This window comes from Vibrio sp. TRT 2004 (assembly GCF_050113735.1).
Lineage (GTDB): Bacteria > Pseudomonadota > Gammaproteobacteria > Enterobacterales > Vibrionaceae > Vibrio.
This window is the reverse complement of the sequence record NZ_JBNJOH010000020.1, coordinates 1-57,671: the sequence shown is the minus strand read 5'-3', so window position 1 is coordinate 57,671 and position 57,671 is coordinate 1. Positions and strand designations below refer to the sequence as shown.

At 44.3% G+C, this 57,671-nt stretch carries 39 protein-coding genes (1 of these 39 running past the window's edge); 18 read left to right on the top strand and 21 right to left on the bottom strand.

What is annotated here, in order from left to right; translation table 11 throughout:
• From rlmKL to ACQEXR_RS10145, 10 genes are all read right to left on the bottom strand, one after another.
• On the bottom strand, positions 1–192 hold the 5' end (the start) of the coding sequence (gene rlmKL, locus ACQEXR_RS10190; RefSeq protein ID WP_426951489.1) for a bifunctional 23S rRNA (guanine(2069)-N(7))-methyltransferase RlmK/23S rRNA (guanine(2445)-N(2))-methyltransferase RlmL. The gene continues 1,932 nt to the left of window position 1, outside the view; only the first 192 of its 2,124 coding nucleotides appear in the window; its start codon is at positions 190–192; the stop codon falls past the left edge of the window.
• Between the two features lie 471 nt (positions 193–663).
• Positions 664–1,209, bottom strand: coding sequence for a cell division protein ZapC (locus ACQEXR_RS10185; RefSeq protein WP_427020275.1), 546 nt, complete (start codon positions 1,207–1,209; stop codon positions 664–666).
• A gap of 181 nt (positions 1,210–1,390) precedes the next feature.
• A complete protein-coding gene (gene pyrD / locus ACQEXR_RS10180) occupies positions 1,391–2,401 on the bottom strand; it encodes a quinone-dependent dihydroorotate dehydrogenase (protein ID WP_331416263.1) in 1,011 nt (336 codons plus the stop codon).
• An 87-nt stretch (positions 2,402–2,488) separates the two neighbouring features.
• Positions 2,489–7,330 carry an NAD-glutamate dehydrogenase gene (locus ACQEXR_RS10175; RefSeq protein ID WP_427020274.1) on the bottom strand — a complete coding sequence of 1,614 codons (4,842 nt, stop codon included), beginning with the start codon at positions 7,328–7,330 and terminating at the stop codon, positions 2,489–2,491.
• A gap of 186 nt (positions 7,331–7,516) precedes the next feature.
• Entirely contained in the window at positions 7,517–7,735 is a 219-nt protein-coding gene (locus ACQEXR_RS10170; RefSeq protein ID WP_269376760.1) for a DUF2835 domain-containing protein, read from the bottom strand.
• Between the two features lie 97 nt (positions 7,736–7,832).
• Positions 7,833–10,439 carry an aminopeptidase N gene (pepN, locus tag ACQEXR_RS10165; RefSeq protein ID WP_427020273.1) on the bottom strand — a complete coding sequence of 869 codons (2,607 nt, stop codon included), beginning with the start codon at positions 10,437–10,439 and terminating at the stop codon, positions 7,833–7,835.
• Between the two features lie 231 nt (positions 10,440–10,670).
• Positions 10,671–11,333 carry a hypothetical protein gene (locus ACQEXR_RS10160; protein WP_426951416.1) on the bottom strand — a complete coding sequence of 221 codons (663 nt, stop codon included), beginning with the start codon at positions 11,331–11,333 and terminating at the stop codon, positions 10,671–10,673.
• Between the two features lie 136 nt (positions 11,334–11,469).
• Positions 11,470–13,467 carry a carboxy terminal-processing peptidase gene (prc, locus tag ACQEXR_RS10155; RefSeq protein WP_427020272.1) on the bottom strand — a complete coding sequence of 666 codons (1,998 nt, stop codon included), beginning with the start codon at positions 13,465–13,467 and terminating at the stop codon, positions 11,470–11,472.
• Positions 13,468–13,484: 17 nt separating this feature from the next.
• Positions 13,485–14,114, bottom strand: coding sequence for an RNA chaperone ProQ (proQ, locus tag ACQEXR_RS10150; RefSeq protein WP_138972360.1), 630 nt, complete (start codon positions 14,112–14,114; stop codon positions 13,485–13,487).
• Positions 14,115–14,213: 99 nt separating this feature from the next.
• On the bottom strand, positions 14,214–14,687 hold the full coding sequence (locus tag ACQEXR_RS10145) for a GAF domain-containing protein (protein ID WP_331426487.1): 474 nt from the start codon (positions 14,685–14,687) through the stop codon (positions 14,214–14,216).
• An 86-nt stretch (positions 14,688–14,773) separates the two neighbouring features.
• On the opposite strand from ACQEXR_RS10145, the gene ACQEXR_RS10140 reads away from it, so the two are divergent.
• The 4 genes from ACQEXR_RS10140 to rsmF all read left to right on the top strand — a co-directional run bounded on the left by ACQEXR_RS10140 (position 14,774) and on the right by rsmF (position 22,003).
• Complete coding sequence (locus tag ACQEXR_RS10140) at positions 14,774–16,570, top strand: ABC transporter ATP-binding protein (protein ID WP_331426486.1); 1,797 nt, start codon at positions 14,774–14,776, stop codon at positions 16,568–16,570.
• Positions 16,571–16,606: 36 nt separating this feature from the next.
• Entirely contained in the window at positions 16,607–17,866 is a 1,260-nt protein-coding gene (locus tag ACQEXR_RS10135) for a PqiA/YebS family transporter subunit (RefSeq protein WP_427020271.1), read from the top strand.
• A complete protein-coding gene (locus tag ACQEXR_RS10130) occupies positions 17,859–20,492 on the top strand; it encodes a PqiB family protein (protein WP_331416256.1) in 2,634 nt (877 codons plus the stop codon). The genes ACQEXR_RS10135 and ACQEXR_RS10130 overlap by 8 nt, the downstream gene beginning before the upstream one ends.
• 86 nt (positions 20,493–20,578) lie before the next feature.
• A complete protein-coding gene (rsmF, locus tag ACQEXR_RS10125; RefSeq protein WP_331416255.1) occupies positions 20,579–22,003 on the top strand; it encodes a 16S rRNA (cytosine(1407)-C(5))-methyltransferase RsmF in 1,425 nt (474 codons plus the stop codon).
• A gap of 186 nt (positions 22,004–22,189) precedes the next feature.
• Here rsmF and ACQEXR_RS10120 read toward each other — a convergent pair whose 3' ends face one another.
• Positions 22,190–23,023 (bottom strand): CvfB family protein, encoded by an 834-nt coding sequence (locus ACQEXR_RS10120; RefSeq protein WP_331416254.1) that lies wholly within the window; start codon positions 23,021–23,023, stop codon positions 22,190–22,192.
• Between the two features lie 89 nt (positions 23,024–23,112).
• Between ACQEXR_RS10120 and ACQEXR_RS10115 the strand changes: the two genes are divergently transcribed.
• On the top strand, positions 23,113–24,498 hold the full coding sequence (locus ACQEXR_RS10115) for a hypothetical protein (protein WP_138972353.1): 1,386 nt from the start codon (positions 23,113–23,115) through the stop codon (positions 24,496–24,498).
• On the opposite strand, the gene ACQEXR_RS10110 is transcribed toward ACQEXR_RS10115, so the two are convergent.
• Positions 24,467–24,946 (bottom strand): DUF4442 domain-containing protein, encoded by a 480-nt coding sequence (locus ACQEXR_RS10110; RefSeq protein ID WP_427020270.1) that lies wholly within the window; start codon positions 24,944–24,946, stop codon positions 24,467–24,469. The genes ACQEXR_RS10115 and ACQEXR_RS10110 overlap by 32 nt on opposite strands.
• Positions 24,947–25,056: 110 nt before the next feature.
• Positions 25,057–25,944, bottom strand: a complete 888-nt coding sequence (locus tag ACQEXR_RS10105; protein ID WP_427020269.1) for a putative PEP-binding protein — start codon at positions 25,942–25,944, stop codon at positions 25,057–25,059.
• A 214-nt stretch (positions 25,945–26,158) separates the two neighbouring features.
• Here ACQEXR_RS10105 and ACQEXR_RS10100 point away from each other — a divergent pair, with 214 nt between their 5' ends.
• Both ACQEXR_RS10100 and ACQEXR_RS10095 read left to right on the top strand, forming a co-directional pair.
• Positions 26,159–27,211 carry a 3-deoxy-7-phosphoheptulonate synthase gene (locus ACQEXR_RS10100; protein WP_427020268.1) on the top strand — a complete coding sequence of 351 codons (1,053 nt, stop codon included), beginning with the start codon at positions 26,159–26,161 and terminating at the stop codon, positions 27,209–27,211.
• A gap of 16 nt (positions 27,212–27,227) precedes the next feature.
• Complete coding sequence (locus ACQEXR_RS10095) at positions 27,228–27,713, top strand: YajQ family cyclic di-GMP-binding protein (protein WP_138972349.1); 486 nt, start codon at positions 27,228–27,230, stop codon at positions 27,711–27,713.
• 55 nt (positions 27,714–27,768) lie between these two features.
• Here the strand turns inward: ACQEXR_RS10095 and ACQEXR_RS10090 are convergent, their stop codons facing one another.
• Entirely contained in the window at positions 27,769–28,707 is a 939-nt protein-coding gene (locus ACQEXR_RS10090) for an NAD(P)-dependent oxidoreductase (protein WP_427020267.1), read from the bottom strand.
• A gap of 460 nt (positions 28,708–29,167) precedes the next feature.
• On the opposite strand from ACQEXR_RS10090, the gene ACQEXR_RS10085 reads away from it, so the two are divergent.
• The 6 genes from ACQEXR_RS10085 (at position 29,168) to ACQEXR_RS10060 (ending at position 34,660) form a co-directional block, all read left to right on the top strand.
• Positions 29,168–30,196 (top strand): amino acid ABC transporter substrate-binding protein, encoded by a 1,029-nt coding sequence (locus tag ACQEXR_RS10085; protein WP_138972347.1) that lies wholly within the window; start codon positions 29,168–29,170, stop codon positions 30,194–30,196.
• Positions 30,197–30,272: 76 nt separating this feature from the next.
• Entirely contained in the window at positions 30,273–31,475 is a 1,203-nt protein-coding gene (locus ACQEXR_RS10080; RefSeq protein ID WP_331416251.1) for an amino acid ABC transporter permease, read from the top strand.
• 1 nt (position 31,476) lies between these two features.
• Positions 31,477–32,574 (top strand): amino acid ABC transporter permease, encoded by a 1,098-nt coding sequence (locus ACQEXR_RS10075; RefSeq protein ID WP_331416250.1) that lies wholly within the window; start codon positions 31,477–31,479, stop codon positions 32,572–32,574.
• Positions 32,575–32,594: 20 nt separating this feature from the next.
• Positions 32,595–33,344 carry an amino acid ABC transporter ATP-binding protein gene (locus ACQEXR_RS10070; protein ID WP_138972344.1) on the top strand — a complete coding sequence of 250 codons (750 nt, stop codon included), beginning with the start codon at positions 32,595–32,597 and terminating at the stop codon, positions 33,342–33,344.
• 194 nt (positions 33,345–33,538) lie between these two features.
• A complete protein-coding gene (locus ACQEXR_RS10065; protein WP_138972343.1) occupies positions 33,539–34,201 on the top strand; it encodes a Bax inhibitor-1/YccA family protein in 663 nt (220 codons plus the stop codon).
• 129 nt (positions 34,202–34,330) lie between these two features.
• Positions 34,331–34,660: a TusE/DsrC/DsvC family sulfur relay protein gene (locus tag ACQEXR_RS10060; RefSeq protein ID WP_269376781.1), complete on the top strand. Its 330-nt coding sequence runs from the start codon at positions 34,331–34,333 to the stop codon at positions 34,658–34,660.
• Between the two features lie 29 nt (positions 34,661–34,689).
• On the opposite strand, the gene yccX is transcribed toward ACQEXR_RS10060, so the two are convergent.
• Positions 34,690–34,962, bottom strand: coding sequence for an acylphosphatase (gene yccX / locus ACQEXR_RS10055; protein WP_138972341.1), 273 nt, complete (start codon positions 34,960–34,962; stop codon positions 34,690–34,692).
• 305 nt (positions 34,963–35,267) lie between these two features.
• On the opposite strand from yccX, the gene ACQEXR_RS10050 reads away from it, so the two are divergent.
• Positions 35,268–36,461: a class I SAM-dependent methyltransferase gene (locus ACQEXR_RS10050; protein WP_427020266.1), complete on the top strand. Its 1,194-nt coding sequence runs from the start codon at positions 35,268–35,270 to the stop codon at positions 36,459–36,461.
• Between the two features lie 186 nt (positions 36,462–36,647).
• Here ACQEXR_RS10050 and ACQEXR_RS10045 read toward each other — a convergent pair whose 3' ends face one another.
• Positions 36,648–49,433 (bottom strand): VCBS domain-containing protein, encoded by a 12,786-nt coding sequence (locus ACQEXR_RS10045; protein WP_427020265.1) that lies wholly within the window; start codon positions 49,431–49,433, stop codon positions 36,648–36,650.
• Positions 49,434–49,852: 419 nt separating this feature from the next.
• Here ACQEXR_RS10045 and ACQEXR_RS10040 point away from each other — a divergent pair, with 419 nt between their 5' ends.
• The 3 genes from ACQEXR_RS10040 to ACQEXR_RS10030 all read left to right on the top strand — a co-directional run bounded on the left by ACQEXR_RS10040 (position 49,853) and on the right by ACQEXR_RS10030 (position 52,224).
• Entirely contained in the window at positions 49,853–51,157 is a 1,305-nt protein-coding gene (locus tag ACQEXR_RS10040; protein WP_427020264.1) for a TolC family outer membrane protein, read from the top strand.
• A gap of 1 nt (position 51,158) precedes the next feature.
• Positions 51,159–51,770: an OmpA family protein gene (locus tag ACQEXR_RS10035; protein WP_427020263.1), complete on the top strand. Its 612-nt coding sequence runs from the start codon at positions 51,159–51,161 to the stop codon at positions 51,768–51,770.
• Between the two features lie 100 nt (positions 51,771–51,870).
• Positions 51,871–52,224, top strand: a complete 354-nt coding sequence (locus tag ACQEXR_RS10030) for a DUF2750 domain-containing protein (RefSeq protein ID WP_138972336.1) — start codon at positions 51,871–51,873, stop codon at positions 52,222–52,224.
• Between the two features lie 35 nt (positions 52,225–52,259).
• Here the strand turns inward: ACQEXR_RS10030 and queC are convergent, their stop codons facing one another.
• Together queC and queE are read right to left on the bottom strand one after the other, a co-directional pair.
• A complete protein-coding gene (gene queC, locus ACQEXR_RS10025) occupies positions 52,260–52,943 on the bottom strand; it encodes a 7-cyano-7-deazaguanine synthase QueC (RefSeq protein ID WP_331426481.1) in 684 nt (227 codons plus the stop codon).
• A gap of 11 nt (positions 52,944–52,954) precedes the next feature.
• Positions 52,955–53,623, bottom strand: coding sequence for a 7-carboxy-7-deazaguanine synthase QueE (queE, locus tag ACQEXR_RS10020; protein WP_427020262.1), 669 nt, complete (start codon positions 53,621–53,623; stop codon positions 52,955–52,957).
• 155 nt (positions 53,624–53,778) lie between these two features.
• Between queE and ACQEXR_RS10015 the strand changes: the two genes are divergently transcribed.
• Positions 53,779–54,588, top strand: a complete 810-nt coding sequence (locus ACQEXR_RS10015; protein WP_426950659.1) for a Cof-type HAD-IIB family hydrolase — start codon at positions 53,779–53,781, stop codon at positions 54,586–54,588.
• Between the two features lie 22 nt (positions 54,589–54,610).
• Here the strand turns inward: ACQEXR_RS10015 and ACQEXR_RS10010 are convergent, their stop codons facing one another.
• The 3 genes from ACQEXR_RS10010 to ACQEXR_RS10000 all read right to left on the bottom strand — a co-directional run.
• The gene (locus ACQEXR_RS10010) at positions 54,611–55,933 is read right to left on the bottom strand and encodes an NUDIX domain-containing protein (RefSeq protein WP_427020261.1); all 1,323 of its coding nucleotides are present in this window, start codon (positions 55,931–55,933) and stop codon (positions 54,611–54,613) included.
• A gap of 101 nt (positions 55,934–56,034) precedes the next feature.
• On the bottom strand, positions 56,035–56,529 hold the full coding sequence (locus ACQEXR_RS10005) for a GNAT family N-acetyltransferase (RefSeq protein ID WP_331418611.1): 495 nt from the start codon (positions 56,527–56,529) through the stop codon (positions 56,035–56,037).
• Positions 56,530–56,762: 233 nt separating this feature from the next.
• Positions 56,763–57,671: DUF6708 domain-containing protein (locus ACQEXR_RS10000; protein WP_427020260.1), on the bottom strand; the 909-nt coding region annotated here is incomplete at its 5' end.

Below are 57,671 nucleotides of genomic sequence, written 5' to 3'. Positions count from 1 at the left end.
GAACTCTGAGAGTACACGCACAAAACGGGATGCCAAACGACTCCATAGGCAGCAACGGTAAATCTGCTCGTTGCTCGCCTTGAAGCGAACACCAGCTTGTACTGGCTTAGCGTCGTTGATCCCTAGCTTAGTTAGCTCATCAACCAATAGGTTTTCTAAACCATTGGACGTAACCGCAAGATATTGATGCATAGTGATGTTTTTATTCTGTAGAAAATGACCCCGCATTATACCTGACATCATCACTTTATCGTTAGTTCATTCCAGAATTTCCCATCAATTATCTCTTTAAACGTTCATTTACTCGCCTCTTCATCGTTTGTAGCCAAATTTCACTAGGCAAACTTTTCGAAAACTCATCCAACGAAAAATCAAGCCCTCCGACCGAAGTGAATACTTATTCTCATTGAAATTGGTCTATACCAATGATGATTTTTAATGAAATTAAGTTACAGTTTTCAGCTAAATGAGGAATTTACGTGCACTTGTATGCGCTAGAGGTGTTCTAGTGAGTAAAAATCAATCGCTTCGTTCGGTTAAAATTTGTACAAGAATCACATTTAATTGACTGCCAGGTCGTATCAACCCAGCCAAATTTTAGGCAAAAAAATGCCAGCGTTGAGCTGGCGGGAAATGAAACAAAGGAACGATAACTAATTTATGTCAGCTAACCAAAGCGATTGGCTGAGCATGGAAATGATGGTTGCAGACCACGAGACGGTCATGCATAACTTTAATCGCTTGTCCAAATTGAAGGCTTTTAGCGCCATTTAAAGCGAACTCTTCCAAACATACGTACGCACATAAACTGGCGCACTCTCCTACTTCAAGAACGATAAAATATCCGTCGCTGTAGGCGTTGCTTAGACGAATTAAGTCACCCTCTTCTGGGGCCATCTGTCCGTCGGACAGATTATCGAAAAACCAGCTCTTAGGTTGTACAGGTTTATGGAAGCGCTTTGCTGCGACACAGTACAAAGCCAACTCTGCTTGTCTAGGTTCACTTAAACCTAATAGCGTGATTTGCTCTTTGTAAGTTTGAAATGCAGATGCATCATCAACTGAGAATTCATTGACGCCAATTGCGCAATCGACAATCAGCTTACGTGGAAGGTTGGTCTTGAATACCATATCATCACCCAGATCCAACATCAGATGCTGTTCTGCGTCATCATAGTACCAAGTCCATTTGTCATTGGGTTTAAGCATCGTTCCATCTCTGTATTGTTGTGTGAAATTAGGTAAAACGCTTAATTACCTTTCCAAGTAATATCTGGATTTTATTAGTTCAGAGATGAAAAAAAAGAGGAAATGAAAACTCATTCCCTCTCAATTAATGCTGTTTGTTCGGCGTATTGATTTAGTGACAATGTCACTAAGCCTTTAAACTTTAGAGATTTTTTACAATATCGCGTACTAGGCTTGGGCCGTGATAAATGAAACCAGAGTAAACCTGAACCAGCTGAGCGCCAGCCATCATTTTTTCTTTCGCTGCAACATACGAATCAATACCACCAACACCAATTACTGGGATCTGATCTTGTAATTCTTCATGTAAGCGGCGAACCACTTCAGTACTGCGCAGTTGCACAGGACGACCACTTAGCCCCCCTGCTTCATTAGCATGCTTCATACCCTCTACAATAGAGCGATCTAATGTAGTGTTGGTAGCAATGACTGCGTCAATCTTGTTATTGAGCAGTGATTGACAGATCTGTTTGATCTCGTCATCGCTAAGATCCGGTGCGATCTTCAGTGCCAGCGGGACATATTTGCCGTGTTTTTCGGCTAACTCTGCCTGTTTAACTTTTAGCTCTGATAATAATTCATCCAGAGCTTCACCATATTGCAACGAGCGTAATCCCGGCGTGTTTGGTGATGAAATGTTTACCGCGATATAACCGGCATACTCATAGACTTTTTCCATACAAATTAGGTAGTCTTCAGCACCTTTTTCAATCGGAGTATCTTTGTTTTTGCCGATATTGATGCCAAGCACACAGTCGAACTTAGCTTTCTTCACGTTCTCAACTAAGTTGTCAACGCCTAGGTTGTTGAACCCCATACGGTTGATAATGCCTTCCGCTTCAACCAGACGGAACAAACGTGGCTTGTCATTTCCAGACTGAGGTCGCGGTGTGACGGTCCCTACTTCAACAAAGCCAAATCCCATCGCATCAAATGCTTCAATGCATTCGCCGTTTTTATCTAAACCTGCTGCCAAGCCGACTGGATTACGAAATGTTAAACCCATGCATTCGACGGGACGGTGTGGTAACTGCTGGCGATAAAGAAGATCGAATGGTGTGCCAGTAAAACGTTTGAAGTTTTGAATTGCAAGATCATGTGCCTTTTCGGCATCAAGTTGGAAAAAGCCAGTTCTGGCTAGACGGTAAAGCATTGTGCCTCCGAAAGAAAAAAGCCCCGTGTAAACGGGGCTGTATTATTAAATGTTTTACCGATTAATTCAACGAATTATAGCAATCGTTTACTCATTTGCTGAACAATTCAAGTTGAGCAACATCAGTTCACGTAGCGCTACCGAGAATTTTGCAAATTCATGCACTGAACCTACTTTAAATTCATTGAGGATATTTTCCCAACGATGTAGCGATACTTCATTTGTCACGATCCACTCATCAAGCGCTTTCATCACATCGAAATCTTCCGGTGCACAAGCACAGCTGAGAACTTGACCTGTTAGCTGACGTTGTTGCCAATCTAGATCTTCACGGAAAGCGGCACGTGCCAGTGCTTGCCAGTGGTTGTCTACTGCTTGGCCATTAATCTGTTTCAAGAACCAGTGCAGTGACAAACGATCGCCTAGGTTGTAGTAAAGTTTTGCACTTTGTTCGACAGTTTTGCCTTTTTCACGCGCCACTGTGGAAATATCCAGTACTGAGTACAAACTAGAGAGACGAGCAACATAATTCGCAAGTTCTGCTTCAATACCCTGCTCGATCCAGTCTTGAGCCATTTGGTTGTGCTCTTTCACTTCGGAAGGAACAAGCATATCATCCAAGTGTTGCTTGATGGTTTCTACATCAGCTTGGTAAAGCTCTATCAAAGATTTAACGCTCTGACGTCCACTGCGGTTACGTAGGATCCAGCGCGATAGACGACGTAGAGTACGGCGTACGTAGAACATCATGTCATACTGAGCAACCGTTAATGCGTCGTTGTCTAGCTTACGGATATGTTCGAGAACTTGGCCAAGACCGAAGATTTCACGTGATGCAACATAAGCGTTAGCAATATCAACGACATGTGCTCCGGTTTCTTCTTGAAGACGAGTGACAAAGTTGCACCCCATCTCATTCACCATCTGATTTGCTAACGCAGTAGCAATAATTTCAGAGCGTAGCGGGTGGTTAACCATTTGCGCTGAATAGTTACGGCGTAACTCGGTTGGGAAGTAATGAGTTAACTGCTGCGCATGGAATTCATCATTGGCGATGTCTTCGTGTACCAGTTCTTCTTTAAGCACCATTTTACCGTACGCAACTAACACAGCTAGTTCTGGACGAGTTAGAGCCATGCCTTGTTTTTCACGTTCGATTAGCGTCTCATCATCAGGGATGTACTCAAGTGCACGGTCAAGGTACCCTGCTTTTTCCATTGTATGAATAAAGCGAATTTGCTCTTTGACTAAAGAAGTGCCTTGCTGTTCAGTCACCGAAATCGATTCTGACTGACAGTAAGCATCTTCCAGAACAATCTGACCCACTTCATCTTCCATCGACTCAAGGATCTCGTTGCGCTGTTTAACAGTAAGATCACCATTGGCAACCAAACCATTTAGGAAGATCTTGATGTTAACTTCGTTATCCGAACAGTCTACACCGCCAACATTGTCGACGAAGTCCGTATTGACACGACCACCAGTTAGAGCGTATTCAATACGTCCCAACTGAGTCATACCCAAGTTACCACCTTCACCCACAATCTTAGCTTTCAGATCGCGACCATCGATACGCAATACATCGTTAGCACGGTCGCCAACATCCGTATGCGTTTCGGTCGATGCTTTAACGTAAGTACCGATACCACCATTCCATAGAAGATCCACTTCCATAGATAGAATCATTTTGATCAATTCACTTGGTGCGACTGACGTTTTCTTAGTACGCAGCATTTTCTGGATTTCAGGCGTCAGTGCAATTGATTTTGCGCTACGCAAGAAAATACCACCACCCTTAGAAATAAGATCCGCGTTGTAATCTTCCCAGCTAGAGCGAGGTAGATTAAACAGACGATTACGCTCTTCCCAGCTTGTTGCTGAGTCTGGATTAGGATCAATAAAGATGTGCATGTGGTTAAATGCCGCTTGGAGACGGATATGTTTAGATAGCAACATACCGTTACCAAACACATCCCCTGCCATATCACCAACACCAATAGCGGTAAAGTCAGTGGTCTGACAGTTTATGCCCATTTCACGGAAATGACGTTTGACCGATTCCCAACCGCCTTTAGCAGTAATACCCATGGCTTTGTGGTCGTAGCCATTTGAACCACCGGAAGCAAATGCATCACCAAGCCAGAAGTTGTACTCTTCTGACACAGAGTTAGCCAAATCTGAGAAAGTCGCTGTACCTTTATCAGCGGCAACAACCAAGTATGGATCGTCCTCATCATGACGAACAACATTCTTAGGATGAACAACTTCACCTTCAATGATGTTGTCGGAAACGTCTAGTAATGCACGAATGAAACGTTTGTAACAACGTTGACCTTCAGCAAAAATCTCATCACGTCCGTTAAGCGTGTGCTGACGTTTACAAACGAAACCACCTTTAGCGCCGACAGGAACAATGACCGTGTTCTTAACTTGCTGTGCTTTAACCAATCCCAAGATTTCAGTACGGAAATCTTCTTGACGATCAGACCAACGTAACCCACCACGTGCCACTTTACCGCCACGCAAGTGAACACCCTCGATATCAGGTGCATAAACAAAGATTTCAAACGCAGGTACCGGTTGAGGAATCTCTGGAATCTCGGTTGGTTTCATCTTCAACGATAGCCAAGGCTTAAACTGCTTATTATCGTCGACTTGATAGTAGTTAGTGCGTAGTGTTGCCGTGATCATTTCCATGTAACGACGGATGATCCGATCGTCGTCCAAGCTCTCGACATGATCAAGTTGCTCTGTAATATGAGCAATCAGTTCACTTTGCCCTTTCTGGCTACCTTTGAATTTTGGTTCAAAACGTTTAGTAAATAGATCAACTAGACCTTTCGCCAAATCAGGATAATGGCTAAGAGTATCCTCGATGTATTGTTGGCTAAATGGGAAGCCCACTTGACGCATGTAGCGAGCATAAGCACGCAAGATCGAAATTTCGCGACCTGTCAATGAAGCGCCAAGAACTAAGCGGTTAAAGCCATCACTCTCTAGTTCGCCTGCCCAGATAGCAGCAAAAGCTTGTTGGAAGCGATCTCGAGCTTCACGAAGATCGACACTCTTTTCGCTCTTATGAAGCATTGAGAAGTCGAGGATCCAGAATACTTGACCGTTCGTTTTGCGAACTTCATAAGGCGACTCACCAATCACTCGTAAACCAAGGTTTTCTAACATTGGCATCACATCAGAAAGGTGGATTGGCTCATCACGGTGGTATAGCTTTAGACGGACAGACTTCGAATCCGCCGCCAACTCTTGTGGACGATAAAAAAGCATTCCAAGTTTGTTATCATCACTGAGTTTTTCTAGACGTTCAATATCCGCAACTGCCGAGCCAGGCATAACATCTTCTTTGTACGAACGAGGGAAAGCACGAAGGTATTCTTTCGCTAAAGGCAGGCCTTTACTCTCACCAAAGTTCGCTACGATCGCTTCTGATAAACGATCATCCCAAGTTGAAGATGCTTCCATTAAATTTTGCTCAATCGTTTTGACGTCTACGCCCATGTTGTTGTTATCAACACGAACAATGTAATGTGTACGAGCGAGAGGGCTCTCTGAGAAGTAGGTAGTAAATTCGACTTCTTGTTCACAGCCAAAATACTGCTTCAATATGCGCTGTGTTTGACGGCGAAGTTCTGTGTTGTAACGATCTTTTGTCACATACACCATACAACTGAAGAAACGACCAAACGGGTCTTTGCGAACGAACAGACGCAGCAGATCGCGATCTTGCATCTGAACAACACCCATACCGACTTCTAGCAACTCTTCTTCTTTTGCTTGAAGTAACTCATCTCTTGGGTAATTTTCTAGAATATTGTGAAGTGCTTTGTAAGAGTATGATCCTTCGCGATAGCCACTCGCTTCAAGAATACGGCCTACCTTTTCACGGATCAGAGGGATACTCGCAACACTTTGGTTGTACACCGCTGATGTGTATAAACCTGTGAAGCGATGCTCACCAATCACCTTGCCGTTTTCATCAAACTTCTTGATGCCAATGTAGTCAGTATAGGCAGGGCGATGGATGCGTGAAGGTTGGTTACCTTTAGTGACGATCAATAGGAAAGGTTTCTTCGCTTCTAGTCGTGCAGAATCAGGGAAGTCCGAAAGTTTGACAGTACGAACACGGTCACGGCTTGCAAACAAACCAAGTCCTTTATCCGCAGTAGGTCTAAGCTCTGTATCACCATCGACAGTAACAAGATCGTATTCTTTGTAACCCATGAAGGTAAAGTTATGATTGCCTAACCAGCGTAGGAACTGGATAGATTCATCATAACGATCACGCTGAATCTCAATCTTACCCTGCTGCGCCTCAACTTTTGTGGTCACTTCTTCTAATTTTTCGACCATCAGTAACCAGTCTTGAACAACCAATCCGGTGTCGTTAAGAATGCTCAACAGCTCTTCTTTAAGTGCCGCCATCGCTTCTTTGTCACTCAGACGGTCAACTTCAATATGGAAGAGAGATTGAAGTCCGCCCTCACCTTGGTTAATACCGGTAATCGCCCCTGTCTTAGAACGAGCGATTTGAGTCGGACCATGAAGCATTAAGTGTGATGAAAGATCCAAGCGGCTTAGTGCCATTTTTACTGAGTCGACCAAAAATGGACTATCAGGTACCACAATCTCAACGATTGTATGCGTTGATTGCCAGCCTTGGCGACTTACGGTTGGATTAAAAACTCGAACAGAAATCTCGTCAGCTTTTTTCTCATTGATATGGTGCCAAAGTGAAACTACTGCGCCATACAAGTCAGATTCGTTACGTTCGACCAAATCGTCCTGAGAAATGTTGCTAAATAAATGTTGAGCAAGTTGGGTGACTAGGGGTTGATGAGCAAGCTCGAGTTTGTCTTGAATAAGTTTGTAAACTTTTTCAAGCAGAACCGGCATCAATGTTTCACGCGCGGTCATAATCACACTCCACAATTAGAATTGTATGTATTTTGGGGATGTTGTAAGCATAGTGCTTAACACGGGTAATGCCGCTTTATTGTAAAAGCTTTATTGATAAATAGTTAATTCTTTTGGGAGTGGTAGGAGGTGAAATGTTTGATAATGTGACTGATGTTCTATTTAAACTTCTATAAAATCAGTTGCTCACAGAAGTTCTAACTCTAAAAACTTATTATTTTGGTCAGTTGTTAATCTAAAACGCCCTTTTAGGCCAATTTGACTAAGAAAAGGCCTGAAACGCGATGCAGGCAATTGTAGGCGTAAGCCATTGTCAGTCACCACTAAAACATTGCTTGCTGCCCCACTGTAGTGTGCGAGAAAAGTTTGATAACTGATGTTGAGAGTAAAATAGTAATGCTTCATGAAATCGGTCAAAAAAGTCACGTTTTATCTGACAGTGATAGACAACTGTATAAATAAACAGTAGCACTAAAAAGTGCTACTGTTTTCGTCATATTGATTAAGATTCCAACGCTTTGGTCACTTTTTCAAACAGGTCTTTAGCCAGATTATCCATTGATTTTAATGCCTCTAGTTCCATTTTGATAAGCTCTTGGCGAGCAGTATCGTACTTGCGGAACTTCAACAGCGGATCGATCAGACGCGAAGCTACCTGCGGGTTACTACTATTTAGCTCGCGTAAGATCTCCCCCGCAAACTGATAACCTTCACCAGATTTTGCATGGAAGCGTACTGGGTTCATGCTGAGGAAAGAACCAATTAGGCTACGAATACGGTTAGGGTTTTTAAGACTAAACGCTTCGTGTTCCATCGTCTTCTTGATCACCTCAAGTGCATCTTGCGCTGGATTGGTACCTTGTAAAGTAAACCACTTATCCATCACGAGACCATCATGTTTCCACTTATCGCTGTAGTCTTGCATTAATGCTTCACGACATTCTAACTGTGCACTATTCGCGGCACTCATTGCTGCAATGGTGTCAGTCATGTTATTAGCCTCAGCGTATTGCGTCTTGGCAAGTTCGTTACCCTGCTCGGTGTAAGCCAAAAAGCCTAAAGCAGTGTTTCGAAGAGAGCGTTGGCCGATTGCCGCATGTTCGATAGAGTACTCGGCTTGCTTAGAGCTATGATAAATCGCACTCAGCTCATCATTCAATTCAGTGGCGAGAATTACTTTCAATGTTTTCAGCACCTTAGCAATCGCATCGACATCCACCTGCTTGTACCAACCTAACACTTCATTGAAACTTGGTAGCGATAGCATCTCTGCAATGAATGCAGGTTCAAGGTCACTAGACAGAAGTACACCGCGGAAAGCGTCAATGACCGCCTCAGCAAGTTTAACCTCGCCACCAGCTTGAACATTTTCGACATTCGTACGAATGTACTTGGCAAGAAGCATTTGTCCTGCATCCCAACGAGCAAACTCGTTGCGCGCATGAACCATCAAGAAAATCAGCTCTTCATCACTGTAATCATATTCCAGTTTTACTGGCGCAGAGAATTCGCGTAGCAATGAAGGAACGGGGTTTTCAGCAACGTCTTCAAACACAAATGTCTGCTTCGCTTCAGTCACATCAAGAACATTACCAACAACAGAACCGTTACGGCGTAACTCAATCACCTCTCCATTTACCGCATAGAGCTCGACATCAAAAGGAATATGCAGGGCCTGCTTTTCTGCTTGATCCTGAGTTGGCTCCGTCGATTGCTCAACCGTCAATGTGTAGGTTTTTGCTTGTGCATCGTACTCGCTCGCTACGCGTAATGTTGGTGTTCCAGACTGGCTATACCATAAACGGAATTGCTTAAGGTCAACACCGCTTGCATCTTCCATCGCTGAGACAAAATCTTCACAAGTCGCGGCCGTACCGTCGTGGCGTTCAAAGTACAGCTTCATGCCCTTTTGGAAACCCTCTTCACCAAGCAAGGTATGCATCATACGAATCACTTCACTGCCTTTTTCGTAAACCGTCAAAGTGTAGAAGTTGTTCATTTCAATCACTTGATCTGGGCGGATCGGATGAGACATCGGGCTGGCATCCTCAGCAAACTGAGGACCACGAATGATTCTTACATTGTTGATACGATTCACAGCACGAGAGCCAAGATCTGAAGAAAATTCTTGATCACGGAATACTGTCAAACCTTCTTTAAGGCTCAGTTGGAACCAGTCGCGACAAGTCACACGGTTCCCAGTCCAGTTATGGAAATATTCATGACCAATGACCGCTTCAATGCCTAAATAATCAGTGTCAGTCGCTGTTCTCTCATTCGCTAATACGAACTTAGAGTTGAAGATATTTAAACCCTTGTTCTCCATCGCTCCCATGTTAAAGAAATCGACCGCTACAATCATGTAGATATCCAAGTCATATTCAAGGCCGAAACGCTCTTCGTCCCACTTCATCGAGTTAATCAATGACGTCATCGCATGCGGTGCACGATCTAGGTTGCCCTTATCAACAAAAATTTCGAGTTCAACATTACGACCAGATTGAGTTACGTATTTGTCACGTAGTACATCGAAATCACCAGCGACCAAAGCGAACAGGTAAGCTGGTTTTGGATGAGGATCTTGCCACTGCACCCAATGGCGTCCGCCTTCTAACTCACCTTGCGCAATACGGTTACCATTGCTGAGTAAGAATGGGTTGTGCGCTTTATCTGCAATCACTTTCGTGGTGTATTTCGCTAGAACATCTGGACGATCCATGTAGTAAGTGATTCGACGGAAACCTTCCGCCTCACACTGAGTACAGAAAGCCCCACCCGATTTATACAGACCTTCTAGAGCGGTATTAGCTTCAGGATCAATTAAGGTCACAATCGTCAGAGTGAACTCAGATGGAAGCTGATGAATTTCTAATCCACCTTCAATTTCGCTGTAGTCTGACCAAGCTTCGCCATTGACGGCGATACTTTGTAACTTGAGTTCTTCTCCGTCTAGGCGAAGTGTTGTTGCATCTTTAAGTTGCTTAACTTGAGAAACCGCAGTTACTGTCGTCTCGTTATCGTAGAGATCAAAGGTCAAATCAATATCAGTGATGGTGTGTGATGGTGATTGATAATCTTTGCGGTACTTGGCTTGAGGAGTCTGAGCCATGTCGAAATCCTTCTGACTGAATGCATCTGAACATTGCGCTGTAAAAGTCTAGCGCAGTAATAGTAAAGTTCGGGAATTTTCCCGTTACAATTTGCGTATTAGCTTACAACTCTAGATATAAAAAAACGAGGTTCGATGTCGAAATACCTCGTTTTTTCTCTATTGTTGACATAAAACTCAAACTGTTTGTCTATTTAGTCAGCAAGGGGCACATTTCTCTACCACGCTTTATCAACGGATTCGATTTAATACGGCATACAGCGCACCTTCTTCCATTTCCAAAGTCAGCGTATCTCGGTTCAGCGTGTATCGTGTTTCATGTTCACCATTTTCATAGAGAAGCACCAAGTGCTCGCCCTCTGTATAGTAAACGCCTTTGTGTATCGCCTCATCGCCATCATCATTACTCACCCGGAACATAAAGACAAAATCTGGCTGTAAAATCAGATCCAACTTTTGTACGTCGCTGGCAAGAATATCATCGCCACCCAAATGTGCACTCGACCACATACCAGCCAATGCGTTGGACAACGCTTTAGTGAAAGTAACGCCATTTAAACTGAGTAAATTGTGATTGGCTGAATACTCGTACATTTGAGGCTCTGAAGTATTCAATCCAAGAACCAAAGTATCTTCATTGGCTGTGTACAACCCTTCCCAGTGGTCGACTGAATAGTCCCTTTTCTGAATATCAATCTTAAAACTATAGTTTGAATCCAGCGACAGCTTGATCGCTAAAAAGTTTTCCTGCGACTGTTCAGGGTTAGGATTAACGAGGTACCAGTCTCCTAGCAGAAACGGTTGGTCGAACTGAGTTAAATCGCTGTTGTCTTTCACTCCATCAGCGAGCACCGAAAGGCTAAAAATTAATGATATTAGAGCTAACAATCTCATCACGTGCTCCTCACTCTTTTCTTTAAGCTTAGGCACGTCAGGTATATTTAGCTAAAAAAATTGATCTTTATCACAATATTTTATTGTATAAAAAAAGCGAGCCCAAATGACTCGCTTTTTAATTGATTGATTTCAATTAAGATTTAATCATATCAACCATTATCGCTACCGATTCGCTAAGGTAGGCATCCGGCGATTCATAATCTTTAGGGATATCATCCAGTGTCTTATACGGCTCTTGACCTGCTGCTTTTTGTCTCTCATTAATTCGAGTTAAACGGCGCGCGTCTGCTGCATCGGTTTCCGCTTTACGTGTTTTCTCGTTGAGCGACAAAGAGTTATCGTCTTTCTCTGCCTTGTATTTTTCAATATCTTCGGCCACAAAACGAAACTCTAGGTCCTTAGCAATACGAGTTTGGTGGTTAGCGGCAAGCTTACCAATCAATGCCTCATTACGCTGTAACATTTCGTATTTAGCTTTGTCAATACGATCCCAAGGCAGTGCATTGTCTTCTACCGACTCACCCGTTTCGCTTGGATCTATCGCTGTAGGGAACGCAATATCTGGGGCGACACCCTTGTTTTGTGTACTACCACCATCAATACGATAGAACTTTTGGATGGTATACTGAACGTAACCCAACTCTTTGTCGAAAAGATCGTAGATATGGTTTAGCGAACGATGTTGCTGAACCGTTCCCTTACCGAAAGAGTTTTCACCCAAAATGATGGCACGCCCATAGTCTTGCATTGCCGCAGCAAAAATCTCTGAAGCGGAAGCACTATAGCGATTAATCAATACCGTTAATGGACCGTCATAACTGATCTTACCGTCGGTATCACTATTGACGTTGACTCGACCATAACTGTCTCTCACTTGGACAACAGGGCCGCTAGTGATAAACAAACCGGAAAGTGCTGTTGCTTCAGTGAGTGCACCACCACCGTTGTTACGAAGATCAACAATGATGCCATCAACACCCTTGCCCTTGAGCTCTTCGATAAGTTTATCGGTGTCTTTTGCAAGTCCGACATAAAAACTTGGTACTTCTAGAACACCAATTTTTTTGCCATCCTTCTCAATCACTTCAGATTTTACCGCTCGGTCTTCTAGACGGATTTTGTCTCGAACGATGGTAACAACATCCGCTTTCGCTTCCTTGCCTTCAGGCAAGATTTGCAGATTAACCTTGGTGCCTTTCGGTCCTTTGATTAGCTGAACAACATCATCAAGACGCCAACCGATGACATCAACGATATCTTCACCATCTTGACCAACACCAATGATTCGATCACCTTCCGCTAGAAGCTTACTATTCGACGCTGGGCCACCAGCCACCAACGAACGGATAACAGTGTAATCGTCTTCCATTTGCAGTACCGCACCAATACCTTCAAGCGACAAATTCATATCAGTTTGAAATTGGTCTGCACTGCGAGGTGAAAGATAGCTAGTATGAGGATCAATCTGACGAGCAAATGCGTTCATGTAGAGCTGGAACGCATCTTCGTTATGAGTTTGACCTAAACGCTTGAGCGCGTTGTTATAACGCTTGCCTAACGTGTCTTTAATCTCATCCCAATCTTTGCCCGTTAACTTTAAGTTCAACGCATCATACTTGACTCGCTTACGCCAAAGTTCATCAAGCTCTGCGGTATCGGCTGGCCATGCGGCTTCACTGCGATCAAGCTCAATGGTTTCATCATTATCGAAACTCATCTCCTGATCGAGGATAGACAAAGCATACTTAAAACGTTCATAACGACGCTTGATTGACAGATTGTAGACATCAAATGCAATCTGGTTATCTCCCGCTTTCAATTGGTCATCGATTCCTGATGTCCATTTTTTGAAAGAGTCGATATCCGCTTGCGTAAAGATATTACGATTGTAATCAAGCATTTCGATATAACGTTCGAAAATAGCTTGAGAAAATTGATCGTTTAGCGAGAAGTGTTTGTAATGAGAACGTGTAAAGCGAGATGTGACACGTTTGCTGGCTGTCTCATGCTGAGCTTCTGGAGTCAGGACGGGTAGGTCCTCTAAACTGATATTTGCTTCTAAAGCATGAGCAGTAGAAGCTGCTAGCAATAAGCTAGCAGCAATCAGCGACAATTTTGAACGGCATTTCATGCGTAGGAGTATCTCCTTTATGCGCGCAAGTGCTCCGCTTTTACAACCATTTGTAGGCCGTTAGTCAGTTGAACACGCACATCTTCCTTATTGATTTCAACGATAGTCGCAGCCATGTTTCCTTTGCCCATATTGACGTTTACTTGATTACCAACTTTCACTTCGTCAGCATTCAGAGCGCGCGTTTCTACAGGCTTAGCGGCTTTTTGTACTTTATTTTGTTGCGGGCGACGGCCTTGAGGCTTCTTCGCCGCAGGCTTAGCTTTCTCTTTACTTTCTTCGCGAGTTTTAGTCGCTTGCTCTTTACGACGAGCTTGCACTTTAGCTTTGCTTTCAGCTAGTGCTGTTTTTGCGTGTTCTACGTGCTCTTCGTCAAGCTCGCCTGCTGGGTTGCCATCTAAATCTACACGTACTGCACCAGGCTTAACACCGTGAAGGTAACGCCATGATGAAGTGTATTGTCTTAACGCTGCACGAAGTTGAGTTTTGCTTACTTTAGGATCATCGCTTAGACGATCCGCAAGATCTTGAAAGATACCAATTTTAAGTGGTTTAGCTTCACCTTCTAAAGTAAAGCACTTAGGGAAACATTCAGCAATATATGCGATAACTTCTTTGCTGTTTTTTAACTTTTCAGTGTTTTCCATGTGGGTTCCTGGTTATTGCGGTTCATCCGCGAGCATTAAGATTAAATATTTGAGGTATTATAGTGACCTGCAAGCGAAAAACCACACTCAATAGATAATTTATGCCTTGATAGCGTGTGAATTAAGCAGCTTTTCTACTTCCTGCATCAAAAAAGTTAGCCCCTGCTCATCGATTTCATTGAATCGCCCCACTTTCGGACTATCAATATCCAACACACCAAACATTTCACCATCAATCGAAAATGGAATCACGATCTCTGAGTTGCTCGCTGCATCACAGGCGATATGTCCTTCAAACTCATGCACATCATGAATACGCTGAACCGTATTGGTCGCGACCGCGGTTCCACAGACTCCACGTCCTACCGGAATGCGCACACATGCAGGCTTGCCTTGAAAAGGACCAAGCACCAGTTGGTCATCTTTCATTAAATAAAAACCAACCCAGTTTAACTCTTCAAGTTCCATGTTGAGTAAAGCACTGATGTTTGACAAATTGGCGATCAAATCGGTCTCAGATTCGATAAGTGCGATGACTTGTTTGGTTAAGCGTTGATAATGTTCTATTTTCATTTATACATCCATTTGAAAACTAGAGACTTCCACTATGAATCTGCGTACAATTTCGCAAACCACAAATAGTAAGCATTCTCATTACAATGACTAACAATTCCAACACTATTAGCCATTCTTGGTTGATAACACAAGTTAAACAACACCGCAATAAGCTGATATTTGCCAATGTCATTGCTTTCATCGCCACCTTAATCAGTGTGCCCATTCCATTGTTGATGCCACTTATGGTCGACGAAGTGTTGCTCAACCAACCCGGTACGGGCCTTAAAGTGATGAACCAACTGTTACCTGATTCAATGCAGACAGCAACTGGCTATATCTTTTTAACCCTGCTGCTAGTTGTACTTATGCGTACGGCTAGCCAAGCACTTTCCATCGTACAGAGCCGTCAGTTTACTTTGGTATCTAAAACCATTACGTATCAAATGCGTAGCAAAATGATCGATAAACTGGGCCGTATCAGCATTCGGCAGTATGAGACTCGTGGCTCTGGAGGTATCAATGCTCACTTGATTACTGACATAGAAACCATCGATCAGTTTATTGGTTCGACTCTCAGTAAATTTCTTATCAGCCTGTTGACTGTCATAGGGACCGCAGGGGTTCTTCTCTGGCTAGACTGGCGTTTAGGTCTGTTTATTCTGTTGGTCAATCCGGTTGTAATCTATTTTTCGCGTAAGCTAGGCAGTAAAGTAAAGCATCTTAAAAAGCGCGAAAATCAATCGTTTGAACGTTTTCAGAATCGATTAGTCGAGACCTTAGATGGCATCTATCAACTAAGAGCGGCAAATCGAGAACGGGAATTTCTTAACGAACTAAAAACCCATGCAGACCACATTCGCCAAGATGCAGATAAGTATGCATGGCAATCGGAAGCCGCTGGTCGAGTCTCTTTCCTTCTATTTTTATTAGGATTTGAGTTATTCCGCGCAGTTGCAATGTTAATGGTCTTGTTTAGTGACCTGACCATAGGTCAAATCTTCGCAGTATTTGGCTACCTTTGGTTCATGCTCTCTCCTGTTCAAGAACTGCTTGGCATTCAGTTTTCTTGGTATAGTGCCAAAGCCGCACTGAAACGGATCAATGCCCTATTAGATTTAGAAGAAGAACATCGCCCTCAAAGTAAGGTGAATCCATTTACTGATGATCGAGAAGTCGATGTTGAAATCGACAAGGTGAGTTTTTCTTACAATGATGAAGTACAAGTCCTCTCTAAATTGAGCCTCACCATACCAGCGGGTAAAAAAGTGGCGCTGGTCGGTTCCAGCGGCGGGGGCAAATCAACATTGATCCAGTTGCTTATCGGTGTGTATCAGCCTAACTCCGGCTATATCCGCTACAATGGTCAAACTACAAATGATATCAGTTTTGAGATAATTAGAGAGCAAATTGCCGTTGTATTACAACAGCCTATACTCTTTAATGACACCTTAAGGCATAATTTGACACTAGGTTCAGAATATGATGACTTATCTTTATGGCGCGCGCTTGAAGTCGCGCAGATGCAAGATGTCATCAGTCAACTCAGTGATGGGCTTGATACGCAAATAGGCCGCAATGGTATTCGGCTGTCAGGTGGACAACGTCAGCGCCTAGCGATTGCAAGAATGATCTTGAGTAATCCTAAGTTTGTCATTTTGGATGAAGCGACGTCGGCACTCGATACTGCAACAGAAGCCGCATTGCATAAAGCGCTTACCGAGTTTCTACGTGGTCGTACAACGTTAATTGTCGCACATAGATTGTCCGCGGTTAAACAGGCAGATTTGATCTACGTACTTGAAGACGGTCAAGTATCTCAAGCAGGTACTCATGGAGAATTGGTTGAACAGCAAGGCTTATATCAAACCTTATACGGCAACGTGCAAAGTCACGCTTAGGCCCTTTTCTCGTGCCAAAAATATAGAGGGGCTGCGATGAACGCCCCTCAGGTCTTGCATGCTCATGACTCCAAGCCAACCAATATTAGGCTTTGCCACGGCTGTGAACTACCCGTTGACCTTGTCTCTGTGGAGAGAGGCAAAAGCGCCTACTGCCCGAGATGCAATAGTCATCTATACCGAGGGGGGAATCCTTCTCTGTCAGGCAATTTAGCGATTGCAATAACTTGCCTTTTACTGTTTGTTCCTTCGCACTTTTTCGAGTTTATAAGCATTCGTCTTTTCGGCGTGATGATTCCTGCGACTTTACCCTCAGGCGTATTTGCACTTTTTCAAGAAGGTTTTGTACTCCTGTCACTGCTTATTTTCTTTTGCAGTTCGATAGCGCCCCTTTTGTTGTGTAGTTCGGTTGTCGCTGCGCATATCGCGCTGAGCAAAGGCTCGTTTCGTTTGCTCAAGAGTTCCCTGTCAATTATTGACTATGTCAAAGCGTGGGTAATGATTGATGTCTTTCTTGTTAGCATCGCCATTTCGTGTTTCAAACTCCAAGATTACTCGGATATCTACGTTGGACCGGGCTTGATTGGTCTAGTGTTACTGCAAGTCTCTACCGTACTACTGGTGACACGAGTAAGCGTGCGTCGATACTGGGAAGTGTTTCATGCGGAAGAGCAATACGCTTTGTCAGAAAAAACGCTTCACTGTCATCACTGTCACCTTTCTCAACCAGAAGGGACGGAATGCTTGCGTTGTAAAAGCCCTATCCATCATCGCAAACCGTACTCGATTCAAAAGACATGGGCTTATCTCATCGCGGCCAGTATTGCGATATTTCCCGCTAACATCATTCCAATTTCCATTTTATTAACTAACGGCAAACGCTTAGAAGATACCATCTTTTCTGGCGTTGCTTCGTTAGTGAATAGTGGAATGACTGGCATCGCCATCATCATTTTTGTTGCCAGTATCGTGGTTCCCGTTGCCAAGATCCTAGGGCTGTCTTACCTGTTACTGGCGATACAGTTCAAACGCAAGATTTACCACAAACACAGAATGCGCATCTATTTTGTCATTAAATGGATTGGTCGCTGGTCGATGATGGATCTGTTTGTCATCTCGATCATGATGACATTAGTTGATAGAGGCCAAATTCTCGACTTTACACCAGGCTATGGCGCGGTCGCATTTGGTATTGTAGTTGTGCTCACCATGTTAGCCGCAGAAAGCATGGATCCGAGACTAATTTGGGACAATTACCCAGAAGAATTTGATAGAAAAGAGTCGTTAAATGAGTAACCCTTCTCCCACACAAAACTCATATTCCCCGCATATCAAGCGTAATAAAGGAATATCACCACTTTGGCTGCTACCAATCTTAACTATGGTACTGGCAGGATGGCTGGTGTTCAAAGCCGTGCAAGATGCCGGGCAACGAGTCCAGATCTACTTCTCTGATGCACAAGGCTTGATCGCAGGAAGAACCACCATTCGCTATCAAGGCTTAGAAGTGGGCATGGTGAAAGATATCAATTTGTCCCCAGACTTACAGAGTATCTACGTCGATGCGGACATCTACCCACAAGCCACGAAATTGCTGACCAAAGAAGCGCGTTTCTGGTTGGTCAAACCCACAGCGAGTCTGTCTGGGATTTCTGGCCTTGATGCACTTGTTTCGGGTAACTATATCGCGATTTCTCCAGGTAATAACCCTTCCGAGCCTGAGACCAAGTTTACCGCTCTAGAGCGTGCTCCCTCCGATTTACTGGCAAACCAAGGGCTTAATATTTCACTAAAATCGAGAGACTTAGGCGGTATCTCGGTCGGTTCACAAATCGTTTATCGAAAGATACCGATTGGTGAAGTGTATAGCTATCAGCTTGACCGTGATTCGAAAAACGTCATCATCCAAGCCTCAATACGCGATGAGTATCGCCACATCATCACTGACGATAGCCGCTTCTGGAACGTCAGTGGTATTGGTGCCAACATAGGATTCGAAGGGGTTGATGTAAAACTGGAAAGTTTCAGTGCTCTGCTTGGAGGCTCTATTGCTGTCGACTCACCTGATGGTGGTGAGCCTGTTGCAGATAACTCTCAGTTTAAACTCTACCCAAATTTAAAAACCGCTGGTCGAGGTATCGCAATAAAGATTGATTTACCAGATGACAACAAGATCAACGCTTCTGGCGCACCAATTATGTACCGTGGTATCGAAATCGGACAGATTACAGATTTAGAGTTGAGTCATGGTAGAGAGAACATCGTTGCTTCTGCGGCAATCCAGCCTGCTTTTAGTGACATGCTGACAACGGGTAGCCGCTTCATTCTTGAAGAAGCGAAAGTCTCTCTATCGGGAGTAGAAAACATCGCTAACATCGTTAAAGGTAACTTCCTGACCGTGGTTCCTGGTGACGGCGAGCGTTCACGACATTTTAGCGCAGTAAGAAAAGACGACTTCAAACGCCAACAAGCCCGCTCTGTCTCACTTCAATTAGTGTCAGACAATTCGTTTGGACTCGATCAGGGTGCCAACATCCTCTACCGTGGTATCAGCGTAGGTTCGGTAACGCAAGTGAGCCTAGTTAACGACAAAGTGCAGCTAGATGCGCTAATCGATAGCGACTATGCGCACCTTATTAAGTCTCAAAACCGCTTCTTCGTGACAGGTAGCGCCAGTGCCGAATTGACTGAATCAGGCTTGAATATTACCGTGCCACCAGCAAAACAGCTTCTAACGGGTTCTATTAGTTTCGTTAGTGAAGGAAAAGCTCAGCCACAGGCGCAATACACGCTCTATCAAAACAAGTCACTTGCTGAACTCGCTAAGTACAATATCTCAGGTTCTACCAAGTTGACCCTTTTTGCTAACGAATTACCTTCGATCAGTAAAGGCAGTCCTCTGTTGTATCGAAATCTGCAAGTGGGTAATGTTGCTGACTTCTATTTGGTCGACGGTGGTGTCATCATCAGCGCGAGTATAGAAAATCAATATAAGCACCTTGTCACTGATCAAACCGTATTCTGGAACCGCTCAGGCGTTGAGATAGATGCAAGCCTTGCAGGCATCAACGTTAAGGCGGCCCCACTCACCTCTTTGATTCAGGGAGGCATTGCATTCGATTCTCTGCCTGGAGTCGAAAATAAGCAAAACGACAAATGGTTGCTCTACTCAGACTTCAAGACTGCAAGGAAATATGGCCAAGTGATCTCATTGACACTCAATGGCGAAAACACAGTCGCAAAAGGCACTTCAATCAACTATAACGGAGTAAAAGTTGGTGAGGTCACTTTGGTTATTCCAGACTTCAAACTCAACAGAGTAGAAGTCAAGGCGCGTATATTACCTGAATACACCAATACAATTGCGGTTGCTGGGTCGTACTTCTGGTTACCTAAAGCGCAAGTGGGTCTTAGTGGTGTGAAGAACATTCAAAATCTCCTGGCACAATCGATCAACGTGTTACCGGGTAACGGAAAAGCGACATATGCCTTTGAACTTAACCACCAACAACCGGCGATAAACGGCATAACCTTCACCCTACAAAGTGAATCTCGCGGCTCTATCACTGTTGGTACACCGGTACTCTATCGTGAGATAGAAGTCGGTCAAGTAACCAATGTTCAGTTAGGTGAATTTGCTGATCGCGTCATATCGACCATTGCTATTGAGCCTCAATACGCCTATTTAGTTCGTCAAAACAGTGTTTTCTGGAACACATCTGGCGTCGACGTATCGATCGGTATTACCGGTGCCAATGTTAGAGCCGGCACAATTGATAGTATTGTTCGTGGTGGAATAACTTTTGCGACGCCAGAGCAAAAACAATTGGAGCCAATCGCTCGTCAAGGTCAGTCCTTCTACCTATATACCAAAGCAGAAGACAGCTGGCGCACATGGCGTACAGCAATACCAAAACCTTAATCCATGGGGAAACGCAGCGAATTCGCTGCGTTTTTTATTGAAATTAGCTATAATCACCGACCTTTTACGCTTGTAGAGACAGAACCTTGCACCAGAACGTATACCTACCAGACGACTTTCTCGCTGAAATGCAATCAATCCTACCCCAAGGACTGAACATGGCGGATTTTATCGCCGCATGTCAGCGCCCATTGCGTAAGAGTATTCGGGTCAATACACTCAAAATATCAATCGATGAGTTTGTTCAACGAGCACAACACAAAGGATGGCAACTTCAACCTGTACCCTGGTGTGAGGAAGGATTCTGGATTGACGCAGACGAATCGGAAGTCCCGCTAGGTAACTCGGCAGAACACATGTCTGGGCTTTTTTATATCCAAGAAGCCAGCTCTATGATGCCCGTATCCGCTTTATTCTTGGATGACCAAGATGACTTCACCAGTGTGCTCGATATGGCGGCTGCACCAGGCTCGAAAACCACTCAGATTGCGTCAAAGATGAACAACCAAGGTGTGCTCGTTGCCAACGAGTTTTCCGCAAGCCGTGTAAAAGTACTCCACGCTAACATAGAGCGCTGTGGAGTACGTAACGCCGCTCTTAGCAACTTTGATGGTCGTGTGTTTGGTGGCTGGTTGCCCGAGCACTTTGATGCAGTATTGATTGATGCACCTTGTTCAGGTGAAGGTACGGTACGTAAAGACGCAGACGCCATGAAGAACTGGAGTAAAGAGTCGGTCCTTTCGATTTCTGACACACAAAAAGATCTGATTGAAAGCGCTTTTCATGCGTTAAAACCTGGCGGCGTTATGGTCTACTCAACCTGCACGCTCAGTATTGAAGAGAATCAACAAGTATGTCATCACCTTAAAGCGTCCTTTGGTGATGCTGTAGAGTTCGATAGCCTCGCTTCCCTTTTCCCTGATGCCGATAAAGCTCTTACCGAAGACGGTTTTCTACACATATTCCCTCAGGTATATGATTGTGAAGGCTTCTTTGTTGCACGTATGCGCAAACTTGCGTCAGTCACCGCCCCTCAAGTGAAAAAGCGTTTGGGCAAATTTCCGTTTGAGAAAGCGAGCGCTAAAGTACAAACGGACATTGCTAAACAACTCCACACTCAACTGGAGATTAATTTACCTCAAGCATCTTCTATCTGGTTGAGAGACAACGACGTATGGTTGTTCCCTGATGCTCTTGAACCTATGCTTGGTGAGCTTAGATTCTCCCGAATGGGGATCAAAATTGCTGAAGCCCACAAAAAGGGCTACCGCTGGCAGCATCAAGTTGCAACGGCATTAGCTACTGGTAAAGAGAGAACAGCCCTAGCACTTTCTATTGATGAGGCTCGTGAGTGGTTTATGGGACGTGATGTTCGCCCTGCTGACCTATCCGGTCAAGGTGAAGTGATCGTAACACTCGCTAACGATGTGATTGGATTAGGAAAGTGGGTGGGTAACCGTATCAAGAATGGACTACCAAGAGAGTTGGTCAGAGACAAAAACTTGTTTTAAGCGGTCATTAAATAGTATGAAATTCTACAAAAGCCTAGCGCATTGCCGATCATAAACTACAATTAGGTTATCGATATATACAATATATCAGACAGTTAGCGCAGGCTCTGTAGGAGCCGTTCCCCTAGGCCCAAAGCAGGATCAGCTCTGGGCCTTTTTTTCGGCTTAACAGTCAAACCAATTGTGTTAACTCAGGCGAATGCCCTCTTTCTCAATCACAATTTTACCCTGTTTGTACAGACCGCCGATCGTCTTCTTGAACGTGCCTTTACTAGTGCGGAAAGCGGCAAAGATAGCTTCTGGCGATGACTTGTCATTGAGAGGTAAGAATCCCCCCTTCTTCTCCAATAAGTCCATCACCTTCTGGCTCAGTTCATCCATCTTACCAACCCCGATTTTCTGCAGGGACAGGTCGATTTTGCCATCTTCGCGAATATTCTTGATGTAACCTTTAAGTCGCTTACCAATAAATAACTTACCAAACACATCTGATTTAAAAATCATTCCCCAGTGCTGGCCTTCCACAATGGCTTTGTAACCAAGTTCGCTACGCTCTGCGATGATTAAATCAACCTGTTGGTTGCGAGTGTAATTTGCCGGTGTTTTATCCAGCAGTTTATTAAACTTCGTTGTTCCAACAATTCGTCCAGAAGCTTTATCGCTGTAGACATAAACAAGTACGGTTTGCCCCGCCGCAAAACGTGCACGTTGCTCACTAAAAGGTATCAGTAGGTCTTTACCTTTGATACCCCAATCAGCGAAAGCACCGGTAGAGTTGACACCTTCGATCTTCATCAACCCCCATTCGCCGACTTGAGCAACAGGAGTCTCAGTTGTTGCGACTAACTGACTGTCAGAATCAAAGTATAAAAATGCATCTATAACGCTACCAATTTCCACACCTTCAGGTACAAAACGTTTTGGAAGCAAGGTCGTACCGTAATCTCCGGCATCGAGAAATACGCCAAAATCGGCTATTTTTACTACTTCTAAGTGGTTCGTCTGACCAACTTTAATCATTTCAACTGTCTCTTGTTAAATTTGCGGTGATTATAGCGAATCTCTGTTATGCTTGCGCCAGATATTTATACCTTTTTTAGGAGCGTTAATTGATCACTGTTGATAAGCAGGACGGCATCACTCTCAAGATTTCTCATGCGATGGCAGCGACAAAGAAATCGGATTTAGATCTCTATTTTTTCGTACCTGGTGAGCTTGGGCTTTCGCCGGACATCCTTAAAGAGAGTGAATTCTACTATGAGTCGATATCTCAAAAACGCGCTTACTACAGTGACAAAACCCTCCTTCCTCTCGTGCACAGCCGCTTAGCTAAACGAGGTAGGCTCTCTTCAACTCAATACCGTGTCAGTTTGAGTTTGTTCGCCTATCAGTATGTTATCGCGCTAGACAAAGCGGTCAACGAACTCAATAAACACAATACCGAGTCTGTCACTACTGACGAGGTCGACGAAGTCATCAACCTCTCTCTCGATATTCTCAAGAAACTGCGCCGCAGTATTCCTTACGAAGAGAGCTTAAAGCGTTACTACGCCAATATAGACAACTATCTTTCTTGGTACACAGGACAACGTTTGATGTCGCTTGTCGCACATATGCCTCGTGATAGCGAGTATAAGAGCCTTAAAGAGAGTTTGCTCGCCATTGTAGAAAAAGAAGCAGCGCACCGAAAGCTCAACAATTATAACTCCAAAAGTGTTCGTGATGACGTCATACGACTCAGTAATAAAATGCGCCTATTGCGCCGCCTGATAGAACATCCGGTGGTATTGAAGGAGCGCACGCAGTCGCTGGGTAACAATATGAAGCGAGTCGTTAAAGGCAGTGCAACTGGCTTTGTCATGGTGTTTGTTACCATCACAGCCATTCTTGCTCGTGACTACTGGGGAGAGATCACCGCCTCTTTCATTGTCTTAATGTCATTTGTTTACGCATTAAGGGAAATTTTTAAAGATGACCTGCGTGATGTGATGTGGCGATGGCTTCGCAAAGGCCGCCCAAAATGGCGTAAACTTTACTTAGACCCAACAACCATGAAAGCGGTGGGACAGAAACTCGAATGGCTAGACTATAAGGTTCTCGATAAGTTGCCCGACCGAATTCAGTCAATCCGCAAGAAACGCGTTGTCCAGCGTGAAGAACAAGTGCTTCACTACAGCTCTAAAACTGAAATGTCGACATCGAAGTTTATGAGTGGTTATGAAGAAACGCGTGAGTCTTTGTTGGTTAGCATGCGTGAATTAACTCGCTTGATGGACAAAGGCTCAAATAAGGTTTACATGAACAATAACGGGCAGGTAAGTCGCGAGTCGGTTGAAAAACGTCATCTTATCAATCTGATTGCCAAAGAAGATAATCACGACGGCCAGCCACGCTACTATCGTTGGAAGATCATTCTCAACCGAAGCAAGATCGTCGCAATTGAACAAATTGAAGTGGATGACGTTAGCCATCCATTCTCTTCAATGACAGAGTAAGTAAAAATTCCGCCATAGGTTCATCGCCGTACAGACTTGGGCAAATGGCGGTAATTTTCACTGCTTGATTGACGCGCTCACCAGTAGCGAAAGTCCTCTCTAGCATGTCATCGATCAACTTGCCATCTTCACAAACGAAATGAACATCTGCTTCGGGACGTTTGAGAAACTGCCCTTCTACTGCTTTAAAGGCTAATGATACCCTTTTGCCGCACTGCTCAGCTTTACTCATCGCCATAAAACCTCCCGCGACATCAGCCCCGACAGCCAATACACCAAAATACATACTGTTGAGGTGATTTTTGGTTCTTCTTTTTAGGGGAATTTTGACTTCAACACGCTCGGCATTCAGTTCCAATATCTTTGGCCGAGCCAGCCAAATAAACGGCACTTTAAAAAATCCGAACAGATTGAGATAGAGATTTGCTTTTGAGAGAGCTGACAACATTGAACTAGTCCGACCAGTGAAATTCATCTTAGTTCATAACGAATAACGCCCAATGTCAACATTTCATTAACATTGGGCGTTATAAACAGTGACTTAACAACCAGTTTGAGTTACAACGTCACCAAAACGTCTATCTGTGGATGCTCAACGATGTACTCTTGTAAACGAGCATATTGAACTAACCCATTGCTGACTAAAACAATCGGCTTATTGCTGTTCGTCGCCGCGTCGACGGCCTGCTCAATCAGCATCATGACAGCTTCACTTTCCGGATCAAACAGATACTCCAACTCCTCACTAAGGCGATCAACCCCTAAGGTGAATTGAGCTAAGTTTTCCACATTGATCACCAAGCCATCAAAGTAATGAAGTAATCGCTCTGATAACAACGCGCCCGATGGTACATCAACGGTATAGAGAACTTTCAAACCATTGAGTCCCCTTGGTAAACCTTGTTCTGCGAGTAAGTCGATTACTTTGGCGGCATCAGACAATCCTCTGACAAAAGGTACGACAATTTCAACATCACAACCTTGCTGCTGCAATGCCTTAATCACCTGACACTCTAGCGTAAACAACTGGACAAATTTCTCATGGGCAAAACGAGAGACACCGCGCAAACCAAGCGCTGGGTTAACTTCAGTTGGCTCAAGCTGTCCCCCCAGCAGTGTTCGGAAACTGTAGCTGTCGGCACCACCTAGATCGATGCGTACCGACTGATGTTGTGGCTTCACGGCCGCTAAAATCTGTTCAGTGAGTGTCGATACGAAGTGCAACTCTAGCGACTGCTCGCCCAAGATGGCATTGATTGATGCCACTTCACTCTCATCAAGAGATGGCAAAATCGCGGCATGATCGGGATGATAGAAGATATGTTCTAAAATCATTTCTGACAATGATACAAAAAGGTGCGAACCACTGGTTGCTTGATCAAGCTGAGGAAGTGAATCGCCGAGGTTTAGCGCAGGATGCATACTGCTAGAACGGGTTAAACTCATTACTGCTCCAGGCAAAGGTTTTCGTTGTATTTATATTCCTCAACATACCTATCGTATGTCGATAATACAAGGGGTTGTGAGCATTTTTAGTAAATAAAAATGCATAAATTTGCACTTTACAGTTTGATACTAATAAGAATCGCGATAAGTGGTTTATTCCTATCTTGGTTTCCGTTATCTTTACCGCTTCGTAATAAAAAGAACAGGCTGTCGTATGCCATTAAAAACCGATGAATTAAGAACCCAACCATTGGGTCCAATGCCAACTCCGGCAGAATTAGGAAGCGCCCATCCAATTACCGATGAGGTCGCTGAGCGTATCGCACAGTCACGTCGCCAAATTGAAAATATCCTTACAGGGGAAGACCAGCGCCTATTGGTAATTGTCGGCCCATGTTCCGTGCACGATACCGATGCCGCCCTTGACTACGCAGAGCGTTTAGCCGCTGTGCAAGATCAGTATAACGATGAACTGTTCATCGTTATGCGCACCTATTTTGAAAAGCCTCGCACTGTCGTAGGTTGGAAGGGGTTAATTACTGACCCAAATCTTGATGGCTCTTATGCGCTAGAAACAGGTTTGAACAAAGCCCGTAAGCTATTGCTCGATATCAATAAGCTTGGTTTAGCAACTGCTACCGAGTTTTTAGATATGATCACTGGCCAGTACATTGCAGATCTCATTACATGGGGTGCGATTGGTGCACGTACGACCGAATCACAAATCCATCGTGAAATGGCGTCCGCACTCTCTTGCCCAGTTGGTTTTAAAAATGGTACCAACGGGAACATCAAGATCGCTATCGATGCAATTCGTGCATCTCAAGCGTCTCACTATTTTTATTCACCAGACAAAAACGGCCGTATGACCGTATATCGCACTAGCGGTAACCCATTTGGTCACGTTATCCTTCGCGGCGGTGAAAAAGGCCCTAACTTTGATGCAGCATCCGTCGATGCAGCATGTAAACAACTGGGCGAGTTTGGCCTACCTGAACGCCTTGTGGTTGATTTTAGCCACGCTAACTGCCAAAAGCAGCACAGAAAGCAACTTGAAGTCGCTGAAGACATCTGTGAACAAATCAAGTCAGGTAAAAATCAAGTAGCAGGCATCATGGCTGAAAGCTTCATTAACGAAGGTAATCAATCCATGGAAGACCTAAGTAATCTTACTTACGGTCAGTCGATCACAGACCCTTGCTTGGGCTGGGATGATACAGCCACTATGCTTGACATGCTGGCAAATGCCGTAAAAGCTCGCTCGTAATAATAAGGACTCCAACATGCCATCATTTGATATTGTTTCTGAAATCGATACTGTTGAACTACGTAACGCAGTAGACAATGCGTCACGCGAGCTAACGACTCGTTTTGATTTTCGTGGCGTTGAAGCGTCATTCGAGATGCAAAAAGACGAATCGGTGAAGCTAAGCGCAGAAGGTGAATTTCAGCTTAAGCAACTACGCGACATGTTACGCGGTAACTTAACTAAGCGCGGCGTTGATGTTAATGCAATGGAAGCCAAACCAGAAGAAGCATCAGGAAGAAACTGGCATCAAATCGTTGTATTTAAGCAAGGTATCGAAACGCCAATGGCGAAAAAAATCGTTAAACTGATTAAAGACAACAAGATGAAAGTTCAAGCATCGATTCAAGGCGACAAGGTTCGTGTAACCGGTAAGAAGCGTGATGATCTGCAAGCTGCTATTGCACTGATCCGTGAATCAGATCTAGGTCAACCATTCCAGTATGAGAACTTCCGCGACTAATATCTTTTATTCGCCTGTTTGATAAGTAAAAGGGCCACATCTTAGTGGCCCTTTTCTATTTCACCGATCCCAGCTCTATTAGCAGATCCTTGCCCTGTAAGAAGGTAACTCTTTTCGATTTAGGTGGCATTAACACCACCACTCTTTGATCGTGACTTCGAGCTTTCTGCAGTTCATTGCTAAAACCCGCCTCACTCTTGCATTCAACTCTTTCCGCATCACGGCGAACGAGGTCAATAAACGCAAAAGGACAGTTCGGGTCATGCAACACTATCTCGGCCTGCTGCATCAATCTCAATGCTTTCAAGGTAAGAAGCTCGACATCTTCACCATACTCGATCCAAGTTACCGAACCACTCTGGTCGACCCCCTCTTGCAGCAGCGCTTGATAGGCTCTCTCTAGATCGCCATTGTTGGTCGCTCTTTCAACATCTGAGCGCGAAAAATAAGCTTCCCAAAACTTACGTCGTTGCTCAACGCTAGCAAAACGACTTTTAATGTCATTACGCTTAGAGGCCGCGAAGTCAGCTTGTATCGCTAGGTTTTGCGGTAACACAGCCTCTAGCTTTTCTCTCACATTCCTAACCAAAACCGGTGAAGAGCCACCACTCGATATCGCGAGTTGTATCCGGCCACGGTTAATCATCGAAGGGGTAATAAAGTCGCAGTATGGTAGGTCATCCACGACATTCACCAATATCCCTTTACGCTTAGCGTCATGATGGACTTGGTGATTCAAATCTGGATTGTCGGTTGTCGCCCAAACTTGAACATAGCAACTTTCGAGTAACTCGGCAGAATAGAACCCTTGGATCCATTGGCAGTCCCCTTTTTCGATCACGTTGGCGAGGTAAGACTCCACATTGGGTGAGACGATCGTAACATTCGCTCCCGCCCTAACTAGGCTATCTACTTTGCGGCTTGCGACCTCACCCCCACCAACGACCAGAACGGGTTTATGAGTTAAGTCTATAAACAGTGGAAAATACTGCATTTCATTCCTTGAGTTACTAAAAACATCTTCAGCATTGATACTACCAAAAATAGAGCAATAGATTCATTCCCAATTCAGATCACACCTAATAAATGACCAAATTTCGAACTATTTTTAGCTTTTTTAACTAATTGATAACAGTGATACCAATTTGAACCCTATATGTATTGATAAATTTATTACACCATCCTGTCGCACCAAATTTGTGACCTCTTGCACTATTTACATTTAAGCAACATTTCGTCATTCTAAAGTCTGTCAGGATTTGTGATTTCATTCAAAAATCTTTTTAAATTATACATTTGAGAAATTGCGAATCCTTTCCTAGGCTTATAACTGGTTGATTTGTTTAAGGCTCAAATATGGGCATACGCAACCTAATAATTAAGAAACACAACACCATTTAATCGTTGTATCAGGTTGAACCTGATTTAACATGGATCATACAGGAAGGATACAAATGGCACATAAACTAACACTTCTTGCTTCAGTTGTAGCGGCATCTACTGCACTGATGTCTACAAGCGCTGCTGCTGCGGATAGCACGCTAGATAAAGTAACTAAACAAGGTTTCCTAACTTGTGGTGTAAGTACTGGCTTGCCAGGTTTCTCTAACCCTAACTCTAAAGGTGAATGGGAAGGCATTGACGTTGAATACTGTCAGGCGCTTGCTGCGGCAGTGCTTGGCGATAAATCAAAAGTTAAATACGTTCCTCTAACAGCGAAAGAGCGTTTCACTGCACTTCAATCTGGTGAGATCGATGTTCTTTCTCGTAACACAACTTGGACGCTTCACCGTGATACAGCTCTAGGTCTAAACTTCGTTGGTGTTAACTACTACGATGGTCAAGGCTTCATGGTTAAGAAAGACCTTGGTCTAACAAGCGCTAAAGAGCTAGACGGTGCTTCTGTATGTGTTCAGTCTGGTACGACAACTGAACTTAACCTAGCGGACTACTTCCGTAACAGTGGTATGTCTTACAAGCCAGTTGTATTTGATACAGCCGCTCAAACTTCGAAAGGTTTCGACGCTGGCCGTTGTGACGTACTAACAACTGACCAATCAGGTCTTTACGCACTTCGCTTGAATCTTCAAGATCCTGCATCTGCTCAAGTTCTTCCAGAAATCATTTCTAAAGAGCCTCTAGGCCCAGTGGTTCGTCAAGGTGACGATCAATGGTTTAACATCGCTAAGTGGACTCTAGCTGCAATGGTGAACGCTGAAGAATACGGCATCACTTCTAAAAATGCAGACGAAATGCTTAAGTCTCAAGATCCAAACATCAAGCGTATTCTTGGTGTAGACGGTCCTAAAGGTAAAGGCCTAGGCATCCGTGACGATTGGGGTTACCAAGTTGTGAAACAAGTGGGTAACTACGGCGAGAGCTTCGAGCGCACAGTCGGTGAAGGTTCACCACTACAAATTTCACGTGGCGTAAACGCACTGTGGAATGCGGGTGGCTTCATGTACGCTCCTCCAATCCGTTAATTTTTACATAGTTACAATAGAAAATGGGCGGTTTTGGCCGCCCTTTTTATAAAAATGGATTTGAGGTTATAGCTGTATGAAACCTACTAATTTTGCGACGAAATCGGATAACGGACCGAATTCAAACGCTAACCTTTTATACAATCCCACCTTTAGAGCTGTTGTTTTCCAGATCATAGCGATTTCAGCACTCGTCTTTTTCTTTTACACAATTGTCAATAATGCACTAACCAACTTAGAAGCACGTGGTATTGCCACGGGTTTTGACTTTCTAACTCAAGAAGCTGGCTTTGGGATTGGCTTAACGCTGATTGAGTACGATGAAACCTTCTCTTACGGCCGCACCTTTATGGTCGGGCTACTCAACACTGCGCTAGTCTCGTTTTTTGGTATCATCCTCGCGACGGTGATTGGCTTTCTAATGGGTATCGCACGCCTTTCGTCTAACTGGTTAGTTAGCCGTTTTGCTGCTGTTTATATTGAGACATTCCGTAACATTCCTTTACTTCTTCAGATTTTCTTCTGGTACTTCGCGGTTCTGCAAGCACTTCCGTCAGCTCGCCAAAGTTTAAGTCTGGGTGAAGCCATTTTCCTCAACGTTCGTGGCCTCTACTTCCCTGCCCCAGTCTTTGGCGAAGGTTCTTCCTTTGTTGTAGCAAGTGTGATTATTGGCATTATCGCGACGCTTTTGATCGGTGTATGGGCGAAAAACAAGCAAAAACTGACCGGTCAGCAAACGCCCATGGGACGTATCATGCTGGGGCTCTGTGTTGTTCTACCTGTCATCGTTTACTTCTTAACGGGTTCACCTATCTCTGCCGAATACCCTGTGCTAAAAGGCTTTAACTTTAAAGGTGGTATTACCATCATCCCAGAACTGGCGGCTTTGCTCATCGCGCTTAGTGTTTACACGGCGTCGTTCATTGCTGAGATTGTACGTTCAGGTATCAATGCCGTTAGCCATGGTCAGACAGAAGCCGCTATGTCACTAGGGCTACCACGTTCTCGCACGCTAAAGCTGGTGGTTATCCCTCAAGCACTGCGTATCATTATTCCACCGCTGACTAGCCAATACTTGAACTTAACCAAAAACTCATCGCTTGCGATGGCGATTGGTTACCCCGATTTGGTTTCAGTATTTGCTGGTACAACGCTGAACCAAACTGGTCAGGCGATTGAAATCATTGCGATGACGATGGGTGTTTACTTAACACTCAGCCTAGTCACATCGGCTCTGATGAACTTGTACAATAAGAAAGTGGCTTTGGTGGAGAGATAGAATGAAAGTACATCAATTTCAGCCTAGCCTTCCGCCGCCTGCAAATACGGTTGGTCTGGTAGGTTGGCTAAGAAAAAACCTATTTAATGGTCCAATAAACTCAGTCGTAACGATTATCCTCGCCGTTTTATCCGCGATGGTACTATGGGACGTGTTTAACTGGGCTATTCTCAATGCAGACTGGGTTGGCACAACCCGTGACGCATGTAGTCGTGAGGGTGCGTGCTGGGTATTTATCAGCGTTCGCTGGGACCAGTTTATGTATGGTTTCTACCCTTCCGACGAGCTTTGGCGACCTCAGTTTTTCTACGTGACACTGGCTATCTTTACGGTATTGCTGGCTTACGAGAAAACACCTAAGCGTCTATGGATTTGGTTATTCTTCGTAAACGTCTACCCATTTATCATTGCTGCTTTACTTTATGGCGGTGTATTTGGTCTGGAAGTTGTCGAGACGCACAAATGGGGTGGCTTGCTGGTTACACTGATTATCGCACTTGTCGGTATTGTCGTTTCGCTACCTATCGGCGTTGCTCTGGCACTAGGGCGCCGTTCAGAAATGCCGATCATTCGCAGTATGTGTACTGTCTACATTGAAGTATGGCGTGGTGTACCTCTTATCACGGTTCTGTTTATGGCTTCAGTTATGCTGCCCCTGTTCCTTTCTGAAGGTTCAGAAACAGACAAACTTATCCGCGCATTGATTGGTGTGGTGATGTTTAGTGCTGCCTACATGGCGGAAGTGGTTCGTGGTGGTCTTCAAGCTATTCCAAAAGGACAATACGAAGCCGCAGACGCGTTAGGTCTAAGTTATTGGAAAAAAATGGGGCTGATTATTCTTCCACAAGCACTGAAGATTACTATCCCATCTATCGTGAACACCTTTATCGGATTGTTCAAAGACACTAGTCTGGTGCTTATCATCGGTATGTTTGACGTACTGGGTATCGGACAAGCTGCAAACACTGACCCTGAGTGGTTAGGCTTTGCAACGGAAAGTTATGTATTTGTCGCGTTAGTGTTCTGGGTATTTTGTTTCGGCATGTCGAGATATTCGATCTGGCTAGAAAACAAACTTCATACCGGTCACAAACGATAATTAGAGCTCAAGGACGTATTATGACGCAACAACAAGATTACATGATCCAAATAAAGGATATGAACAAGTGGTACGGCGAATTCCACGTACTGAAAAACATCAACCTAAACGTTAAGAAAGGCGAAAAAATCGTTATTTGTGGCCCTTCTGGTTCTGGCAAATCCACCATGATTCGCTGTATTAACCGTTTGGAAGAACACCAAAAGGGACAGATTATCGTTTCTGGCAATGAGCTGACTGAAGATCTGAAAAACATTGAGGCCGTTCGTCGCGAAGTTGGTATGTGTTTCCAACACTTCAACCTGTTCCCTCACCTAACTGTTTTAGAAAACTGTACGCTGGCTCCAATTTGGGTGAAAAAAATGCCTAAGGAGGAAGCTGAAGCGATTGCGATGAAATATCTAGAACGCGTTAAGATTCCAGATCAAGCCGATAAATATCCAGGCCAGCTATCTGGTGGTCAGCAGCAGCGTGTTGCCATTGCTCGCTCACTTTGTATGAGCCCGCAAGTGATGCTGTTTGATGAACCAACGTCGGCACTTGACCCAGAGATGGTTCGTGAAGTACTTGACGTTATGGTTGAGTTAGCCGGAGAAGGCATGACCATGTTGTGTGTAACACACGAAATGGGCTTTGCTAAAGAAGTGGCTGACCGTGTTATCTTTATGGATGCGGGTGAGATTATTGAAGAGAACAACCCAATTGAGTTCTTCGAAAACCCACAGTCAGATCGAACGCAAAATTTCCTTGCTCAGATCCTGCACCACTAATTTCTAAAGATGGCATAACACAGGGGCGACTTCGGTCGCCCTTTGCAGTTGTTATATTGTGTTACATCTTTCAAAATACATAAGTTTTTATTTCTATTATTATTTTATCTACTACTAACTGACTTGGGGCTTGATCTTTTGGTCATTAAACCTCATAAATGTAGATATAAACATAAAACCTTACGAGGAAGATTATGAACAGTCCTATGTTTACCCGCACTTCAACGCAAGAAAGTGCTCTGCAAACAAACAAAGTATTGCGTAATACTTACGCTCTACTCTCTATGACTCTGCTTTGGTCTGCAGTGGTTGCTGGTGTTTCTATGGCGATGAATCTTCCTCGTCCAGGCATCATCATCACACTTGTTGGCTTCTACGGTCTGCTATTCCTAACCGAAAAGAACCGTAATAATAGCATGGGTTTGGTATTTACCTTCCTGTTTACTGGTTTCCTAGGCTACACGCTTGGTCCAATCCTTAACGCATACATTGGCGCAGGAATGGGCGATGTGATCCTAACGGCACTTGGCGGTACTGCTCTGTCCTTCATGGCTGCATCTGCTTATGCTCTAACGACACGCCGTGACCTGTCTATGATGGGCGGTTTGATGATGTCATTGTTTGTCGTACTGGTTGTAGGTATGATTGCGAGCTTCTTTATCCAGTCAACGATTCTACATCTGGCACTAAGCAGCCTGTTCATCGTGTTCTCTACCATGGCGATCCTGATGACGACTCAAGGCATCATCCGTGGCGGTGAGACAAACTACATTTCAGCGACGATTACGCTTTACGTTTCAATCTACAACATCTTCATCAGCCTGCTAAGCATCCTTGGCATTATGAATGACGATTAAGATTAACGTTTAATCAAACACCAAAAAGCCCGAAAGATAATCTTTCGGGCTTTTTCTTTCTTGCCATATTGTCCAATCGCGGTATGCTGCGCTACCCTATTGAATATCAAACTATTTAGGATCGTTAAGATGTTTGAGTATAACGGCAAACAAATCGAAACTGACGCTCAAGGCTACCTACTAGACCATACTCAGTGGGAAGAAGGCATGATAGAGATATTGGCTCAACAAGAAGGCATTGAGCTAACTGAAGCCCATCTTGAAGTGGTTCATTTCGTGCGTGATTTTTATGAAGAATTCAACACATCTCCAGCCGTTCGAATGCTGGTTAAGGCAATGGAAAAAGCCCACGGTCCGGAGAAAGGCAACAGCAAATATCTGTTTAAGCTATTTAAACAAGGGCCAGCTAAACAGGCTACCAAATTAGCGGGTCTGCCTAAGCCTGCCAAGTGCTTATAAAAAGATGCGATTGAGATCCCGTTGCCACGCTACAGGATCTGAAATCCTTTGTATGGCTTGTAGGAAACGCTCTGTCTTTGAACATGGTCAACACTTGATGTTTTAGGCCCTTGAGTCAGCCAGTCAGCCATCTCATCAATTTTCTCTTGCGCCCCACAAACCACGACTTCTACGTCACCATTGTTGAGGTTCTTAGCGTAGCCAACTAGGCCTAACTTTTTCCCCTGATACGAAGTGTGGTAACGAAACCCTACACCTTGCACTATTCCTGAAACGATAAACTTCGCACTGCACTCCTGCATGATTTACGCCTCCCACCGTTAGACTTTAAGTAATTAATCAATTCATTCCGATACGAATCTGTGGTCGATATATTCGCAATCATACCGTGTTGGATATTTCGCACCATTCAGCTCTTCAAATCGCTTTAACTATTACCAATGCTAACATCGCCCAGCTCCGAAGTCAGAGTGACCAGATGGAGTCACTGCTAACAGGCCTTAAAGCCTAACCTCAAGAGCCGCTTTTAAGCGGCTCTTTTATTTGCTTTTCCCTAGTAGTTCCTTGAAAATACCCCACCTTGAAAAACAAACAATTGAGTAAACCAATGACTCCAGCTATCTATCTAGTCAAAGGCCGTGATAAATCACTCCGCCGTAAACACCCTTGGGTGTTCTCTCGTGGTATCCACCGTGTTGAGGGTGAGCCGACATTAGGTGAAACGGTTGATGTCTTCACTCACGATGGAAAGTGGCTGGCGAAAGCGGCCTACTCACCAAACTCTCAGATTCGTGCACGAGTCTGGAGTTTTGACAAGCAAGACATCAACACCGATTTCTTTGTTAAACGCATTCAAGACGCGCAACTGCTGCGTGAAGACATCATCGAGCGTGACGGTTTAACCGGATACCGTTTGATTGCGGCTGAATCTGATGGCCTACCAGGTATCACAATCGATAAGTTTCAGAACTACTTGGTATGCCAACTGCTGAGCGCTGGTGCAGAGTACCACAAGCAAACCCTTGTTGATGCGCTATTAAAAGTGTTCCCTGATTGCAACATCTACGAGCGCTCAGACGTGGCAGTACGTAAGAAAGAAGGTCTTGAGGAGACAACGGGTGTATTGCACGGTGAACAGCCACCACGCTCAGTAGTCATTGAAGAAAACGGTGTAAAGATCAGCGTGGATATTATCGAAGGCCACAAAACCGGCTTCTACCTCGATCAACGCGACAGTCGCCAGCAAGCGATGAAATACGTAAAAGACAAAGAAGTGCTTAACTGTTTCTCGTACACCGGTGGCTTTGGCTTGTACGCTCTTAAAGGCGGTGCCAAACGTGTGATCAACGCGGATGTCTCTCAGCCTGCGCTAAATACTGCTAAATACAACGCTGAACTCAACGAGTTTGATATCTCTAAAAAACGCGCGGTATTCCTCAATGCCGACGTATTTAAGTTGTTGCGCGAATATCGCGATCAAGGCACCAAATTTGATGTTGTAATCATGGACCCGCCTAAGTTTGTGTCCAGCAAAAACAATCTAACTTCAGGTGCTAACGGCTATAAAGATATCAATATGCTGGCTATGCAGATCCTTAAACCTGGTGGCACACTACTGACCTACTCTTGCTCAGGCTTAATGAGTGGTGAGCTATTCCAGAAAGTGATTGCCGACGCTGCTGTCGATTCGGGTCGCCAAGTCAAGTTTGTCGAACGCTTTGAACAAGCGGCTGACCACCCTACTGACAGCGCGTACCCTGAAGGTTTCTACCTCAAGGGGTTTGCTTGTAAGGTGTTGTAGTTGCGAGTTGCGAGTTGCGAGTTGCGAGTTGCGAGTTGCGAGTTGCGAGTTGCGAGTTGCGAGTTGCGAGTTGCGAGTAATTTTTAAGGGTTGGCACTTAGTGTCAACCCTTTCTTTTTACTGGTGCTGAAAGATAGTCAGCCTAAGTAACGAGGATTAAAAAAGGGCCTTGCGGCCCTTTTGGATTTAGTCATCTTTGATTATCAGGATTTTAGACAGTTCATTTGTTAGTTGAGTGGCATTCCAACCTTCTAACTCAATGGTTACACTGTTACCACCTTTACTAACGACAATTTCTGCATGTGCATCGTTATCTGAGTTAGCTACAACAATATCATTACTTCCAATAATCTCATCGACTGTACGATCGTCGCCCTCAAACAACTCTGACAAGTCAATCTTATCACCTTCAGTTTTACCAAAGTCCTTGATAACGTCAGTTGAGCCATCAAGATCACCGTCTAGCCATGTGAAGATATCTGCACCATCATCTCCGACAAGGATATCGTTGCCCTGACCACCGATGATGGTGTCGTTACCAGAGCCACCACGTACCGCATCATTGCCAGTGCCACCGTCTAGAATGTCGTGACCAGTTCCGCCGAAGATAAGGTCCGAACCACCCTCACCGTATATGTGATCATTACCACCACCACCGTGTGCGATATCTAGCCACGCATTTGAACTCCCGCTTACCGTTAGCGCGCCATCTTCTGTAGTATTCGTCAGTTGATCAATTGATTTGGTAACAAAGCTATTAATAGCATTAGTCTGAGCTGTCTCATTCAAATCCTGACCTGGAGAATGACTGTCACCAAGATAGATTGTATCTGAACCTGCGCCCATGTAGACGTCATCACCAGCAATACCAGTATCTATAACTGCACCAATCGATTCGTCGTAATCAATTAGGGTATGCGAAGCACCCTCATACAGTGTTGCCGCTGACGCTGCCCAACTATATTGCCTGTATCCATTAAGGAAGGCTACATGATCAACACCTGCACCGTTATCTTGCAATACAGTCGACACCTGAACGTCAACCTTACCTTGAGTGAGGCTTTGTTGGCCGTCAGAATCAACCGCCCAGTAGGTGAACTCATCACTGACATCAACGTTACCTACTAATTCTAATGATATATCTGAAATCAGGAAGCCATTAGATTGACCTTCATCAGGCCCTACATATGCCAATCTGATTTCATCAAAGGATACATTGGAACTAATTATTCTTGTATCACCATCAGTCTTAAAGTTATGTACTATTGGTTCTACGCTCAACTTTTGTCCATTACTAAATAGGTATGCAATAACCACTGCCTTGCCGTTACCTAAATGGCCTTGAACACTGTCGAACTCGATAGTTGCAGAAGAAATATGTCCCTTATCCGATGAAATCGAAATGTATTCACCTTTCCCAGTTTCTTGGCCTGTTGCACTACCAGAGCCGGATGGAGTATCAACGTAAATTCCACCCTTTCTATAGCTTACCCCAGCACTTCCCTCACCGCTAAATTGGATAGAATCAGCATTAAAGTTACCGCCGCTGATGGTAAAGCCATCAGCATTTAGTGGTCCCGTGCCGTTGGCGCTTTCCATCATTGAATTCGTTAGAGATTTCGAGACTACAACATCTGAATCAGTAACATAATAGACCTTAGTGTCATCGTTGAACAATAGAGGGTTATCACCGGTGATCATATCCTCTGTCACTTTAACGTACTTATTAGTTGTACTATCCAAGTAATACAAATCACCATGATCAGGTAACTCAGCCAGTTTAACTTGAGTAAACTTATTATCATCCTGATTATCTTCAACATCTTCAGCATGTCGTTCAAAGTTAACCTCTACAACACTATGGTCAGAAGAGAGAGAAAAATTAGCTGTGGTAGGCAGAGCATTAGTTCCGCCAGTATTTCCGCCTTCCGTAATGGCAGGAATTTCAAAAGATAAGCTATTACTACTATTGTCACCATCACTGTCAGTTAATGTATAACCGAATTCTAGGTTCACCACTTGGCTATCCTGGGCACCAAAGAACTCGTAATGACCATCATCAAGGTCAATGACCAAGGAGTGTTTGGAATCGATGTAAATACTTAACGTATTGCTCACAGAATCAAAGCGATGAGATATGTCAACATTGTCACCATCGGTCGTTAATGTCTTGCCATCGAAACTATAAGTAACTCCCTCAATAGTGATTTCACTGATGACGCCGCCATCAGCGCCAACAGAGTCAACCAGCAAGTTACCTCCAACAGCCTGTATTACCGACTGAAGAATCACCGGAGGCAACTGTGTCACATCGGGAACGATAATAGCATTTGTATCGTTCGCTAAATGGCCGTCATAAGAAACTGGATTGAGGTCCTGTGCTGGAACATTATTACCAATTCCATAAGCCAGTGCGGTTACATCGTGATCACGTAAATGTTTTTCCCAATCCAAACGTTCATCATCAGATAACTCCTCCCCTGTGTTAGGTTTACCATCTGAAAGGAAGTAGGAGATATTTGAACCACCCGCGATCATATCACCAGAGTTATCGTCCCAAATATCAGCGCCCATCTCTGTCGCATCATCATAATCAGTACCGCCTCCAGACTTGAGTTTACTAATGAACTCTGAAGCTTCACCTACCGTCATCCACTTTGAACCGCTGGAGTTGGATACGTAATACTTAGAATCAGAATAGAACTCTATCAACTGAACTCGTGTCTCTCCTAAAGCAGCATATTGAGCTAACAACTGAAGAGCAGCAGCTTGCATTACTTGAAGACGAGTTTGACCATTACCTGCTGGCTCGCCCATCGAACCAGAAGTATCAAGGATAAGCTGAACATTAGCACCCTGTTTTGTTTCTGCACTGACATCATGGTGAATAAGCTCAGCCTCAGGCGCATCATCTTCAATTGTGACTGAAATAGCGCCATGGCCTGTGCGTTGACCATCTGAACCAATAACTGGAATAGTGAAACTTTCAGTATCCTCACCAGTGTTATCACTATGATTAATAGGTGCTAACAGCTCAATACCATACTCACCTTGATCATTAATGGTTGCAGAGATAACACGTTCTGAGCCAACATAACCTTCCAGGGTTTGTTTGTCATCAGAAAGAACCCAAGTCACCGACGTACCAGCCGAGTAGAGTGTCTCTGCAGGTACTTCGAATGTTAAAGAAACATCGTCACCGTTCAAATCAGATACCGAAACCGAACCAGAAACGGAAGTTACATCTGTCGTATCGTCCTGAGGTCCCTTACCCGCATCATCCTCTAGTCCACCATCCAACGTTTCTTCAGACAAGTTGACATGTACAGTGCCTACTGTTGGCGCATACTGAATTGGATGGACAATTAACTCAAATGTACCTTGTGTAACTTCTTTCGAGTCTCCCACAATCTCGTCAGAGATGGCTTTAACTGCCACGGTATAAGTACCTGGTTCATCAACTTTGATTTGGATTTCATCTAAGATTGTTTCAACTTTACCACCCTCAGATAACCAGGATGAGATGTTCACTCGACCAGTAGAATTAACCTCAAGCTCACTGTCACCCAGTTTGACAACTGTTCCTTCTGGAAGACCATCTAGAACCAAGTTCAAAGTTTCTGAGCCGTCAGTATCAACAAGTTGCGTAGTAATCTTGGAAACATTAATAAACGTATCTTCTAGACCTTCGTTAATGTCAAATGCAGGGTAATAGCCACCTTCTTGTGAAACATGCTCTACGACGGCTCCAATATTGACTTTACCGTCCAGTGCCGATGAATCTGGGACAATATCGAAATTCTCAGTGTTAAATTCGACGGCATCAGAGCCATCAACCTTGACATTAATTGAAGCATTTCCAGGGCCAGATTCGTTATCGTGGAATGCAGTCACTGTATACCAACCTGAAGCAGAAGGCACAAATGAATCCGATGCGTAGACACCTTGCCCTGTAGCGGGCACGTCACCCCAGGTTTGTGAAACTAACGTTTGGCCACCAATTTCGAGTCTAAATGAGTCATCTACATCACCGGTAAATACATACGACTTGCCTGCCTCAAGGAAAACCAGACCAGTTAACTTACTGGTAACGTTAGTAATGCTCGGTGAATGCTGCGTTCCAAAATCAGGACTTTGCACCGTTGCAGTAGAATTAGGAGTTCCTGCTGACTCAACTTTGTCCTCAACCGTATCCGGCGAAACACCATTACCATTATTGCCTTCGAACGGTAAGTTGTCCCATTGTTCCAATTTGAAGCCTTCACTTAACTCTGCCACTGGCGTTTCTAAAATCAGTCTCGCCGGCGTTGTATCAGGTCGAATATCTACAGACATAGTTACTGTAGTACTTGAATTAACACCATCAAAGCCATGGTAGTTAAACTCAGCATAATCAGGCTGTTTGTTGCCGGTTGCTGTGTTGCTTTCATCAGACATAGATGTGCTAGATTCATAGCTCACCGGAGTAAACACCAAGTACCCGCTTTCGATCTGCTCTTGAGTAATTTGGTATCCCGAGCCAATCTTATCGCTGTCTAAGTGAATCCACGTATTAGAATCTGCATCATACAAGTACAAGTCACCCGCGCCAGGTGCACTGGTAATAACAACTGATAGGTTGGCAGAGTCCACATCGGAGACATCAAAATCACTCCATGTGAACTTGTAGCTAGATTGCTCTTCTCCACTTACATGTGAATTGCCTGTAATTGGAGACTCATCATTGTCAATAATGTTCGCTACACCATCCTTACCTCCGACTGTGATAGAGAAGTGCTCGTTTGGTTCATCAATGCTGTCATCATTGGTTGGGACCTTAACCTCAAACGAGGTTACACCTGCTGGTACCACTAACTGACCGTTTACTAACGTCACATTATTGGTGAACTGAACATTCTCGGTATAGTCTTCATCTACACCAGGCTTGGCGCTGCCTGAATTGAGAGACCAGTCGAAGCGAGTCTCTTGGCTGCTAGCATTGGAAAGCGTCACGGTGAATACTGCGAGATCGCCTTCAGTTACGTCTATATCATTCGGGGTTACACTATCGATGGTTGGAGCATCATCATTATCAACAATGCTTCCAGTAGCAGATTCACCGCCAACTGTCACCGTGTAGGACTCATCAAGTTCATCAACACTGTCATCAATAGTTGGAATCAAGATACTAAAGTCTTTAACACCTACAGGAACAATCAGCTTACCGCTTTGCTCATCATAGGTCACACCATTTGTGAAACGAACCTGGCTTAAGTCTAAGTCTTTCTCTGCACCCGAGTCATCAGCGCTATCACTGTTTGCACCGAAAACAACATCCAATTTAGTTTCAACGAGCGCACTCGAATCTAACGTTACTTTGAAACCGAGATCATCGCCTTCCAATACTGAATCTGCTAGTAAGTCGACAGACGCTACATTCGAAGCAGTCGGCTGAGGGTTAACGATAACATTGACTGTAGCACTTGCGACTTCACCATTGTCATCAGTAATCTGGTATTTGAATGTTGTTTCGCCAACAAAGTCATCGCCAGTTAGATCGAAGTACACCACACCATCTTTGATGTAAGCATTACCTTCAGTCTCACCATATACGTAAGTGATACGTAGACTATCGCCGTCAGAGTCAACGTCGTTATCAAGCAGTTCAGAGCCATTTATGCCAGCAAGTTGCGATGCTGGAATCGTAAGGATACCGCCTTGATTCACAGCATATGCGCCTTCGCTAGACGCTTTAAATCCCGTTAGGAAATAATCTGATGCGTCATTGTCATGCGTAGGTCTGTTAGAGTATTCCGTTGCTTCGAATACAACACTATCAAATGCGATCGGAGCGCCATCAGGTCCTTTTGGAATGATTTCATAAGTACCCTTACCCTTACCCTCGGCAACGAATGTATCGCTGGCTACAGCAATCCCGTCAAGGTAAGCAACCCAACGACCTTGCTCATGGTTGTCTGTAAAGCCACCATCATTACCTTCATTCTCAAACAAATTAGAAACAGAGAAGGTAAATTGAGTCGCTGGCTTGTCTAAGTTGATTTCAAACTTCTCAGAGATTTGTTCGTCACGGTCGTACTCTATCTGAGCACCAAGGCCACCTACTTGACCCGCAACGCCAATCTTAATGCCGTCGTGAGCGAAGGCTTTATCTTGACCATTAAAGCTGGCACTTAACGCTACACCCTCGTCTGTCCAAGGTGAGCTATTGTCATCGCTGTATTCGCCAAGTTTAACTTCAAAGCCTTGAGGATCATTATTTGCTTCCAAGCTACCGTTACTTTCATCGACAGTAACTGTCTTGGTTTCACTCATATTGCCGTCACTATCAACAGCACGGTAATCAAAGCTATCTGTCGCTTCAGTCTCTAGGTAGCGTAACTCCCAGTTACCATTACCATTAGTTCCTAGCTCAACACTTGTAATAATTGCGCCGTCAGGAAGCGAGGCACCTATCAAAGTACCACTAGTTAAATCACCGTTAGCTGGGATAGTAATCTCGTGGAATAGGTTGCTGTCGCCAGATGTCGATTTCTGGAATGTATACTCAACCCCTTCTGCTGGCCCACCTTCGTAGTGAACTACAATTCTGACTGAGGTTTCGTCGTTTGTGTCGAGTCCTTCATGGAACCAACCACCAACACCATCTAAACCGAGAGTGACGCTAGTCGCAGGGCGAGAACCAAAGTCAATCGAGATTGAGTCATTTTTATCAATGCCTTTATCATTGTTGACGCCAATGCCGTAACCGACGTGATTCGCGCTTGGATCACCCATATGCTGGAATAGATCACCGTTTGAAGTAATAGTCACAACGTGACCATTACCCAAGTCTAGGGTTCTAACATTGCTATCTGATGTAGCGTCACCCCAGTTAAGGAACTCTTCGTTTGAAGCTCCTGCTTCAGAAAGCTCAGCATCTTTAACGCCAAGAATAAAGCCTTCAGAATCTGCATCTGGTTCGTAGTGAATAGAGTTTGCGTCAAAGTGTTTCTCGTTTGAGCCACCGAGTAAGTGCTCTTCCTCTACAGGGAAGAACTCACCGCCCTCTTTGTAGAACAACTGGCCATGGTCTGGTAGTTCAACAATAACTACTTTCGGGTCAACGCCTGCATCATCATCTTCAGCATCAGATATATGGTCTGTTGAAGTATCAGATGGATCAGTATTGATAGGCGTATCTGCTGTTTCAAAGACAACCTGCGTCTTACCTGTAGATTTGACAGCTGCAGTGAAGTCTTCAGCTTTAGGTGGGTTGTCATGGCTATCATCAATCGCCACATCTTTGTTGGCACTAGACGTATCTAGCTTCTCAAAGACATCCTTGCCACCTTGAGTGACTGATACAACACTAACGTTAAACTCTTGACCAACCTCATACTCTTTATCTTGTACGGTTTGAATATCAAAGGTTGCTGTATCAGAATTTTCCGCAACGTTTACCGTGAGCACCTCGATAATGTCTTCACCGCTTGCGTTAGTGTATGTGTACTTGAGCGTTATGACACTATCAGCCGGAACAGGCTCACTTAACGTAATAGTGAACGTACCTGTTTTGTCGCCTTCGACTACAGAGTCTGGGCCTGTAAGACCTACAATAACGGTGTCTTTCAGTACATCTTCTGTCTCGTCTATGATTTTAGCCGTATCAGAATCGTTTCTCGGATCTTCTACAAACTCACTGTTCGAGGAAACGGTTAATGTTACTGTTTCCTCGCCTTCTAGAAGGCGGTCATCAATAACTTTGACAAAAACTTCAATGCTGCTAGAACCTTGTTGAATAACAAGATCAGCTAACTCTTGTGCAGTGAGTGCTTGATAGTTGTCCCCGACTTTGACATAGATATTATTTTCATAGTCAATACCTTTCGTAGCAGTATCATTAGCACTACCTAAAGTCAGATTAAGAGCAACATTTTCCGAAACGAGCTCATCGAGTTTGATTTCGAATGATAGATAGGCATCATCGGCCTCTTTAACTGGCTCACCCGCTTTTACAGTAAGCTCAGCAACCGGTAACACATCGACATGAACAACGACTGTGTCTATCCCACCATTTCCATCAGCAACAGTTACAACAAATGAGTCTTCACCATCGTATTCATTGTTCGGAGTATATTTCCACTCACCTGTCACTGCATTAATAGCAACACTACCGTTTTGCGGTTGTTCGACAGTGTAAGTCAGCTTGTCTCCATCCACATCTGTGGCTTTGACTGTGCCTGTGATAGCTTCGTCTTCTTTTGTGACTACATTAATCGATTCGTTGTCGGCAAGAGGTTCACCGTCTTGTTCGAATACTGGCGCGTCATTAACTGGCTTAACATTAACAGTAACTGTCGCAGTATCAGTACCACCGTTATTATCAGAGATTGTGTACTCAAATGTTGTTACGCCATTGAAATTATCAGCTGGCTCAAAAACTACTTTGCCATTAACAAGTTTCACCTCACCATGGCTAGGGTCAGTCATGGAGACAGACGTAATGGTTAGGGTATCGCCGTCAACATCGAAGTCGTTTGCAAGTAACTGTGAGTGTGGAATCTCTAGAGTCGTGTCTTCGTCAGTTGTGAGATCAACTAACACTTCTTGAAGTTTGATGTTATCTAGGTAGGTACCACTGTTATCACCAGCACCGCCTACTTCAACAAAACTAATGGTATTATCGCCAGCTGCACCGATTACTTCGAAAGTGTGCGTTTCCATAGTATTGCTATCTGGAGTAATAGTCGCAATGACTACACCATTCCAAACAACCTGAATCTTAGCCGTATGGTTCTCACCACGCGCAGCAACATCTAAAGAGATTTGGTAAGGCTTACCTTCCTCAACGCCATTAACGGTTTGACTCAGAGTGACATTATCTCCTCGGCCACCCTCACCTTCCATATCAATAAAGCGGTCACCGTCAGTAGATACATTTTTATAGCCATCTTCTACTAAATCGAGCTTCCCTGAATTAGCAGTAAACTCCCAGTTGTCCAGGCTACTCGCGCGATCGCCCCAACTTGGGCTAGATGAGCTAGTGAATGACTCAAAGCTGCCATTCAGGATTAAGTTGTTACCTAAAGTATGTACATCGTCTTTTGCAACCGGAGGATCATTAACTGGTGTGACATTCAGAGTAACCGTAGCGTCGTCATAACCGCCATTACCATCAGTAACAGTGTATTTAAACGTTGCCTCACCGTTGTAATTAGCGTCTGGTTTGAACTTGATCACTCCATTCTCATAATCAACTTCTAGCTGACCATGAGTAGGAGATACAATTGATCCTTCAACAATAGACAGAACGTCGCCATCGACATCGGTGTCGTTCGCTAGCAGTTCAGCAAAGGTAATTTCGATTGTCGTATCTTCTGGTGTAGTAAGGTTCGGCTTGTTCACGCCTGTAACAGTGATATTGTCTAACAGCGCGCCATAGCTATCTGACTTACCCGCACCCGCAAAAGTCAAATCAGTACTGTCACCTTGAACATCAAATTCAGCAGTAACTTTATACCAACCGTCTGAATCAGGGCCAACAATTTGAACATTAGAAATGTCAGAACCTGAAACTGTTCCGTCAGCATGGACAGTAATAGTTTCAGCACCAAAGGTGAACTTCATATCTGATGATGAATCACCGTCTCGACGAGGGTTGTAGTCAAATTCAACACGAACACTGTCTTGTCCGGCAGTGTTTATAGAAGTGGTAATGGCCGTGTTTTGGTGCGCATCAAGCTCTGCGATGTAATCACCATCAGTAGCTTTGGCGATTAGCCCATCACGTTGGATTTCTAAACCGTTGGTTCCGTTCCAATCATCCAGTTGATCTCCGCTAACTACTGTCCATTTTCCAGTGTTCGCCATATGCTCGAATGATTCAGAGAAGAGTAGTGTTGTAGTTTCTACCCCGTACTTGTCATCATTTGCTTTAGGGCCGTCATTGGTTCCGGTTACAGTAATCGTTAGAGTCGCTGTATCTGTGCCGCCCTGACCGTCGCTAATCGTATAGGTAAAGGTCTCGGAAACTGTTTCACCAACCTTTAGACTTTCTGCATTGTCAGCCACATACTTGTAACTACCATCAGCATTGACGGTTAAAGTACCAAAACTACCAGCTAGCTCAGACCCCACAATTCCAGATTCGCTATTTGTGGCGCTTTCGGCACCTGTACGAATACCAATTACCTCAAGCTTATCACCATCAATGTCACTGTCATTTTTCAGCAGTCCATTGAGTTCCGTGACATTGAGTGTTGTATTTTCCCCTATTGCATTGCTGTCGTTGCGAGCGATTGGAGTATCGTTTGTACCGGTTACAGTAATGGTTAGCGTGGCGGTATCTGTCCCTCCCTGACCATCACTCACTGTGTAAGTGAACGTGTCAGACACTACTTGGCCGAGTTTTAAACCGTCTGCATGATTTGCAACATACGTATAACTACCATCAGTATTAAGAGTAAGTGTTCCATATACGCCATCTAGAGCCGAACCAACCTCACCGTTAGTGGTTCCATCTAAACTCTCTTCTGTTCCTGTTCGAATGGCGGTTACCTTGAGTTGGTCACCATCAACATCAAAATCGTTTTTTAGAACACCTTGGGAGCTCAGAACTGACAGTTCCGCATCCTCATTAACTGCTCGAATGTCGTTCTCCGCTACAGGACCGTCGTTGGTACCGCGGACAATAACAGTCACAGTACCTTTGCCTGTACCGTCAACTGATATTACTTCGAATTCTAAGCGTTCTTTGTCACCCTTAGCTAGCGCTTGAACAGCTTCAGAGTTGTTGTTGATTACAAACTCCCAGTGTCCATTTTCGTCCACACTAAACGTGCCGTAATCTGTTTCCTTCTGATAAGCATTTACTTTCTGCTCACCAGCATCAACATCAGCAATAACTAAGTCACCTTCTGCTGTGCTTTTACCTGCACGATCTTCTTTGACGACTCCTCGATCGCTACTTACCGTCGCAAAATCGTTACTTCCCGTTACATTCACAGTGATGGTATGAGTCGCGGTCCCATCTGCCGACGTCACCGTTAGTGTTTCTTGTACTTGCTGATTCTCTGTCAGTGAATCAGCTTTCGTGTTGTCAAGTACATAAGTCCAGTTACCTTGCTCATCGAATGTGAACTCGCCGTAATTGCCGGAAAGGTCACTAGGAACTTGGAAGAGCGCTTCACCTGCATCAACATCATTAACTGTTAGCTTGCCGCCAGCATTAGGGTCGCCCGCAACCAAATCACCTTTTTCGGTGACGCTTAAATCTTCTATGTCAGAAACTTCTATCGTCGCTTTATCGTTAGTACCGCGGACAATAACAGTCACAGTACCTTTGCCTGTACCGTCAACTGATATTACTTCGAATTCTAAGCGTTCTTTGTCACCCTTAGCTAGCGCTTGAACAGCTTCAGAGTTGTTGTTGATTACAAACTCCCAGTGTCCATTTTCGTCCACACTAAACGTGCCGTAATCTGTTTCCTTCTGATAAGCATTTACTTTCTGCTCACCAGCATCAACATCAGCAATAACTAAGTCACCTTCTGCTGTGCTTTTACCTGCACGATCTTCTTTGACGACTCCTCGATCGCTACTTACCGTCGCAAAATCGTTACTTCCCGTTACATTCACAGTGATGGTATGAGTCGCGGTCCCATCTGCCGACGTCACCGTTAGTGTTTCTTGTACTTGCTGATTCTCTGTCAGTGAATCAGCTTTCGTGTTGTCAAGTACATAAGTCCAGTTACCTTGCTCATCGAATGTGAACTTGCCGTAATTGCCGGAAAGGTCGCTAGGAACTTGGAAGAGCGCTTCACCTGCATCAACATCATTGACTGCTAGCTTGCCGCCAGCATTAGGGTCGCCCGCAACCAAGTCACCTTTTTCGGTGACGCTTAAATCTTCTATGTCAGAGACTTCTATTGTCGCTTTATCGTTAGTACCGCGGACAACAACGGCCACTGTTCCAGTACCTGTCCCATCTAGTGATGTGACATCAAAGCTTAACGGAATCTCTTTGCCGTCAGGCAGTGCTTGAACCGCTGGACTCTCATTGTTAATTGTAAAAGACCAACTACCGTCAGCCTCTACCTTGAATGTGCCATATTCATTTGTTGATTCGAATGCCTGTACAAATGCTTCGCCAGCATCCACATCCACGATGTCAAGTGTACCTGTCGCAATTGCTTGATTCTCTGAATCCTCAACAACCAAACCAGCATCATCACCAACTGTTGCTGGATCATTCACAGGAGTAACATCAATATTGACTACCAGCGTATCTGTACCACCATTGCCGTCATTGACAATGACAGTGAAGCTATCAGGGCCGTTATAATTCTCATTCGGCGTATAGGTCCAAGTGCCGTCTGGGTTTACGATAGCCGTACCGTTTGCAGGCGCAGAAGATTGGGAGAAAGTTAGGATATCTTGGGCATTTTGGTCTGTAGCAGTCAGCGTTCCGCTGATAGGTGTATCTTCGTCGGTAACAACGGCAAGGCTATCACCTAGTGGGTCATTGTTTAGATCAACGAAAATAGGATTGAATAGACGGAATTGCTCTAGGAGTGCAAGGCTTTGTGTCTGAGAAAGACCTAATGATTCAAAACCTGAAGTATCGAAATTAGTCGAAGCAATCGTCTCGGCACCATCACGCGCAACAGATGTGGAAGCCGTTAGGCTTGAACCACTTTGACCACCAGCGGCCGTTGCAAAGTCTTCACCTAACTCAGTCGGGTCTTGGCCTTCTTCTAACGCAGCAAAGATATCTGCAATTTCTGCTGAGATATCTTGGTTCTCGCCGTTGTCGCCAACTAGGTTGACTTGTAGTTGTTGATCTTCAGCAAACTCAGGATTTCCCTGAACAATCACCTCACCCGGTTTTGGAAGCTCTCCCTCTACCAAAACTCGAACATTACCGTTTGCATCAATAACGATGATTTGGTTTGCTGCTAAATTGCCTACTGCTACGTAAGTACCAAAACCCATATTTTAAGCCCTTTATCCTTGACTAAATTCTTGCTTATGTCATTGCCGACAAAAATTTGGCAATGTTAAAAATTCATGCAGGTTATAAATTAACATCTTTAACTATTCGGCTAAACACATTTTTTGTATAAAAGCCTCAACAAACACGACACAAGTTGCATTTCTCAACATTGAGACCGTGAATTAAGATCACATTTTTAGCATCATAAAGTCTAAATGATGCCTCTTTAACCAATATGCACTCAATTTTTTAATCTTTGTCGACAATTAACAACTTAGCAACACAATAAATGCGTTTTTCATTAGTTTTCTGCTACTAAGAGTGTTATTTTATTGGCGCTATCGATGGATAAATCTCACAAACGAGACAAAAAAGTTGAGTATTATCCTCAATTACGAGCACTTCGAGGAGAGTCAGAGTGAATTGGAATAAGTTGAAAGTACTAAGTTGCGCGGTTGCACTTAGCTTTCCAGCACATAGTCAAACATTAGAGCAAGCAGTTGCCTACACCATTACTACGAATCCTGAAATTAAAGCATCATACAATGAGTTTATGAGTAAGTATTATGACTCAGAAGCATCAACTGGCGCTTACATGCCTAAATTGGATTTAGATGCAGGTATTGGTTATGAAGCGGTTGACTTAGCATCAGGGACCGAAAATGAATTGACCCGTAAAGAAGCGACTTTGACGCTGACACAGTTGTTATGGGATGGTTCCGCTACTCTTAACGACATGGATAGAACTGCTGCAGACGCCGAGTCTGTTCGATTCCAACTTCTTTCCGATGCCCAAGATATCGCTCTTCAAGTGACTAAGATTTACTTGGACGCGACAAAAGCATATGAAGTGTTAGCTCTTTCTGAAAGTAATCTGGCTGTACACAAAGAGATTTATCGTGACATCAGCAAGCGTGTTGATTCAGGAATAGGTTCAACAGCAGATTTATCACAAGTAGAAGCACGTTTGGCTAAAGCGCACGGCAACTTGCTCGCTGCGCAAAACAACCTGTTTGATGTCCACACTCAATTCAAGCGTATCGTTGGTCAAGCACCACAAGGGTTAATCTTCCCTCGTGCCGATCAAACCGCAATCCCTTTCACAGTGGATGAAGCTTTAGACACCGCATTTAACTCACATCCAGTGATCAAGATAGCTCAAGCTGACGTCGATTCTGCTCGATTCCAATACGACCAAACTAAAGGCGTTAACTACCCAACACTGTCAATCGAAGCCAACCAAACTTGGCGCGATGATGCCGGCGGCATTGAAGGTGGCAGCGACGAATTCTCTGCAATGCTACGTATGCGCTATAACCTATACAACGGTGGCTCTGATGCAGACCGTTCAGAGAGCGCAGCATATCAGTTGAATAAAGCGAAAGATTTCCGAGATCGTACATTCCGCACTGTTGAAGAAGGTTTGCGTCTATCATGGAGTGCTCTTGATCTAACCGTTCAGCAAAAAGAGTTTCTTGCTGACCACGTAGACTCGGCATCTGACACCGTTATTGCGTACCAAAAGCAGTACAAGCTCGGCAAACGTACCCTACTTGACTTGCTCAACACTGAGAACGAGTTGTTTGAGGCTCGCAAAGGTTACCTAGATGCTAAGTATGACGAGCAGTACGCTAAGTACCGTGTTATGAATGCAACGGGCAACTTGATGGCGGCACTACGTGTGGATACACCTGAAGAGTGGAATAAGAAGGTAGAATACTAAGATGAAAAAAACAGTACTTTCAGCGCTTGTCACTGCAACCATTTTTGCAGCACCACTCAAAGCCGAAGACACGTACGAGTATCGCGCAACTCCGACTCCGAATCAGCTAGCAGACTTGCTGGACGAAGATAGGGATGGTGTGATTAATGCGCGCGATTTATGTCCTCAAACTCCGGCTAAAGCCGATATTGATAACGACGGATGTGGTACTTATATCAAAACAGAAGAACAGCTAAATCTGCATATTCTGTTTGCTAACGATTCGGATCAGATTCAACCCGCTTTCTTAGCTCAGATTCGTGAGATGTCTGCCTTCCTTGAATCTTACCCGTCAACGTCGATCGAACTTCGTGGCTATGCAAGTAAAGTAGGTAAAGCGGAATACAACATGGCTCTATCTGAGCGTCGTGCACAATCAGTAGAAAAGGCATTGCTTGAAAACGGTGTTGCTTCAGACCGTGTCCGCATTATAGGTTTCGGTGACACAGATCTTGAAGCATTAGGCACAGACGAAATCAGTCATGCGAAAAACCGCAAGGTAGTGGCAACGGTTGTCGGCCACAAAGGTAAGGTTAAAGAAGAGTGGTCAATCTTCACTAAGATTGAGAAATAACCATTTGTTTTTGATTAAGGGAGCTTCGGCTCCCTTTTTTATTTTGCTTTTGGGTGATGAGTGTTACCCTAGCAGCAATTAAACGTATGAGATAAAACCAATGAGCAAATTAACTTCTGATATTCAAGCAAACCTTGAGCTATTCGTTTCAGAAACTAAGCAATCTAAGCTAGTTTGGGGCATGCGAAATGAAGAAGGCTGGCTGTCTTGTGACTCTACTGAATTTGAAAACAGTGAAGTAATGCCATTCTGGTCAAATAAAGAAGATGCACAAGCGCACAATGTTGAAGAGTGGGCAGACTTCGAAGTGCTAGAAATCCCACTGGATATTTTCGTTGAAGATTGGTTGCTAACTCTTGCTGAAGATGGTGTTCTAGTTGGTACTAACTGGAATGCTCAACTTGAAGGTAAAGAGATGGAGCCATCAGATCTCGCGAAGATGTACCTAGACTAATGACCAAAAGCGTCCCTCGGGACGCTTTTTTGTTCTTATTGCTTGGCCACTAAGGCTGCCATCACCGCTTCGCGGTTGTCCAAATAGTCATTTAGACCGACTTTTCTCAGTTCGCATGATGGGCAATCACCACATCCGTCACCAATAATCCCGTTGTAGCAAGTCAGGGTTTTCTCACGTACAAGTTGCAGAGCGTCATATTGATCCGCCAATGCCCAAGTCTCGGCCTTATTCAGCCACATCAATGGGGTCGCAATCTCTAGTTGGTAGTCCATACCCTGAGCTAATGCGTTGTTCATTGCTTTAACGAAATCATTACGGCAATCTGGGTAGCCAGAAAAATCCGTTTCACATACACCAGTAATCACTGTTTTCGCACCAATCTGATAAGCATAGATACCCGCTAGGGTTAAAAACAGGATATTGCGACCAGGTACAAACGAATTTGGTAGGCCATTCTCTTGCAGTTCATGAGAAACCGCAATGTCATCACGAGTGAGGGAACTGATTGCCAGTTCATTCAATAGACTGACATCCATCACCTTATGGGCCTTAACACCCAACTCTTTTGCTAAGTTTTGTGCCACTTCGATTTCTAACTTATGACGCTGACCATAATCAAAAGTAATCGCGTGAACTTCATCAAACTGTTTAAGCGCTTGGACAAGGCATGTGGTTGAGTCTTGACCACCACTGAATACTACAACGGCTTTGTTCATGATTGTTTCCTTTAAGCAATGCTGAGGTATTTGTGAGTTTGGATCGACAGACGCCAATTTCTAGCGATACAGACATCAATACACAGCTCGGTTGCACGGGGTTTTTGACTGATTGGCTGAAGCGCAATGGTAGTCGACTTTGGCACTTGAGCGCGTTCTAGCAAAGCATCCAGTTGGTCGATGTCTTTCTCAGTTGCTACTGGGTGCTTAATCTCATTCGCTCGCAATAATGTACTGTCTAGCACTGGCAGCTTGCCTTTCATAGCTACCTTTGGTGACACTGTCACCCATGTGTTTTCGCTAGCTACAACGTCATAAGTTCCGCTGGTTTCTATCTGACATTGGCAACCCATGGCTTCAAACGCAGCCGTTAGAGGTCGAAGATCGTAAATACAAGGTTCACCGCCAGTAATCACAATATGTCGAGCGGTGTAGCCTTGCTTGTTGTACTCATTAACAATGTCTTGTGCTGATACACTACACCAAGTTGGAGAGTCCTCTTTCTTGGTTAGGATTTCTTCAAGCGAGCATTCGTCTTGCGGGGTCGCATCCCAAGTTTGCTTAGTATCACACCAAGCACAACCCACTGGGCATTCTTGCAATCTGACAAATACTGAAGGAACGCCCGTAAAGACCCCTTCTCCCTGAATGGTTTGAAACATTTCGTTAATCTTGTACAACTTAAACTCAGCCTAAATCATCATCAAAAGTTTGCAGGAACGAGACCTTAAAGGACTCCAAGTTGAAGGTCAACTAATTCATAAATTGATCATTCGAATCTCAGCCATTATGCTGGGCTCTTTTGCGTCGTCTACGCTCTATTTTAAGGTAAGTTATGTATAAATTGATTGCTCTTGATATGGATGGCACTTTGCTCACCAGCGAAAAGACCATTAGCGAGAGAACAAAACGCGCGATTGCCGAAGCACGTCAACGTGGCGTAAAGGTGGTTCTTGCCTCTGGTCGTCCTCTGGACGGCATGCAAGCGAAGCTAACGGAGCTCAACATTGAAGGTGACAATGAGTTCGTTGTTTACTTCAATGGCTCAATGGTGAAAGAACTGGGCACCAACAAACTGATTCACACTGCCATCATTGATGGTAAGCGCGCGAAACAAGTTGCAGCACTGGCGCAACAACTAGGTGCCTACTGTCATGCCTTTAGTGCAGAGCTAGGGCTTATCACCCCAAAGCACAATGAATTCACTCAAATTGAATCCACTATTAACCAAATTCCAGTAACCGAAATGGACTTTGATCAACTTGAAGACAACCACGCTATCATCAAGGCCATGATTGTTGCCGAGCCAGAAACTCTGACCAGACTGGTTGATCAGATCCCACCATCGGTGCGAGAGGAATTTACCATTGTTCAAAGTGCGCCTTTTTTCCTAGAGTTTCTGAGTCTCGACAGTAATAAAGGCGTTGGTGTCAAAGCCATTGCTGATTATCTAGGCATTAAGGCTGACGAGGTGATTTGCATGGGTGATGCTGAAAATGATCACCACATGCTCGAATATGCTGGGCTTGGGGTTGCGATGGAAAACGCGATGGAACAGACCAAAGCCATCGCCAACTATATTACGTCGAGCAACAATGACGACGGAGTTGCAAAAGTTATTGAGCAATTCATTTTGAACAAATAAGCCCTAATGCACAAAGGCAGCGTTACGCTGCCTTTGCTTTTGCTCTGATAAGTATTGCGAACACAATCAGCAATAACGGGTATCTAAGTGTTTCGACAATCAGCGAATAGAGGCCACTTGAGGACACAAAGGTCGCAGCATAACTGACCAGCAAATAGGTTATGACCATAGCAAACATAGCAATCACCGTATCCTTGCCATTCGCCTTTTTCTGCTCTGTACGCTGGGTTGCAACCAAACCGAACACCGTCACTATTATTGCTAACCAATAAGTAAATACAGGTATTGGCCAAAAGATGGTGAGCAGTGTCGCGGCAAAAACCAGCATACCCCAAACCAGCTTCGATGAGAGTAATAACATCGCATCCACTTCGGTTCGGCTTTGTAACCTAATGATATGCCATGCACATAAAGCACCTAATAACGCGCCACTAATACTGTCAATCATGAAAGCAGCACCACTGTAAAACTTGGCAATAGCGAGCCAACTCACGGCAATCAGAAGCATGATTGACCAACGATTAAGATACAGTTTTTTCAGTGCATCAAGAACCAACACACCCACACAAAGCCAAACGGCTATTGGTAAACTCGGTAAGCCAAATCCATAACTTGATGCCAACTCTACAGCAGGCAGATAGACATGCGGCCGCGGAAGTGCAAACCCCTGTTGAGCAACAAGGCTAAGTAGTGATGTTACGGTAACGGCAAAGAACGCTCGATAACAAAACTCCTTACCAAATCGCCAATAAAGTAGAGGAAATAACCCCAATAGAATTAGTGGATTGGCAAGATAATTACCCGCGAGCAACATTAGGTCTAAAACCGTATAAATATACTCAGGCATCTTGAGCAAAGAGTGTTGCAATTGCACCATCCAACCGAGTTCTAACTGATTGAAAAATGGCGCCGCCTCGACGAGATTGCCCACGTAAAGTACGCTCTGATCGGTGGCATTAGGCAAAGCATCAATCAACCACTGAAGTTGCTCTGGGAAACGATAGTCTTCCATAGGCACCAGTTGCGGATCGACTAACATTGCAGACGATATCTCTATACCATAATGTGGAGCAAACCAAATGGGTAACTCGTTACCATCGAGAAGATTGTTGTATTGGAAAGCGACAATATCTGAGTCCGCAACACAATCATAAAACGCAGCGTTATCACTCCGACCTAATTCATTGCCTACAGAAACCACCAGCCCAGTCTCTTCCCACGCTTCGCGTTGAGCCGCCAGTTTTGGATCTTCACCACTGGCGATGGTGCCTGCTGGCAGTGAAAGCTTGCTGGTAATAATTTCATTGACCATCACCACTTTCTCGCCTGAGCGAATAACGCACACCGCGCCCTTTAAATTTGATGAGTCTGACTCAGCCACAGAGGAAAGAGAAAAGAAGGCTGAGATCAGACATATAAAGGTGCTAACTATATTAGAATAAAAACTCATGATGCTGGCTTGTGTTTCCCGACTGACTTACGTAACCAATGAATATGATGTTCAAAACCGAACTGCTGATAGAATTCGACCGCTGAAGCATTAAATTGCCACACTTCAACAAAAACTTCCTGTACACCGTACTCGACAAAGCGTTGTTCTATTTTTTGGCAAAGTTGATTCGCCACACCTTGTCCACGATATTCAGGGCAGATAAATAGCTCATCGATGCTCCCCATTTGGATCGGCTTACTAACTGTAGAAATGAGTTCGCAAAAATGCCCCGTGATAAAGCCTATGATGGCGTTAGCCTGACATGCCACAAAAACAAGACATTCAGGATCGTCTAGATAGCGAGCAATGCTTTTTTCTTGCTCTATCTCTTCTGCTGTTTTGAAGTAGTTAGGGCATTGACGATGGTGCTCATCATGAAGCTGATACATCAGTTCATTAAGCTGTTCGAGATCGTTTTCGCCTGCAGAACGAATTGATACTGGGTGCATAAATATTTTTGCGTTACAAATAAAGTGACAGTGTGGCGGTTTAGTCAAATTTTTTCAACAGAAATGCCACCTTTGTATCAGGTAACTCCTATCAGTTAAGAAAATGATCAGTTGAACGATCCTGTGATTGGGGCCAACTTGTCTAATCTCACTCATGATGGGTTATTCCTCCGCGAACAACTCGACTGCCGCTCGATTGAGCGGCAGTGCGGATAAACTGTCGTGAAAAGCGTCTAATGCCAATTGCATCGCTTCCCTGTCCATTCATGGACCTGTTCTGGCCATTTGTCTTTCAGAGGATTACACCAAAGTGCAAAATCAGCGGGTCGAAAAAGAAATATAATTGGCATAACTAAGATAAAACGAACTAATGCACTGAAGTTGCTGTATCCTTTTTCTCTTGCGAGTTCTGTATTGACTCCTGCAATCCGTGGCTCTTTACTGATTTCATACCATAGCGGTTGTTCGTCTGCCATATAACGACGAACGTATTCCCAATAGCCATATACAGGGGCATGACTACCCATGTTATGAACTAAAGAGAGATACTGATGGCGATGACCGGTTAGATCGGCGTTGACCGCGTGTTGAGGGTTAAGCCAGAGCATTAACTCATAGCCATCTTTTAACCGCCCGTAGCCCATATGGGTTTTCGCCACAATCACGGATATTTCACACTCTTGCCATGGAATACGATAGAGCACTGTATTGTGCCAAACGTAAACCTCTTGGTTTTGTTTATGAAAGCGTACCGGCATAGCGATGGGCTTGAATAAACTTAAGCCCATACAAATGACGAGAATTGCCAGAACGGTGATATCGACGTAGCTAAGTGACCATGTATCTCCAGCGGTGTAGACCATCGAGGTTTTGATAACCAGCCAGAGCAAGGTAAAGAAAATCACCGCATACACATTATCGCCTCTGCTATGAACGGACCGAACTCGCATATCAATAAACCCTTCATGGCCTCCTGCTGAAAAGCCTTCAAAAAACTCCCCCATATCTTCGGCGTCTTTTCTTCGGTGAACGATGGGGATTTTTTTATTGCCGGGGTTTAATGGTTCTTGCTGAATTAAATGACCATTAGGGTAATGTTCCACACCGTGTTGGGTAATATGGAAGTTGGGAGTAATACCAAA

Excerpts from the sequence above, each read along its gene's own strand:
- ACQEXR_RS10185 (WP_427020275.1), bottom strand. The coding sequence starts at position 1,209 with ATGCTTAAACCCAATGACAAATGGACTTGGTACTATGATGACGCAGAA.
- pyrD (WP_331416263.1), bottom strand. The coding sequence starts at position 2,401 with ATGCTTTACCGTCTAGCCAGAACTGGCTTTTTCCAACTTGATGCCGAA.
- ACQEXR_RS10175 (WP_427020274.1), bottom strand. The coding sequence starts at position 7,330 with ATGACCGCGCGTGAAACATTGATGCCGGTTCTGCTTGAAAAAGTTTAC.
- ACQEXR_RS10170 (WP_269376760.1), bottom strand. The coding sequence starts at position 7,735 with ATGAAGCATTACTATTTTACTCTCAACATCAGTTATCAAACTTTTCTC.
- pepN (WP_427020273.1), bottom strand. The coding sequence starts at position 10,439 with ATGGCTCAGACTCCTCAAGCCAAGTACCGCAAAGATTATCAATCACCA.
- ACQEXR_RS10160 (WP_426951416.1), bottom strand. The coding sequence starts at position 11,333 with ATGAGATTGTTAGCTCTAATATCATTAATTTTTAGCCTTTCGGTGCTC.
- prc (WP_427020272.1), bottom strand. The coding sequence starts at position 13,467 with ATGAAATGCCGTTCAAAATTGTCGCTGATTGCTGCTAGCTTATTGCTA.
- proQ (WP_138972360.1), bottom strand. The coding sequence starts at position 14,114 with ATGGAAAACACTGAAAAGTTAAAAAACAGCAAAGAAGTTATCGCATAT.
- ACQEXR_RS10145 (WP_331426487.1), bottom strand. The coding sequence starts at position 14,687 with ATGAAAATAGAACATTATCAACGCTTAACCAAACAAGTCATCGCACTT.
- ACQEXR_RS10140 (WP_331426486.1), top strand. The coding sequence starts at position 14,774 with ATGACTAACAATTCCAACACTATTAGCCATTCTTGGTTGATAACACAA.
- ACQEXR_RS10135 (WP_427020271.1), top strand. The coding sequence starts at position 16,607 with ATGAACGCCCCTCAGGTCTTGCATGCTCATGACTCCAAGCCAACCAAT.
- ACQEXR_RS10130 (WP_331416256.1), top strand. The coding sequence starts at position 17,859 with ATGAGTAACCCTTCTCCCACACAAAACTCATATTCCCCGCATATCAAG.
- ACQEXR_RS10120 (WP_331416254.1), bottom strand. The coding sequence starts at position 23,023 with ATGATTAAAGTTGGTCAGACGAACCACTTAGAAGTAGTAAAAATAGCC.
- ACQEXR_RS10110 (WP_427020270.1), bottom strand. The coding sequence starts at position 24,946 with ATGTTGTCAGCTCTCTCAAAAGCAAATCTCTATCTCAATCTGTTCGGA.
- ACQEXR_RS10105 (WP_427020269.1), bottom strand. The coding sequence starts at position 25,944 with ATGAGTTTAACCCGTTCTAGCAGTATGCATCCTGCGCTAAACCTCGGC.
- ACQEXR_RS10100 (WP_427020268.1), top strand. The coding sequence starts at position 26,159 with ATGCCATTAAAAACCGATGAATTAAGAACCCAACCATTGGGTCCAATG.
- ACQEXR_RS10095 (WP_138972349.1), top strand. The coding sequence starts at position 27,228 with ATGCCATCATTTGATATTGTTTCTGAAATCGATACTGTTGAACTACGT.
- ACQEXR_RS10090 (WP_427020267.1), bottom strand. The coding sequence starts at position 28,707 with ATGCAGTATTTTCCACTGTTTATAGACTTAACTCATAAACCCGTTCTG.
- ACQEXR_RS10085 (WP_138972347.1), top strand. The coding sequence starts at position 29,168 with ATGGCACATAAACTAACACTTCTTGCTTCAGTTGTAGCGGCATCTACT.
- ACQEXR_RS10080 (WP_331416251.1), top strand. The coding sequence starts at position 30,273 with ATGAAACCTACTAATTTTGCGACGAAATCGGATAACGGACCGAATTCA.
- ACQEXR_RS10075 (WP_331416250.1), top strand. The coding sequence starts at position 31,477 with ATGAAAGTACATCAATTTCAGCCTAGCCTTCCGCCGCCTGCAAATACG.
- ACQEXR_RS10070 (WP_138972344.1), top strand. The coding sequence starts at position 32,595 with ATGACGCAACAACAAGATTACATGATCCAAATAAAGGATATGAACAAG.
- ACQEXR_RS10065 (WP_138972343.1), top strand. The coding sequence starts at position 33,539 with ATGAACAGTCCTATGTTTACCCGCACTTCAACGCAAGAAAGTGCTCTG.
- ACQEXR_RS10060 (WP_269376781.1), top strand. The coding sequence starts at position 34,331 with ATGTTTGAGTATAACGGCAAACAAATCGAAACTGACGCTCAAGGCTAC.
- yccX (WP_138972341.1), bottom strand. The coding sequence starts at position 34,962 with ATGCAGGAGTGCAGTGCGAAGTTTATCGTTTCAGGAATAGTGCAAGGT.
- ACQEXR_RS10050 (WP_427020266.1), top strand. The coding sequence starts at position 35,268 with ATGACTCCAGCTATCTATCTAGTCAAAGGCCGTGATAAATCACTCCGC.
- ACQEXR_RS10045 (WP_427020265.1), bottom strand. The coding sequence starts at position 49,433 with ATGGGTTTTGGTACTTACGTAGCAGTAGGCAATTTAGCAGCAAACCAA.
- ACQEXR_RS10035 (WP_427020263.1), top strand. The coding sequence starts at position 51,159 with ATGAAAAAAACAGTACTTTCAGCGCTTGTCACTGCAACCATTTTTGCA.
- ACQEXR_RS10030 (WP_138972336.1), top strand. The coding sequence starts at position 51,871 with ATGAGCAAATTAACTTCTGATATTCAAGCAAACCTTGAGCTATTCGTT.
- queC (WP_331426481.1), bottom strand. The coding sequence starts at position 52,943 with ATGAACAAAGCCGTTGTAGTATTCAGTGGTGGTCAAGACTCAACCACA.
- ACQEXR_RS10015 (WP_426950659.1), top strand. The coding sequence starts at position 53,779 with ATGTATAAATTGATTGCTCTTGATATGGATGGCACTTTGCTCACCAGC.
- ACQEXR_RS10005 (WP_331418611.1), bottom strand. The coding sequence starts at position 56,529 with ATGCACCCAGTATCAATTCGTTCTGCAGGCGAAAACGATCTCGAACAG.